Here is a 56,569-nt window from a genome sequence, read left to right as displayed (position 1 = left end):
AGAGCGGCTATGCCGCACCAAGCTTCCTGACCTGTTCCAGATCATTGCGCCAGTCTTTCGGCCGGCGCCAACCGAAGGAACGAAACCATGGAAGTCATTCTCCTCGAGCGCATTTCCCGCCTCGGCCAGATGGGCGAGACCGTCAAGGTCAAGGACGGGTTCGCCCGCAATTTCCTGCTGCCGCAGGGCAAGGCGCTGCGCGCCAACGAAGCCAACAAGAAGAAGTTCGAGGGCCAGCGCGCCCAGCTCGAAGCCCGCAACCTGGAGCGTAAGTCGGAAGCCACGCAGGTCGCCGAGAAGCTCGACGGCAAGAGCTTCATCGTCGTGCGCTCGGCCGGCGAGACCGGCCAGCTCTACGGCTCGGTGTCGACGCGCGACATCGCCGATCTGCTGATCGCCGAAGGCTTCACCGTCAACCGCAACCAGATCGAGCTCAACCAGCCGATCAAGACCATCGGCCTCTCCAATGTGGCGATCGCGCTGCATCCGGAAGTCGAGGTCACGGTGACCCTCAACGTCGCCCGTTCGGCCGACGAGGCGGAGCGCCAGTCCAAGGGCGAGATGCTGACCACAGCCGAAGCCATCTATGGCGACGACATCAACGACAACGCCCGGCCGGAGAATTTCTTCGACCCGAACGCCGAATTCGAAGGCGGCGAAGAGAACGCCTGATTTTCGGGCTCTGACCGGCACATCCTCCGAAGCGTCGCTTCGGTTCGCAGGCGTCCAGGATTTCTGGACCAACGCCCGGGTCTCCGACCCGGGCTTTTTTGTGCCAAAAGGAACTTTTCGACACCCTATATCTTGTGCACATTACAGCGTGGCGCGTCGATTGGACGCGGGCGACGCGCTGAGGCATTTCGATCTGGCATTCCAGTCCGATTACCGGGTGATCCGACTGAGGGGACATTTGGTCATGAATATCCTGTTGAAACACGTTCTCGAACGCCTGGTTCGGGTCGGCGACCTCAAGGTGACCGGCCCAAAGGGCACGACGCACAAATTCGGCGACGGCAGCGGCGAGCCGGTGCATATCCATATCAAGACCATGCATGCCGAGCGCGCCATCACCTTCGATCCGATGCTGGCGGTGCCCGAAGCCTATATGGACGGCGAGCTGGATGTTCCCGAGGGCGGCGTTCTCGGGCTGATGCGCATCGCTTTCCAGAATATGGGCTCGAGCGGCATCGACGTGTCGTGGTCAAAGGCGATCGAGGGGCTGCGCCACGCCTTCCGGCGGCTGCAGCAGATCAATACGGCAACACGCTCGCGCCGCAACGTGCAGCGCCATTACGATCTCTCCGGCGAGCTCTACAAGCTCTTCCTCGACGAGGACATGCAATATTCCTGCGCCTATTTCGAGCAGCCGGACATGACGCTGGACGAAGCGCAGGCCGCCAAGAAACGCCATATCGCCGCCAAGCTCCGGCTCAAGGCAGGCCAGACCGTGCTCGACATCGGCTCCGGCTGGGGCGGCCTCGGCCTCTATCTCGCCAAAGCTTTCGACGTCGACGTGCAGGGCGTCACGCTGTCCACCGAACAGCATGGTGTCGCCACCGACCGCGCCCACGCGCTGGGTCTCCAGGACCGGGTGCATTTCGAGCTCAAAGACTACCGCGCGCTGAACGAACGCTTCGACCGCATCGTCTCGGTCGGCATGTTCGAGCATGTCGGCGTCAACCACTACCGCACCTTCTTCGACAAGGCCTCAACGCTGCTCAAGCCGGACGGGGTGATGCTGCTGCACACGATCGGCCGTTCCGGCGTGCCGTGGGCGACCAGCGCCTTCGTCCGCAAATACATCTTCCCAGGCGGCTACATCCCGGCGATGTCGGAGGTGATGCCGGCGATCGAGAAGTCGGGCCTCGTCGTCACCGACATCGAAATCCTGCGGCTGCACTATGCCGACACGCTCAAGCACTGGGGCGAGCGCTTCGCCGCCAACCGCGACAAGGCCAAGGCGATCTATGACGAACGCTTCTGCCGCATGTGGGAGTTCTATCTCGCCGCCTCCGAAGCCGCCTTCCGCTGGCAGGACCTGGTGATCTTCCAGTTCCAGCTCGCCAAGGTGAACGACACGCTGCCGGTGACGCGCGACTACATGGCCAAATGCGAGAAAGCCCTGGAGCTGCGCGATATCGGGCACAAGGAGCCGGCGGCGCCGGCGCCCTCCAAGCCGACCCGCCGCAAGAAGGTGGAATAGACACGCATTGCCGCTTGCCATTGCGGCCTGACGCCATGAAAAAGGTCTCGTTCGCGAGACCTTTTTCATGACCTATCTCATCTACATCGCAGCCGCGCTTGCCGAAATCGCCGGCTGCTTTTCCTTCTGGGCGTGGTGGCGGCTGGAAAAGTCGGCGCTCTGGCTTCTCCCCGGCCTCGCCTCGCTGGCGCTGTTCGCCTTGCTGCTGTCGCTGGCCGACACGGACGCGGCGGGCCGCGCCTACGCCGCCTATGGCGGCATCTACATTGCCGCTTCGCTCGGCTGGCTGTGGCTGGTCGAAGGCGTGCGTCCCGACCGCTGGGATCTGGCCGGCGCTGCGCTCTGCATCGCCGGGGCCTCGGTCATCCTGCTCGCGCCGCGGGGAACCTGAGATGGAACTGCCCGCCCCGCTCCGCCAAGGCGTCGACGGCTTGCTCGAGAAGGTGCCGCTGCCGGCGCTGAAGCAGGCCGCCAAGACGCTGTCGGATCGCTACCGCGCCGAGTTGCGCGACGGCCGCCTGCATATGGGCGAGGAGATGGCGGTCAAGGCCTATCTGGCGACTCGGCTGCCCGCCACCTATGCCGCCGTGCGCGCCAGCCTCGAGGCGTTGAGCGAGGCCCGCCCCGACTTTCGGCCGGCGAGCCTGCTCGACATTGGCGCCGGACCTGGCACCATGCTTTGGGCCACGACTGACGCCTGGCCTGAACTGGAACGGGCGGTGCTGGTCGAGGCAAGCGCTGCCGTGCGCAAGGTCGGCCAGTCGCTCGCGGAAGGCGCAATTACCGCCCGCACCGAATGGGTCGCCGGCGACGCCACCATCGATCTTGACGGCATCATGCCCGCCGATCTCGTCAGCGCCGCCTATGTGCTGGACGAGATCGTGCCTTTATCGCTGCCGAAGCTCATCGACCGCCTCTGGCGGCTCACGGCCGACACGCTCATCCTCGTCGAGCCCGGCACGCCCGCCGGCTGGCGGCGCATCCTTGCGGCACGGCAACAGCTGATCGAGGCGGGAGCGCACCTGCTGGCGCCCTGCCCGCATGCGGTGCCCTGCCCGCTCACGCCGCCCGACTGGTGCCATTTCGCACGCCGCGTCGCGCGTTCGCGCCTGCATCGTCTCGTCAAGGAAGCCGAGGTGCCTTGGGAAGACGAGAAGTTCATTTACCTCGCCGCTTCCCGGCAGCCGGCGCCGGCGCGCGCCGCACGGCTGATCGCGCCGCCTAAAGGCGGCTCCGGCAAGGTGGTGCTGAAACTGTGCCGGCCTGACGGCAGCGCCGGCGAGCGCCTGTTCAGCAAGCGCGACGGCGATGCCTTCAAGGCGGCGCGGCGGGCTGACTGGGGCGACACGCTGGACTGAGCTGCGTAGGCCGACGGCACCGCGTCGTCGAACCACTGAACGCCTGGCAGGCGCGCCCCCATGCGATCTTGCTCGATCAAATTGTTCTTGCTTTGTTCGGCAACCGCCGATAGGAATCACGGCTTGCCGAGTCAAATGGAATCGGGCCGCCGGAATACTGTCCTGTGGATGGTTTGCTGATCCTGTGAACATTGGGCATCAAGCTGGTTGGACCGAGGAGTGTTGCAGAAAGGTCAGCACCGAATCTTCCCGTTCTGGTATCGAGGAAAGCGGGATCGAAATCGGGGATATCATGGCAGAGGCGGCACTGAAATTCGGCGCGGCGGAAACGCCGCTTTATCGCGAGGCACCGAACAACATCGAGGCCGAGCAGGCGCTGCTCGGCGCCATCCTGGTCAACAACGACGCGTTCTACCGCGTCTCGGATTTCCTGAAGCCGGCGCATTTCCATGAGCCGCTGCACCGCCGCATCTTCGAGGTTGCGGCCGAGCTCATCCGCATGGGCAAGATCGCGACGCCGATCACGTTGAAGACCTTCCTGCCGGCCGACGAGAAGGTCGGCGACATGACGGTGGCGCAATATGTCGTGCGGCTTGCTGTCGAGGCCGTCACCGTCGTCAACGCCACCGACTATGGCCGCGCCATCTACGACCTCGCGACGCGCCGCGCGCTGATCACCGTCGGCGAGGACATGGTCAACATCGCCTATGACGCGCCGGTCGACATGTCGCCCTCCGACCAGATCGAGGACGCCGAGCGACGGCTGTTCGAACTCGCCGAGACCGGCCGCTATGACGGCGGCTTCGAAAGCTTCAACGACGCGGTCAAGACCGCCGTCGACATGGCCAACGCCGCCTATATGCGCGACGGCCATCTGTCGGGCATCGCCACCGGCCTGCGCGACCTCGATCGCCGCATGGGCGGCCTGCAGCCCTCCGACCTGATCGTGCTCGCCGGACGTCCGGGCATGGGCAAGACCTCCCTGGCCACCAACATCGCCTTCAACATCGCCGAGGCTTACGTTCCGGCGCAGCAGGCCGATGGCAGCTTCAAGGCCGCCAATGGCGGCGTCGTCGGCTTCTTCTCGCTCGAAATGTCGTCGGAGCAGCTCGCCACCCGCATCATCTCCGAGCAGACCGAGATCTCGTCGTCAAAAATCCGCCGCGGCGAGATCACCGAGATGGATTTCGAGAAGCTCGTCGCCTGCTCGCAGACGATGCAGAAGATCCCGCTGTTCATCGACCAGACCGGCGGTATCTCGATCGCGCAGCTTTCCGCCCGCGCACGGCGCCTGAAGCGCCAGCGCGGCCTCGACCTCATCGTCATCGATTATATCCAGCTGATGCAGGGTTCCTCCGCCCGCGCCTCGCAGAACCGCGTGCAGGAAATCACCGAGATCACCACGGGCCTGAAGGCTTTGGCCAAAGAGCTCGGCGTGCCGATCATCGCGCTGTCGCAGCTGTCGCGTCAGGTGGAAAGCCGCGACGACAAGCGCCCGCAGCTGTCGGACCTGCGCGAATCCGGCTCCATCGAGCAGGACGCCGACGTGGTGCTGTTCGTCTATCGCGAGGAATATTACCTCAAGAACCGCGAACCGAAGATCGGCACCGAGGAATACGTCAAGTGGGAAAACGAGATGAACGAGGCGCGCGGCAAGGCCGAGTGCATCGTTGCCAAGCAGCGCCACGGACCGACCGGCACCGTCAGCCTCGCCTTCCACGGCGAGTTCACGCGGTTCTCGGATCTGGCCGAGGAGCATCATCTGCCGGAGAGGTTTGAGTAGGTTTTTGACTCACCGTCGCGCTCTGTCACACCCCCCTCTGTCCTGCCGGACATCTCCCCCGCAAGGGGGGAGATTGACCGTCGCCACGACTTTCGCCAATCGCCGACGTTGCAAGAAGAATGCCGGCGGCCAAGCTGCTGATCTCCCCCCCTGCGGGGGAGATGGCCGGCAGGCCAGAGGGGGGTGTGAAGGAACGCCGACCTTCGGCGGTTGGCGCCCCTAATGGCCAAGTCCCGCGTCCAGTTCATCTGCCAGAATTGCGGCTCGGTGCATCAGCGCTGGGCCGGAAAATGCGATGCCTGCGGCGAGTGGAACACGTTGGTCGAGGAAGGCACGTCCGGCGGCATCGGCTCGGGGCCGGCCAACACGCGCAACGCCCGCAAGGGCCGCGCGGTGGTGCTGACCAGCCTGTCGGGCGACATCGAGGACGCGCCGCGCATCGTTTCCGGCATCGGCGAGCTCGACCGCGCGACCGGCGGCGGCTTCGTGCGCGGCTCGGCGCTTCTGGTCGGCGGCGATCCCGGCATCGGCAAGTCGACGCTCTTGACGCAGGCGGCCGCGGCACTTGCCTCGAAGGGCCATCGCATCGTCTATGTCTCGGGCGAGGAAGCGGTCGCGCAGATCAGGCTGCGAGCGCAACGCCTCGGCGTCGCCTCGACGCCGGTCGAGCTTGCCGCCGAAACCAATGTCGAGGACATCCTCGCCACCATCGCCGACGGCAAGCGGCCGGACCTCGTCATCCTCGATTCGATCCAGACGCTGTGGACGGACCTTGCCGATTCGGCGCCGGGCACCGTCACCCAGGTGCGCGCCGCCGCCCAGGCGATGATCCGCTACGCGAAATCCACAGGCGCGGCGATCGTGCTCGTCGGCCATGTCACCAAGGAAGGCCAGATCGCCGGCCCTCGCGTCGTCGAGCACATGGTCGACGGCGTGCTCTATTTCGAGGGCGAGGGCAATCATCACTTCCGCATCCTGCGCACGGTGAAGAACCGTTTCGGGCCGACCGACGAGATCGGCGTGTTCGAAATGTCGGACAAGGGCCTGCGCGAGGTCTCCAATCCATCCGAGCTGTTTCTAGGCGAACGCCACTCGAAATCGCCGGGCGCCGCGGTTTTCGCCGGCATGGAGGGCACCAGGCCGGTGCTGGTCGAGATCCAGGCGCTGGTCGCGCCCTCGTCGCTCGGCACGCCGCGCCGCGCCGTTGTCGGCTGGGACGGCGCGCGGCTGTCAATGGTGCTCGCGGTGCTCGAGGCGCATTGCGGCGTCCGCTTCGGCCAGCACGACGTCTACCTCAACGTCGCCGGCGGCTACCGGATCTCGGAACCGGCGGCCGATCTCGCGGTCGCCGCCGCACTGGTTTCATCGCTCACCGGTCTTGCCCTTCCCGCCGATTGCGTCTATTTCGGCGAAATCAGCCTATCGGGCGCGGTGAGGCCGGTTGCGCATGCGCAGCAGCGCCTCAAGGAAGCCGAAAAGCTGGGCTTTGGAAGCGCGGTGCTGCCACTCGGCAGCGAGGAACTTGCCGGGGGGATCGGGGCCGGCGCGTTTCAGCCCACCGAGCTTGCCGACCTTGTGGCGCGCATAGCCGGCTCACGGCGCGGCCGTGCCGACGACGCGGAGTGATGCGGCTCGTCGGGCCGTAAGACAGGAAGTGGGGCGAGAACCATGCCGATTACGCTGCTTGACGGAATCCTCGTCGGCTTCACCCTGGTCTCAGCGATGCTCGCCATGGTGCGCGGCTTCTCCCGCGAAGTGCTCTCCGTGGTTTCCTGGGCGGCGGCGGCGGCCGCGGCGTTCTTCTTTTACAAGCCTGTCCTGCCCTATGTTCAGCCCTATGTCGACAACGACAAGATCGCGATGGCGGCTTCGGCGGGCGTCGTCTTCCTCATCGCGCTGATCGTCGTCTCCGTCATCACGATGAAGCTCGCCGACTGGATCATCGATTCGCGCATCGGCGCGCTCGACCGCACCCTCGGCTTCCTCTACGGCGCGGCGCGCGGCATCCTGGTGGTCGCGGTGGCGCTGCTGTTCTTCAACTGGCTGGCCGGCGCCAAGGCGCCCGCCTGGATCGCCAACGCCAAGTCGCGGCCGCTGCTCGAGACGATCGGCGCCAAGCTCGAAAGCGTGCTGCCGGAAAACACCGAGGAACTGGTCAACAAATACACGCATAAGGGCACGCCGCAGGCCGGCGCGCCGGCCACTGGCGACCAGCCCGCCGCAGAACCGCCGGCGGCCGGTGACGACAACGCGCCGGCGCCCGACGACAGCGAAGGGGATGCCCCGGCCGACAACGAGCCGGCCAGCCCCGCGCCAGCCCCTGCCCCGGCTCCGGCGCCGGCAAACTGATCGCGAGCCGGCCTGTGCCGGTTGTGAATGCGAGAAAGCGTGCGTTGCGTTCGGCGAGCGATCGCCTTATATGGCGGCTTTAGCGGAGCTTGAGCACCAGATGGCAGACTCAACGGCAGATAGAGGCAAAGTCCTTTCCGCCGAGGCCGACGACCATTTCCACGACGAATGCGGCGTGTTCGGCATCTTCGGCCGGCAGGACGCGGCAGCCATCGTCACACTCGGGCTGCACGCCCTGCAGCACCGCGGCCAGGAAGCCGCCGGCATCGTCTCCTATGACGGCACGCAGTTCCATGTCGAACGCCATGTCGGCCTGATCGGCGATACCTTCACCAAACAGCGCGTCATCGACAGCCTGCAAGGCAACCGCGCCATCGGCCACACGCGCTACGCCACCACGGGCGGCGCCGGCCTGCGCAACATCCAGCCCTTCTTCGCCGAGCTTGCCGATGGCGGCTTTGCCGTCGCCCATAACGGCAATCTGACCAACGCCATGACCGTGCAGCGCGCGCTGCAGAAGCAAGGCGCTATCTTCTCCTCGACCTCCGACACCGAGACGCTGCTGCATCTGGTCGCCACCAGCAAGGAGCGCGACCTCAACTCGCGCTTCATCGATGCGGTGCGGCAGGTCGAAGGCGCCTTCTCGCTGGTGGCGATGACCGCCAAGAAGATGATCGGCTGCCGCGATCCGCTCGGTATCCGGCCGCTGGTGCTGGGCGACCTCGACGGCGCCTGGATCCTCGCCTCCGAAACCTGCGCGCTCGACATCATCGGCGCCCGCTTCGTGCGCGACATCAAGCCGGGCGAAATGGTGGTCATCACCGCCAAGGGCATCGAGAGCCTGTTCCCGTTCGAGCCGCAGAAGACCCGCTTCTGCATCTTCGAATATGTCTATTTCGCGCGGCCGGACTCCTCGGTCGAAGGCCGCAATGTCTACGAAGTGCGCAAGCGCATCGGGGCGGAACTGGCGCAGGAAAACCCGGTCGAGGCCGACATCGTCGTGCCGGTGCCGGATTCCGGCACGCCGGCCGCGATCGGCTTTTCCCAGGCCGCGGGCATTCCCTTCGAGCTCGGCATCATCCGCAACCATTATGTCGGGCGCACTTTCATCCAGCCGGGCGATTCCATCCGCCACATGGGCGTGAAGCTGAAGCACAACGCCAACCGCCGCATGATCGAGGGCAAGCGGGTGGTGCTCGTCGACGATTCCATCGTGCGCGGCACCACCAGCCAGAAGATCGTGCAGATGGTGCGCGATGCCGGCGCCAGGGAAGTGCATATGCGCATCGCCTCGCCGCCGACCAGCGCGTCCTGCTTTTATGGCGTCGACACGCCGGAGAAGTCGAAGCTCTTGGCATCGCGCATGTCGGTCGAGGAGATGGCCGAGTTCATCCGCGTCGATTCGCTCGGCTTCCTCTCGATCGACGGGCTCTACCGCGCCGTCGGCGAGGCCGGCCGCGACAATGAGCAACCGCAATTCTGCGACGCCTGCTTCACCGGACAATACCCCACCCGCCTGCTCGACTTCGAAGGCCACGACAATGTGCGCACGCTGTCGCTGCTGGCGAATAGCGGGGCGTAGGCCGCATCACCTTACGGAATTGCCTGCATGACCCTCGACCTTTCCGGCCGCGTCGCGGTCGTAACCGGCGCCTCGCGCGGCATCGGCTATTTCATCGCCAGGGAACTGGCGGCAGCCGGCGCGCATGTGATCGCGGTGGCGCGCACGGTCGGCGGGCTGGAAGAGCTGGACGACCAGATCAAGGCCGATGGCCGCGGCCAGGCGACGCTGGTGCCGCTCGATCTTGCCGACATGGCCGGCATCGACCGTCTGGGCGGCGCCATCCACGAGCGCTGGGGCATGCTGGACATCCTGGTTGCCAATGCCGGCGTGCTTGGCGTGATCTCGCCGATCGGCCATGTCGAAGCCAAGACCTTCGAGAAGGTGATGACCATCAACGTCACCTCGACCTGGCGGCTGATCCGTTCGGTCGATCCGCTGCTCAGGCTCTCCGATGCCGGCCGCGCCATCATTCTCTCCTCCAACACGGCGCATTCGGCGCGCGCCTTCTGGGCGCCCTATGCGGCTTCCAAGGCGGCGGTCGAGACGATGATGCGTTCCTGGGCGCACGAGACCGAGACCCTGGCGCTGCGGGTGAACGCCGCCGATCCGGGCGCGACCCGGACCGCGATGCGCGCGCAGGCCATGCCCGGCGAAGACCCGGAGACGCTGCCGCATCCGTCCGAGATCGCCAGGCGCATCGTGCCGCTGGCAAGCCCGGAACTGAAGGAAACCGGGCTGATCTTCCAGGCCAAGCACAACCGCTTCGTCGCCTACCGTCAGCCGGAATAACCTTGAGTGTTAGGCGGATGAAATAGCGCCGCGGCTACGTTCTTCGAATGTAGGACATTCGAAGCCGGAGGGCCGACATGCGCGGACTTCTTCTCGTTGCCGCCACCGCCGGCATCACCAAGCAGACGGCGCTGACTGAATAGGGCGAGACGATCAACGGCTGCGGCGACACGCCGAACCGCCACGACATGTTGACCGGCTCCAAGCCAGACGGCGCCAGGATCGCCGACCAGACCTGCGGCAACTGGACGATGAGCGCCAGGGCGCCGCCATGATGGGCCATCACGATCGCACCGGGCTCGACGATTCGGCGGCGGCGAAGTCGTGGAATTCCTCGCGCGCCTCGCGCGGCGGCTGCAGCCAGGAGGCGCTCAAGGGCACCGGTGGCGACGGGCTGTTCTACGGCTTCGCGGTCGAGTGAGCCGGGTCGCGACCCTCTATTCACGGGTCTGTGACCGGGGCGGCGAAAGCGTGTGCCGCCGCCCCGCTTTCGCCGCCCCAAGGGAGTTGCTAGGATCGGTCCGACTCCGACATTTCAGCAAAGCGAGGAATTCCCATGGCTGCTACTCCCAGCGTAGCGTTGGTCTGGTATCTGGTGATTGCCGGCCCGCAAGGCGGCATGGTGGTGCTGCCCAGCACCTTCGACACCCGCGAACAGTGCACCAACGCCGTCACCGAATATCAGAAGCAGCCGACGCCTCAGGGCTGGGCCGTGCAATGCGTGCCGAGCGCCTCGCCTTTCACCGATGAAGGGGATGCGGAGACGCCGTCGGCTCAGTAGCGCGAGGCGTCGGCGCTGCTGATCTCCTCCCTTGGGCGAGATCAGCTGTGTCAACGCCCTGCGCTCACACTCAACACCGGCTTGTTGTTGATCGTCTGGAACACCACGCAATAGCGCTCGGTGAGCTTCATGAGCGAATCGATGCGCTCCTGCGGCTCGTCGGTGTCGAGATCGAATTTCAGTCTTATCTCGCGAAAACCGACCGGCGCGTCGCGGGCGACGCCGAGCGTGCCGCGGAAATCGAGGTCGCCCTCGGCCTCGACTGTGGCGTTGCCGAGCTTGAACTCCAGCGCTGTCGCCACAGCTTTCAGCGTCACGCCGGCGCACGCGACCAGCGCTTCCAGAAGCATGTCGCCCGAGCATAGCTCGAGGCCCGAGCCGCCGGTGGCCGGATGAAGCCCGGCGACAGCGAGCGCCCTGCCCGTCTCCACCTTGCAGGCGATCGACTGGTCGTCGAGCGTTCCGCGCGCCTTGAGCGTGATCAGCGCCTTGGCGGCGTCGTCGCGATAGGCTTCCTTCAGCGGAGCCTGCATGGCCTTGAGTGCGGTCGCGTCCATTGCCTGTCCTTTTCGTCGACTTGTTGCTGCATCGGCATTCGCCGTCCGATCGAGATTTGCCCCGATCGATCGGCAAGGCAATGCATTTATCCCGCCGCCGTTCCGGCCCGGGGTCTTCGCCATTGCAGGAAACGGCGGGCGGCCTTGCTTGCTTGGTCCGTGGCAATCCGCGAAAACACCCCCTCTGCTGGACTTGTTCCAGCCGGCATCCGGGTATCCCAAATGGGACATTGACGGACGACGCCCCGAAAAAGTCTGATCCGGGCGAGTGTCGTCCGCCATTTTCCGGTGCCCCCACATGCCACGTACCCTTTCGACGAAGCCGAAACAGGACGGATTTCGCGCGCCCGGCGAGTTCGAGCCCAAATCGGGGTGTTGGCTGATCTGGCCGGAGCGGCCGGACACCTGGCGCCTCGGCGCCAAGCCGGCGCAGAAGCTGTTTGCCAATGTAGCAGCGGCGATCGCGCAAAGCGAGCCGGTGACGGTGGCGGCATCCAGCCGGCAGTGGCAGAACGCCAGGACCCGGTTGCCGGAGCATGTGCGCGTGGTGGAGATGTCCACCAACGATTCCTGGCTGCGCGACAGCGGCCCGAATTTTGTCGTCAACGATCAAGGCTCCGTGCGCGGCGTCGATTGGACCTTCAACGCCTATGGCGGTTTCGACGGCGGGCTCTACGCGCCATGGGACCTGGACGACCTGGCGGCGCAAAAGGTGCTCGAAATCGAGAGAATGGATCGTTATCGCGCGCCGCTGATCGCCGAGGGCGGAGGCCTGCAATGCGACGGACAGGGCACGCTCATCACGACGGAGCAATGCCTGCTCAATCGAAATCGCAACGCCCATCTCGGCAAGGCCGAGGTGGAACGGCAACTGGGCGACTATCTCGGCGTCGACACCATCATCTGGCTGCCCCGCGGCTTTGCCTTCGACGAGACGGACGGCCATGTGGACGATGTCTGCTGCTTCGTGCGCCCCGGCGTGGTCGCGTTGAGCTGGACCGACAATCGCGACGATCCGCAATATGAGATCGTGCGGGAAGCCGAGGAAGTGCTGCGCTCGGCCCGCGACGCGCGTGGCCATGCCCTCGAGGTGCATCGTCTGCCTCATCCCATGCCGATCGAGATGACGCCGGAAGAAAGCGAGAGCCTGGATCGGCTCGATTCGACCTGGGCGCGACCGGCTGGCAACCGGATCGCGGCGAGCTACATCAACTACTATCCGGGCAACAGCGTCGTGGTCGTGCCAGAGTTCGGCTCCGGCCTCGATGTGAAGGCAAAGGCAAAGCTGGCCGAGCTGTTCCCCGACCACAGAATAGTCGGCATCGAGAACTCCCGCGAGATTTTGCTGGGTGGCGGCAATGTCGCCTGCATCACCTTGCCGGTCTATGCCCCACAACGACGTTGAGCGAAGGCGAACGCCGGCTAACCGGCCGCGAAACGGAACTGAGGGCTGAGCGATCCATCGGTGCCAGCCCAGGCGAAAAGGAGGAGATTCATGCGCATCCTGATCCTGTCAACGCTGCTTGCCGGGCTCGCCTGCGGCATCGCCAGCACGGCTTCGGCGGACGAGGAAAAAGTCGTCAACGTCTACAACTGGTCGGACTACATCGCGCCGGACACCGCCGAGAAGTTCGAGAAGGAGACGGGCATCAAGGTTCGCTACGATGTCTATGACGGCAACGAGGTGCTCGAGACAAAGCTGCTCACCGGCGGCTCCGGATATGACGTGGTCTATCCTTCGGCCTATCCGTTCCTGAAGAACCAGGTGAAGGCGGGAGCCTTCCTGGAGCTCGACAGGTCCAAGCTCGCAAACCACGCGAAGATCGATCCGCAGGCTCTTTCGCTGATCGCCGGCGCGGACCCGCAAAACAAGCATGCCGTGCCCTATATGGCCGTCACCGACGGCATCGGCTACAACGTCGCCGCGGTGAAGCAGCGGCTGCCGGACGCGCCGACAAATTCCTTCGCCATGGTCTTCGACGTCGACGTCGTCAAGAAGCTCTCCGATTGCGGCGTGGCGATGATCGACGCGCCGGCTGAAGTCATTCCGATGGCGCTGAATTATCTTCATATCGACCCCCGGTCGACCAGTCCCGACGACCTCGCCAAGGTCGAGGAACTGATGGCCAAGGTGCGGCCCTACATCCGCTATTTCCACTCCTCGAAATACATAAACGACCTGGCGAACGGCGACATCTGCGTCGTGCTTGGCTGGTCGGGCGACATACTTCAGGCAAGGACGCGTGCCGCCGAATCCACCAAGAAGCTGGAGATCGCCTATTCCATTCCGAAGGAAGGCACGCTCATCAACTTCGATACGATGGCGGTACCGAAGGATGCGCCGCACCCCGACAACGCCATGGCCTGGATCAACTTCAACCTGCGGCCCGATATCGCCGCTGCCAACTCCAGCTATGTCTCCTATGCCAACGCGATACCGGATTCCCTGCCGCTGATGGACAAGGCGATCGCCAGCGACCCCGGTGTCTTTCCTCCCGACGACGTGAAGGCCAAGCTGTTCGTGGTCGACAACAGCGACGCGAAGCTGCTGCGGTCTCAAAATCGTATGTGGACGCGTGTGGTGACGGGGCAGTAGGGCCGGCGCGCAACATCAGTTGCGCGCGGCCTCGCGAACGGCTGCCAGCAGTTCCACCTGAGAGTGCACACCGAGCTTGCGGTAGACCTGCTTGATGTGGTTGCGGGCCGTGCCCGGCGAAATGGAAAGGCTCCGCGCGATGGTCTTGGCGTTGCCGCCGTCGATCAGGTGCCGCGCGATCTCGCTCTCGCGCGCGCTGAGCAGGGACCGCGCGGCCTCGACTGCCCCGCCCTTGTCCCGGAGGCGGCACAAGTGAAACAATCTTTCCAGAACCAGCTTCGTTGCGCCGCCCGCGGCACAGGCGAGCGCCAGGTCCTGCTCGCCAAAGGGCGGCGCGCCGTTGCGCCGCAGAAAGGTGACATAACCAGCGGTCAGCCTGTCGAGATTGAACACGCCGGTTATCTCGTCGAAGCTGTCGGAGGGGCCATAGAATTCGCGGTAATAGGGCGAGCGCTGAAAATCGCCGCTGCGGAGAGCCGATAACGGCAACAGGAAATCCTGCCGGCTGCTGGCGAACCGCTGGAAGAAGGGGTCCAGCCGGTAGACGCGGGCGTCGTAGTCGCGGTTCCAGCGATCGGGGCCGGCGTCATCGATCGTCAGGGAGGTAATGTCACGGCGATAGAAGCCGACATAGACGCGATCGGAGCCGAGCAGCACGCCCGCCGCCGCGGTGAAGCGAGCCGACAATTCCTCGGGCGTTGCAGCGCCGGCCGCGGCGGCGACGCCGCCGCTCCAGCTTGCAAATCGGTCCAGGGAAAAATTCGCGAGCATTCGCGCCTAGCCTAGCGCATGCCGCCGCAAGTTCAACCTGGCGAATGGCGGCAAGGCGGACCGGTATGGCTGCCTCAGGCACAGTGACGGATTGCGAGAGCGAGTAGTTGCTTTGACTTCACAGACCCAGGCCATACCTATTGCGAAACCCCTTTGCGGAGGCATCATGAGGTCCAAGCTGAGACTCGTCCCCTTCATCCTGCTGGCGTTCGCCGCCTTCTCACAGCCGGGCTTCGCCGCCGAAGCACCCGAGCGCCCGGCGCCCGAGGGTGGTGTGCTTTCTCTCCTGCCGCCGCCCCAGGTGACCGAGCATTCGATCACGCTTGGCGGGCGCAAGCTGGATTACCAGGCCAAGGCCGGCACGCTGTCGCTCTTGTCCGGCAAGGGCGAGGTCACCGCCGAGATCTTTTATGTCGCCTACACGCAGCAGTCGCCTGCGCCGGCGAAGGACCGGCCGATCACCTTCGTCTTCAACGGCGGACCGGGCGCGGCATCGGCCTACCTGCATCTCGGCGCGATCGGACCGCGCATCGTCGAGACCGCCGCCGACGGCGAATTCCTGCGGCCGCCGCAAAAGCTCGTCGACAATCCCGACAGCTGGCTCGACATGAGCGATCTCGTCTTCGTCGATCCGGTCGGCACCGGCTACAGCCGCGAGGCGCCGGGGCATGAGCCGAAGGAATTCTGGAGCGTCGACGCCGACGCCAGCTCGGTCGGCGCCTTCATCCGCCTCTATCTGGCGCAGAACGGCCGCACCGGATCGCCGCTGTTCCTCGCCGGCGAGAGCTATGGCGGTTTTCGCGCCGCGCTGCTCGCCCGCACACTGCAGGAGGATGTCGGGTTGAGCCCCAGCGGCGTCGTGCTGATCTCGCCGGCGCTGGAATTCATGCTGGTGCGCCCCGACCAGTTCGACCAGTTGCATTGGGCGCTGGAATTGCCTTCGCTGGCGGCGACACGCCTGAAGGGCGACGGCGTCAGCGGTGATGCGTTGCGCGGCAGGCTGGCCGAGGTCGAGCACTACGCGCTCGGCGATTACCTGACGGCGCTGAACAGCGGGCTGGAGCAAGGCGGCAAGCTCGCCAGCGGTCGCGTTTCGGAGATCACCGGCCTGCCGCTCGAGCTCGTCCAACGCAATTTCGCCCGCATCCCCATCGGGCTTTTCGCCAAGGAATTCCAGCGCGCCACGGGCAAGGTGCTCAGCCCTTACGACGCCACCATCGGCACCGCCGACATCGCGCCGCAAAGCGCGCGTGACGCCGGCCCCGACCCGGTGCTCGACCGCAGCATTCCAGCGCTGACATCCGCCTTCATCGCCTATGCCCGCGACGAGCTCAACTACCGCACCGATGTCAGCTACCGGCTGCTCAACGGCGAGATCAGCCGCAGTTGGGATTACGGCACATCGGGCCAGGGTTATGCCGGCGTGATGAACGACCTGCAGCGGGCGCGCTCGCTCAACCCTGCCCTCGGCGTCGTCATCGTCAACGGCTACACCGACCTCGTCACACCCTATCTCGCCTCGCGCTACCTGGTGAACCAGGTTCCCTCGCTCGCCGACGCCAAGCCGATCCGCCTCGACGTCGTCGAGGGCGGCCACATGATGTATCTGCGGCCGGATGGGCGACGCGCGCTGAAGGACGCGGCATCGGAGCTCTATCAAGCGACGCAGTAGTCCCCGACCGACCTTCGGCGAAACGACCTGCGCCAACGCAAGTGCTGCGGTGGAGCAGCGCCGTGCAAGCTTTCGCCCGTATAGCTGGAGCAGCGGTCCCGACTGGGGCGGAACCGCTTTCCACGCAACCACGCTGAAAACCGCATGGCCAATATCGTCGTCCTCGAAAGCCGCGAAAGGGTGCTGGCCGGCATCCTGTTCACGGCCGCCGCCTATTTCCTGTTTTCGGCGCAGGATGCCTCGATCAAGCTCCTGGTCGTCGGCATGACGGTCTGGCAGATCATGTTCGTCCGCTCGATCACGGTGCTCGTCGCCTGCGGCGCGATCGGCGGCAGGCGGCTGTTCGCCGAAACGATCGACTCGCCGATCGTGAAGCCGATGCTGGTGCGAAGCGCCTTCACGCTGGCCGCCTGGCTTTGCTATTACAACGCCGCGCGCTCGCTGCAGCTCGCCGAGCTCACCACCATCTATTACGCAGCACCCATCATCGTCACCGTGCTGTCGGTGCTGATCCTGGGCGAGACGGTGCCACTGCTGCGCTGGCTGGCGGTGTTCATCGGTTTCGTCGGCGTCTTCATCGCCTGCGATCCAACCCGGCTCGGCCTCTCGCTGCCGGTGCTCCTGGTGCTGGCGGCGGCCGTCCTTTGGGGGATCGCCGTCGTGCTGCTGCGCAAGACCGCCATGCAGGAGCGCACCATGATCCAGCTCGTGCTCAACAATTTCTATTTCCTGCTCTTTTCGGCCGTGCCGGCGCTGATCTGGTGGCATATGCCGGACGGAACGCAGTTCCTTTTGCTCATCAGCGTCGGCGCGCTCGGCGGCGTTGCGCAATACATGCTGTTCGAGGGCATGAAGCGCGCGCCGGTGTCGATCGTGGCGCCGTTCGAGTACACGTCGCTGGTCTGGGCCTTCGCGCTGGGCTACGCCATCTGGGGCGACCTGCCGCGCACGGAAGTGTTCATGGGCGCGGCGCTGATCATCGGCGCCGGCCTGCTCATCGTCGGCAACGAGCGTTTCCGCAAACGGGAGCAGGCCTGATGACAGAAGGCTGTCAGGAGCAACTGGGTAAGCTGGCGCCATGACAGACACGCTCGACATGCCGGAAAAGCTTGCGCCTGCCGCCGACGTGGCCGCCGAGCGCACGCTCGGCATCATCCTGGTGTCGGCCTCGGCAATCGCCTTCGCGCTGACCGGCGTGCTGACCAAGTCAATCCATGCCGATCCGCTCACCATCACCTGCTGGCGCGGTTTTTTCGGCTCGATCCTGATCAGCTTCTACGTGCTGTGGCGCCGGCGCCGCTCGGGCAGGCGCGAAAGCCTGAAACTCGGCTGGCGCGGCTGGCTGCTGGCGGTCGAAGGGGCAGCGGCCAGCATCGCCTTCATCTCGGCCTTCAAATTCACCTATGTCGCCAATGTCGCGGTCATCTACGCGACCTCGCCCTTCATCGCGGCGCTGCTCGCCTTCCTGTTGGTGCGGGAAAAATTCCGGCTGCAGACGATGGTTGCGGCGGCGGTGTCGCTTTGCGGCGTCGCCATCATGGTGGGCGCCGGCCTCGGCAACGGGCACCTGTTCGGCGATGGGCTGGCGCTTTTGATGACCGCCGGCAGCGCGCTTTACATGATCATGGTGCGCGCTTTTCGCGATTCGCCGGTCGTCTGGGCGGGCGCTGTCTCGGCCTTCCTGCTTTTCGTGTTCGGCTGGTTCGTCACCGATCCGCTGGCCGTGTCCACCCGCGACATGGCGCTGCTCGCCACTTTCGGCTGCTCTTTCGCGCTGGCTTCGATCCTGTGGACGGAAGGGTCGCGGCTCATCCCGTCGGCGGAAGCCGGGCTGCTGGGCTCGGCCGAGGTGCCGTTCGCCATCTTTTTTGCCCTGCTGTTCCTCGGCGAAATCCCGCCGATGGCCAGCATCATCGGCGGCGCTATCGTGCTTTGCGCGGTCTTCGCGCATGCCGGCCGCGACTGGTTGAAGGCGAAATCGGCGCGCTCGTAAATTATTTTCGCAGTCATGGAACCATCATCCGAGTCAGGCATTGTTGGTTCGACGGGTCACCCCCCAAGTCCCCCCAAACCCCTCGACCCGTCCGACTAGAAGCCGACCCGCAAAAAGGTCGGCTTTTTCTTTGGGAATTGCTTCGGGAACTCCCGGGACATGGCGGCACGGTTTCCATTCAGGACAAGGCCAGGCCGTCGCCGAGAAGCTGCGCCAAATCCCGCGCCGGGCGAGGAGCCTCGCGGCCGAGCCGGATGGCGAAATCGGCCATCGGCAGCGGCGGGAGGTCGAGATCGGCGGATGCCTCGACGATGCCGGAATGGGCGAAACGCCGGGTGCGCGGCGTCAGCGCGATGCCGGCATTGACCGCGCTGCGCAGGCCGGCAAGGCTGGCGCTGCCGGCGGCGATGCGATAACGGCGGCCGGCCGCGTCGAGCGCATTGAGCGCGGCTTCGCGAAAGCCGCAATAGGGATCGAGCAGCGCCAGCGGCACCGCTTCGGGCCGCGCTGCTAGGCCTTTTTCCGAGCAGAGCCACAGCATCGGCTCGCTGATCACGGCCGTTTCATCCGGCGACGGGGCATGGCGCATCGTGATCGCGAGGTCCAACTGGCCCGCCTGCAGCGCCGATCCGAGTTCCAGCGAGCGGCCGACGCGCAGCTCGATCCTGACGCGCGGATGGCTGACGGCGAAGGACCGGAGCAGGTCCGGCAGCCCTTGATCGGCGAAATCCTGCGTCGTGCCGATGGCGATGCGGCCGCCGGCGCGCGCGCCTTTCAGCGCCAGCCAGGCCTCGGTATGTACGGCAAGGATGCGCCGCGCATGGCCGACGAGGTCCTCGCCGGCCGGGGTCAGCCCGCGTCCCCTGCCCTGCGGGGTGAGCAGCGGCTCGCCGACGATCTCTTCGAGCCGCTGCATCTGCGCGGTCACCGCCGACGGCGTGCGCCCGACAGTGGACGCGGCCCTGGCCAACGAGCCGCCGTCGACGAAAGCGAGGAAGGTTTTCAGAAGATCGGGATCGAGCGTTACCATACTTCGATAATATCGAAGTAATTATCAAAAACAATTCGATTTTATTGACGAATGGATGCGCCCATATCTCTCCCATCAAAGGCGCGACGCGCGAAACCGAAGGAGAGAAGAAATGCCGATCATCAACATCAGCGTCACCGGCAAGCCCGACCCCAAGCTGTCCGCGGCAATCGCCAAGGAGGCCACCGACATCACCGCCAGGGAGCTGGGCAAGGATCCGACGATCACCGCGGTCGCGGTCAACTACATCGACCCGCAGCACTGGTTCGCCGGCGGCAAGTCGCTGGCCGAGCACGGCGCCAACACGTTCTGGCTGGACATCAAGGTCGTCGACGGCACCAACACCAAGCTCGAGCTCGAAGCCTATCTGAAGGCGATCTTCGAGGCTTTCGGCCGGCTCCTTGGCGGTGTGCATGAGGAAAGCTATGCCTTCGTGCATGAGGTGCCGGCGGCGGCCTATGGCTATGGCGGCAAGAGCCAGGAGTTCCGTTTCATCAGCGGGAGGCTGAAGGCAGTATAGGGTGTTTCGCTCCGCCGCCTGTCTGCACGGTACGCTATCTCGCGGGAGGATGAAGCCTGGTATCCAGCGCGAAATCCTCCTGCAGGCGCGGCTTGTAGAGGCCGCTCGCGCGGCCGGGATCGAACACCAGGTTCCAGCTATGCTGGGACACGGCGCTCGGAATCAGAAATAAGGGGTGCTCCGCTAAGAGACCGTCGCCAAACTGTTGCTGCCCTGCGCTTGGAATGCCTGGCCGAAGCCAGTTTGCGCTTGGAATATCGCCGATTTCCACCACATGAATTTTCGAAGGATCGGCGATCTCGAATGCCGTCAGCACGTGGCGGACTTTATCGAGCGTGCGAAATCCCTTGTGGACCGCCACCTCGAGAATGGCGGTCGAAGGGTCAACGGACGCATATACGGCCCTGACGCCTTTGCTGTTCCACCTTCCCCCGAGTTTGAAGGCTCCCTCGCCGCTGTACCAGCTTGCCTGGAAGCGTTTGTGATCAAGTCTCCAGCCGAGGACATCGCCCGTTCCGAGAGAACCTGGCAAAGGCGTCACGCGTAGACACCGTAGTCGAGCCGTTCGAGAAATTCCTGCACAAGTATGGTACCCGCCGCCGTGGCCAAGAGATCGATCGGTCGCCTGTTGTCCAACCCCATGACGGGCTCAATCATCCATTTCTCGGCCGCTTCCTGGTTTCCGAAAACAGACGTCGCCTTGGTGAGAACCCTGGCGAAATTCCAGGTCCTTGAACCTTGCTCCCGATTGAGCGTCCGGGAGTGATCCGATTTGTGCCGCTGAAATGTCCGCTCGCTCATGCCGAATGCCGCCTCGAAGGCATCTGCTTCGATGACGGTCAGTTGCCTGACGAGGCTTTCCAGAGCCTGGCTTGGAATTCCATGCAGGATCATTTCATGCGCCTCGAGCGGGCTGGATACCGAGGATCCAAGAACCTTCGGCCCGCCGAACAGGTCGATCAGCCGTTCGAACTCCGGCTCCATGTGTGGTGCTTCGGCAAACCCCGTCGGGAAACTGGCCATCTTTACCTCTCCGTCACGTGTCATTTTATTTACGACATGTGTCAGAGCCTTTCAAGTGGAGATCGAGGCACTGCTTCAGCCCACATTGACCTTGCCCCCACTTCCGCTACCCTCTGCCACCGAAGCGGCCGCTCAAGAGCCGCCCCGAGGAGACTGGGAGAGAGCGGCATGATCCTGACCCTGGCGCTGCTGGCGGGCCTTGTCCTTGCCTGGCTGCTGATCGCGGTGATCGAACGGTTCCGGCTCGACCTGCGCTTCACCCAGGCGCTGCTCTATGTGCCGTTCAAGCTCGCCTATCGCGTCGCCGACAACCGCATCCGCATTGCCCGCAGCGCCAAGACGCCGGTGATCTATGTGGTCTCGCACCAGTCGCGCATCGAGCCGGCGCTGATGCTGTCGCTGCTTCCCGACGACACGCTGCATATCTTGGACGAGGCCTCGGCGCGCTCGCCCTGGCTGGAGCCTTGGCGCGAGCTTGCCCGCACCATCGCCTTCAACGCCGAGCATCTCTTCGTCAGCCGGCGGCTGGTGCGCGTGCTGAAGGGCAAAGGGCGGCTCGCCGTCTACCTGCCCGACGATGTCGAGCCGGACGTCAAATCCTTCCGGCTGTTTCGCGCCATCACCCGCATCGCCATGCAGGCCGACGCACGCATCGTGCCGATCTTCGTCGCCGGCACGCGCGACCTGCCGGTGTCGCTGACGCCGAAGGAGAAAGCGCCGCGCCACTGGTTCCCGCGGCTTTCGGTGAGCGTGCTGGAGCCGATGACCATCGCCGAGCTGGTGGCACGCAACCCGGACATGGCCTCCAACACCAACGCGCTGTTCGACCGTTTCGCCGAAGCGCGGCTCTACGGCACCAATCTCGACCGCGGGTTGTTCCTTGCCATGCGCGATGCCGCCGATCGCGTCGGCCCCTCGCATCCGATCATCGAGGACGTGATTTCCGGCTCGCTCAGCTATCGCAAGCTGTTCATCGGCGCGCGCGTCCTCGGCCGCCATTTCGAGGTGGTGACAGCGCCCGGCGAAGCGGTCGGCGTGCTCCTACCCAACGCCAATGGCGTGGTGCTCACCTTCGTCGGCCTGATCTCGGCGGGCCGCGTCGCGGCGATGATCAACTACACCGCCGGCCCGGCGAGCGTGACCGCGGCGGTCCGCACCGCGGTGATCCGCACCGTGGTCTCATCCCGCGCCTTCATCGAAAAGGCCGCCATCGACGACATCGTCGCCGCGGTCGAAGCGGGCGGCGCCAAGATGCTGTGGCTGGAGGATGTGCGCGCCGGCGTGACGGCCCTGGACAAGGTCGCGGCCGCGCTTTTGTGGCGCCTGCCTTTGCAGCGGCAGCAGGCGGGCAAACCAGCTGTGATCCTGTTCACCTCCGGCTCGGAAGGCACGCCGAAGGCAGTGGTGCTGTCGAACCGCAGCCTGCTTGCCAATGTCATGCAGGCCGAGGCACGCGTCTCCGTCTCGCCGGCCGACATCCTGCTCAACGTGCTGCCGGTGTTCCATTCCTTCGGGTTGACCGGCGGCACCATCCTGCCGCTGGTGCTGGGGATAAAGCTGTTCCTCTACCCCTCGCCGCTGCACTACAAGATCATCCCCGAGATCGCCCGCAAGGTGAAGCCGACCGTGATGTTCGGCACCGACACTTTCCTCGCCAACTATGCCCGAACCGCCAAGGACGGCGACTTCTCCAGCCTGCGCTTCGTCGTGGCCGGCGCCGAAGCGGTGAAGCCGGAAACGCGGCGCACCTATCACGACCGTTTCCAGGCTTCGATCGTCGAAGGCTTCGGGCTGACCGAGGCCGCGCCCGTGGTGGCGGTGAACACCGCCATCCACGGCCGCGACGGCACAGTCGGGCGGCCGCTGCCGGCGATCCGCATGAAGCTGGAGCCGGTCGAAGGCATCGCCGAGGGCGGCCGGCTGTGGCTCGACGGGCCGAACATGATGATGGGCTATATGACCGCCGACCGTCCCGGCGAATTGCAGCGGCTGGAAGGCTGGCACGACACCGGCGATATCGTCTCGGTCGACCGCGAGGGCTTCATCACCATACGCGGGCGGGCCAAGCGCTTCGCCAAGATCGCCGGCGAGATGGTGTCGCTGGGCGCGGTCGAGATGCTGGTGCAGTCGCTATGGCCGGAAGAGCGCCACGCGGCGGTGGCGGTGCCCGACAAGAGGCGCGGCGAGCGCATCGTGCTGGTCACCACCGCTGACGCAGCCAATGCCGAGGAGCTGCGCCAGTTCGGTAAGAAGGCCGGCGCGGCCGAGCTGATGGTGCCCAACGACATCATCAAGGTGGAAGAGATCCCGGTGCTGGGCTCGGGCAAGACGGATTACATCTCGGCGCGCAAGCTGGCGATCGACCGGCTGGGGCTCAGCGCGGCTGCCTGATCTCCCCCTCAAGGGGGAAGACTACCAGCTACCCGATATCCGACGGCGGCACCTTCTCGCCTTCGCGCATGGCCCGCTTCGAATAGGCGCGCACCGAGAGTGGCAGGAACAGCAGATAGCCGGCGACGGAAGCCGTCAGCGTGTACCAAGGATAGGCCATCAACAAGAGGATGTAGAGCACGACGCCGAGGATCACCGGCAGCACCCGATCGCCGGGTATCTTGACGCTCTTGCCCGAATAGACCGGCAGGCGGCTGACCAGCAGGAACGCCACCAATACGGTAAAGCCCGAGGCGACGAAGGCCGCCGGCCGGGTGGGCTCCAGCCCGAGCCGCAGGAAATAGAGATAGAGCGGCAGCATGACCAGCACAGCACCCGCCGGGGCCGGCACACCGACGAAATATTCGGTCTGCCAGGCCGGCTGGTCGGTGTCGTCGGCCAGCACGTTGAAGCGGGCAAGCCGCATGCCGCAGGCGATGGTGAAGAGAAGTGCCGCGATCCACCCGGGCGAGCCGGCGCGATCGAGCAGGAAGGCGTAGAGCACCAGCGCCGGCGCCACGCCGAAATTGACGATGTCGGCCAGCGAATCCATCTGCGCGCCGAATTTCGAGGTCGCCTTCAGCATGCGCGCCAGCCGCCCGTCGATACCGTCGAGGAAGGCGGCAAGCAGCACCATGACCACCGCGATCTCGAAGCGGTTCTCGAAGGCGAAGCGGATGCCGGAAAGGCCGGCGCAGATGGCGAGCACCGTGACCAGGTTGGGCAGCACCATGCGCATCGGGATCTCGCGGATGCGCGGACCGCCGCTGGCATGCGCCTCGAATTTCTTGAACGGCGCGCCCACGCTCAGGAAATCCTGACCAAGGGCGTGACCGCGGTGCCGCCGAATTCGGCAAGCACGGTCTCGCCGCCGACAGCCGTCTGGCCGACCGCGACGCGCGGCACGGCGCTCGACGGCAGGAAGACGTCGACGCGCGAGCCGAAGCGGATCAGGCCGAAACGCTCGCCGATCGCGATCGTACCGCCGGTCTCGGCCCAGCAGACGATGCGCCGCGCCACAAGGCCGGCGATCTGGACGGCGGCGATGGTGCCGTTCGGGCTGTCGATGACCAGGCCGTTGCGCTCGTTCTCGGCGCTTGCCTTGTCGAGCTCGGCATTGAGGAATTTTCCGGGCTTGTGCTCGATGCGCGTGATCCGGCCGCGCACCGGAGCGCGGTTGATGTGGCAGGAAAACACGTTCATGAACACCGAAATGCGGGTCATTTCGCCGGAGCCGAGGCCAAGCTCGCTCGGCGGCACGGCGGGCCCTACCGCCGAGATCACGCCATCGGCCGGGCTCACCACCAGCCGGTCGTCGACCGGCGTGACGCGCTCGGGATCGCGGTAGAAATAGACGCACCAAGCGGTGAGGATCAGCCCGATCCAGAACAGGATCGAGGAGAAATAGCCGAGAAACAGCGTCGCCGCGGCGAAGGCGGCGATGAAGGGATAGCCTTCGCGATGGATGGGAACGAACGTATTCTTGACCGAGTCGAGAAGCGTCATAGGGCTTGGGGCGGTCCCTGTTTCAGGTTGCGCCTCAATAGCGGAAAGCCCCCCTCCCCGCAACGCAACAATGGGGGGAGGACAAGCCTGGACGGCAGCGCCGGCGCGCAAGCCTGACTTTTGCTCCTGTTGTCGGAACTCGGCTCCGTCACGCGTCCTTGGCGAGAGGACACCCAAGGATCCCGCCAATGCCTTCGCCGAAATCGTCTGCAATGAGTGCCAAGGTCGTCACAACAGGCCTCGCCTTCGGCGAGTCGCCGCGCTGGCATGATGGCCGGCTCTGGCTCTGCAACTGGGGCACCGGCGAGATCGTCGCTGTCGACGAGGATAGCCAGAGCGAAGTCATGCTCACCGTGCCGGCCATCCTGCCCTATTCGATCGACTGGTTGCCGGATGGCCGGCTGCTTATCGTCTCGGGCCGGGAAGGCCTGCTGCTCAGGCGGGAAGCAGACGGGACGCTCGTCACCCATGCCGATCTCAGACACCTGTCGAAGAACCCCTGGAATGAAATCGTCGTCGACGGGCGCCGCAACATCTACGTCAATGGTGGCGGTCCGGCGCCGGCGCCGGGTGAGCATTTCGGGCCGGGCACGATCGTGCTGGTCGCAGCGGACGGCAGCGTGCGGCAGGTCGCCGAGGACATCGCCTTCGCCAACGGCATGGCGGTGACGCCGGACAACAAGACACTGATCGTCGCCGAATCCCACGCTAACCGATTGACCGCCTTCGACATCGCCACCGATGGCGGCCTTTTCAACCGCCGCGTCTGGGCGCGCCTCGGGAACGATTATCCCGACGGCATTTGCATCGATGCGGAAGGCTGTGTCTGGTACGCTGATGTGCCCAACCGGCACTGCGTGCGTGTGCGCGAGGGCGGCGTGAAGCTCGACGGGATCGCGACCGATCGCGGCTGCTTTGCCTGCATGCTGGGCGGGACCGACGGCAGGACGTTGTTCATCCTCGCCGCCGAATGGCGGGGCTTCGAGCATATGGTCAGCGACGCCCGCACCGGCCAGGTGCTTAGCGCCGCTGTCTCCGTGTCCGGAGCCGGATGGCCTTACAGCTCCGGTACGCGCTGGTAGTTGGCGATGTCGGCCTTTATGCCGAGGCGCGCGATGGTTTCCTGCGCGCTGAAGGCGATGCGCTCATGCGCGGCCTTGACGATCGGCACCACCTTGTCGACGGCATCCTGGCTTTCCCACTCAACCATGGTGACGATGTTGAACTCGCCGGGGCCGGAGAACTGTTCGAGCAGGAAATCCTGCACGAAGCCATCCTGCTGGCGCAGCAGTTCGTGCGTCATGAAGACCTTGCCGAGGATTTCCTCGCGTGCCTCCGCCGGCACGACGAATTTGTCGACCCGGAACACGCTGTCGGTGCGGTGATTTCTGGTGCTCATTTCGATCCATCTCCGTTTGGAAGGGTTGCTTGGCAGGAGGCTCGGAGACGGTTTGCAAGCTCAAGGTAAGTTGAGGTCAAGGGGAATTTGGCCCTTCCTTCTCCCTTGCGGGAGAAGGAAGAGGCTTCAGCCAACCTCCGAAGTCCTCCTGCGCACAATCACCCCAAGCTCGTCGCTCTCGCGGGCGATGCGCAGGCGCTCCTCGGCTTCGGTCGCTTCGCGCTGGCGGTCCCACATCGAGGCGTAGAGGCCGTGCTTGGCCAGCAGCGCCGCATGGGTGCCGCGCTCGGCGATCTGGCCGTCCTTGAGCACGATGATCTCGTCGGCCGAGACCACCGTCGACAGCCGGTGGGCAATGACGATGGTGGTGCGGCCCTTGCTGACCTGGTCCAACGCTGCCTGGATTTCCTGCTCGGTGTGACTGTCCAGCGCCGAGGTCGCCTCGTCCAGCATCAGGATCAGCGGCGCCTTGAGGATGGTGCGGGCGATCGCGACGCGCTGCTTCTCGCCGCCCGACAGTTTAAGCCCACGCTCGCCGACCATCGCGCGATAGCCTTCGGGCAGCTTGTCGATGAACGGCCCGATCTGGGCGAGCTCGGCCGCCTTGCGCACTTCCTCCTCGCTGGCGCCGACGCGACCGTAGCGGATGTTGTAGGCGATGGTGTCGTTGAAGAGCACAGTGTCCTGCGGCACCATGCCGAGCACGGCGCGCAGGCTCTCCTGCGTGACGTCGCGGATGTCCTGGCCGTCGATCAGCACCTGGCCGCCCTGCACGTCGTAGAAGCGGAACAAAAGCCTGGAAATGGTCGACTTGCCGGCCCCGGACGGGCCGACGATCGCCACCGTCTTGCCGGCCGGCACGTCGAAGGAGACGCCCTTCAGGATCTTGCGGTTGGGATCATAGGAGAAATGCACGTCGCGGAACTCGACCTTGCCGGGGCCGACCTTCAAAGGCTTCGCATCCGGCTTGTCGACGATTTCCTGCGGCACGTCGAGCAGGTCGAACATGTGCTCGATGTCGGTCAACCCTTGCCGGATCTCGCGGTAGATGAAGCCGATGAAGTTGAGCGGCACCGAAAGCTGGATCAGCATGGCGTTGATGAAGACGAAATCGCCGACCGTCTGCCTGCCGGCCTGCACCTCCAGCGCCGACATGCACATGACGATGACGGTGCCCAGACCGAAGATGACGCCCTGGCCGAAGTTCAGCCAGCCGAGCGAGGTCCAGGTTTTCGTCGCGGCGATCTCGTAGCGCGCCATCGAGCGGTCGAAACGCTCGGCCTCCATGCGTTCATTGGTGAAATATTTGACCGTCTCGAAGTTAAGAAGCGAGTCGATCGCCTTGGTGTTGGCGTCGGTGTCGCTGTCGTTCATGTCGCGGCGGATCGAGATGCGCCAGTCGCTGGCCTTGACGGTGAACCAGACATAGAAGCTGACGGTGAGCGCCACCACGGCCACATATTTCCAGCCGTAGGTGAAGGCGAAGATGCCGGCGGTCAGCGCGAATTCGAGGATCGTCGGCGCCGTGTTCAGCATGATGAAGCGCACGATCGTCTCGATGCCCTTGGTGCCGCGCTCGATGATGCGCGACAGGCCGCCGGTGCGGCGCTCGAGATGGAAGCGCAGCGACAGCTGGTGCATGTGGACGAAGGTGCGGAAGGCGAGCTGGCGCACCGCATACTGGCCGACCCGGGCAAAGAGCGCGTCGCGCAGCTGGTTGAAGCCGAGCTGGATCAGGCGCAGGACGTTGTACGCAATGACCAGCGCCACCGGCGCCAGCAAAAAGGACGGCAGCGGCGGCGGCGTCTTCGAGGCGTGGGCCAGCGCGTCGGTCGCCCATTTGAAGAAATAGGGGCCGGCGACCAGCGTCAGCTTGGCGACGACCAGAAGCAGCGTCGCCCAGGTGACGCGGGCTCTGAGATCGGCGCGCTCGGCCGGCCACATATAGGGCCACAGATTACGCAGCGTGGTGAGGGTGCCGGCTTCGGCGGATACGGTCTTTTCGGCCACTAGTCTTGCCTTTTGGGTAAACCGCTGGGGCAGCAGAAGTTGACGAGTCGGGTGAGCGAGGCCGAGACGCCCTCAAGCGCGGCGTGGTCGACGGCATAGCGCGAGCGCTGGCGGTCGGCCTCGAAGCGGACCAGCCCCGCCTCGACCAGCACCTTCAGATGTTGCGAAACGGTCGACTGGGCGAGGTCGAAATGGTCGACCACCTCACGGCACGAGCAGCAGCGGCTGGCCGAAAGGCGCTTCAGGATCTCGATGCGCGCCGGATGCGAGAGCGCTGCCAGGCGGAGCGCCATGGCGTGGCTGTCGCTGCAGCGGATTTCGGAGGATTCGGCCATCGTCCATCGGCGATAGACGATGAAGGGGAATGGGGCAAGCTGGACGGATGGGTAGATTTGAGGTGCTGGCGGGACAGCACCCCCCTCTGCCCTGCCGGGCATCCCCCCGCAAGGGGGAGATCAGCTAATCGCCTACTCCGTCTTCGTCTGGGTAGTCATCTGCTCGCCCATGGCCTTCATGTCGGCGGCCTCGCCTTCCTTCGAAGTCGAAGGCACCTTGAACACCTGGCCCGGCCAGATGCGATCGGGATCGCGGATCTGGTCCTTGTTGGCCAGATAGATCGTCGAGAAGCGAGTGCCATGGCCGTAGACGCGGCGCGAGATGCGCCAGAGCGTGTCGTTGCGGCGGATGATGACGGAGCCGTCGGCATGTTCGAGCTTCGGCGCGACCGTTTCGGGCACGTCGGTCGAGGGCGTCGCCTCGGCAACCTTGGCAGCAGCCCCGGCGGCCGGGGCGGGCTTGGCCGCTTCGGCCGTTGCTGTCTCGGTCGTGGTTTCGGCGGTCTTGGTCTCGGCCGGCTTGGCCTGCGCCGGCTTTGTCTCGCTTGGGGCGACGGCGGCGACCGACTCGCCGGGCTCGCGCTCGAAGGGGACGGCAGCGCGGGCGACGACCTTGACGCCATCATTGTCCAAGCCATCGACATGGATGGTGTAGCTGCCGACCGGAATGTCGCGCGTCGCTTCGATCAGGAAATGCCCGTCGGCCGAAGTCTTGGCGTCGCCGAGCAGGATGGCGTCGGCATAGGCGCGCACCTTGCGGCCGGGATCGGCCGTGCCGGCGACGAAGATCTTGCTGCCGTCGATCTCGACCGCTTCGACGGCGATCTTGGGCTCTGCCGCGGCGGCCACAGCCGGCGCGGTCGCCGGAGCCTGGTCGGTGGCGGCGGGCGCGGTCGGCGCCGTGCTGGACGCGGTCGGTGCCGGAGCCTGCTCCGTGGGCGCCGCCGCCTGATCGCTAGCGGCCGGCGCCGCCGGCTTGGTCTCGGCCTCAGGAACGGTGATCAACTGCGAGGCCTTGCCCGGCTCCTCGACCATGGCCAGCACCTGGCCGGTCGGGCTCTGCGGCACTGAGACAACGGCGGTCTGGGCCGAGGCGACGGTCGTGCCGCCAACCGTCTGGCGCAGGGTGATCGTATAGTCGCCCGGCTTCAGCGGATCGTCGAGCACGATGGCGAAGGCGCCGTCGGGACCGGAATCGGTCGAGCCGAGCACCGTGCCCTCATTCAAAATCTCGACCTTGGCTTTGGGCGCTGCGCTGCCGGCGACGACGATCGAGCCATTGCCCTCGACGCGCACGACATCGAAGGTCGGCAGCGTCGGACCGGCGGCGGCGGGCGCCTGGGCGGCCGACGCCATGGCGTTGTTGGCCGGCGCCATCTTATTGGCGGGCGCCATCGTGTTCGCCGGAGCCATTGTGTTTGAAGGAGCCTGGGGCACACGCGCCTCTGTGCTCGTGCTCGAGGATTCAGCCGGTTTCGCAGCGGTCTGCGGCAGCGTCGCGACCTGCGCCGGCTTCTGGTTGTTGATATAAGGGTCGAGCGCGCCCGAGCCGTAGGCGACCGCCGCGACGGCGACAACGCCGCCCGCCGCGAACAAAAACGCCTTAGAAGGATTGATAGCCATAATTCCGTATTGCCCCCTTAGCCACCTAACGCCCGGTCTAGCCTGTTTTCCCGAGTCCGACAAGAAAAAGCCCGTCCGCGGGCTTGACCCGGCCAACCGTCCCCATCACCAATCATCGCCATGAACACGATTCGATCCGTCTGCGTCTATTGCGGCTCGTCTCCGGGCCGCGACGAGGCCTATATCAAGGCCGGCCACACGCTTGGCCGCTCGCTTGCCAAATCCGGGTTGCGCCTCATCTATGGCGGCGGCACCAAGGGCATCATGGGCGCTGTCGCCGACGGCGCGCTCAAGGCCGGCGGCAAGGTCACCGGCATCATCCCGCGCTTCCTGATCAACAAGGAGGCGACCGAGACCGCGCTCGACAAGCTCGACGAACTCTTGATCACCGACAACATGCACGAGCGCAAGCACAGCATGTTCGAAAAATCCGACGCCTTTGTGGCGCTGCCGGGCGGCATCGGCACGGTGGAGGAGATCGTCGAGATCATGACCTGGGCGCAACTCGGCCATCACCGCAAGCCGATCGTCTTTGCCAACGTCAAGGGTTTCTGGGACCCTATGCTGGCGCTGATCGAGCACATGGCGGCCGAAGGCTTCATCCACACCGCGCAGCGGGTAAAACCGCTGGTTGTCGACGACCCGGATGCGATCGTCGCCGCCATCATGGTGGCCGGATCGTCGGTCGACGCGCCGACGGAAGGCGTGCGGTCGTTGATAGACAAGATGTAGGCAGTAGGGAATAGGCAATAGGCAATAGGCAATAGGCAATAGGAAAGCATGCCTACTGCCTACTGCCTACTGCTCTCCTCAAATCCCCAATCACCGCCCGCCGGTCATTCCGCCGCCAGGCGAGGTGGATCGAAACGCTGCGTTTGAACCACGGCAGGTCGCGGAAGACGACGCCCGGGGGTGTCGTGCTTCGCAGGCTTTGCTGGACCGTGGCGAGGCCGAGGCCGGCGCTGACCAGGCCGAGCGAGGTCAAGGGATCGGCCGTCTCATAGGCGATATCGGGCATGAAGCCGGATTCGGCGCAGGCCGCCAGGAACTGCGCGCGGTTGGTGTCGCCAGGCTGGCGCACGACAGTGATCCAGACGCGGCCGTCGAGCTGGCTAGGTTGGATGTCGGCGACATCGGCGAGCGGATCACCCTCCGGCATTGCCAGCACCAGCGGCTCGCGCCGCACCAGCATGCTTTCAAGATCGGGGTCGCCTTCCGGCGCTGGCGAATAGACGAAGCCGAGGTCGAGCGCGCGCTGGCGCAGATCCTCGAACTGCGCCGCTGTCCGCCGGCTGCGCAATTGCAGATGGAAATCCGGCCGCTCTCTGCGAAAATCCCGCAGCATCGCGGCGACCAGCCCGGAATGCACCGCGCCCTCGACATAGCCGATGGCGAGGCTGCCGGTCGCGCCGCTGGCGAGGTTGCGGCCGAGCTCTTCCAGCCGCGCCGCATTGGCAAGCAAGGCGCGGGCCTCGGCAAGGAAGGCCCTGCCCTCGGCGTTGAGATGGACGCGCTGCTTCGCCCGCTCGAACAGGGTGACGCCGAGTTGCTCCTCGAGCTGGATGATCTGCCGGCTCAAGGGCGATTGCGAAATGTGCAATTGTGCGGCGGCGCGGCCGACATTGCCAGCCTCGGCGACGGCGACGAAGTATCTGATCTGGCGCAGGTCGAGCATTTTTCGCCTTCAACGGTCAAGACCTTTTCAGTCTCAACTATAGCCTAATCAGTCTTGGACAGTCTGGCCAGCCAGCGCGATACCTGCCGGCATCAACTTGCCACAAAGGAGACCGCCATGCAGTTCTTTGCCCTGCTCACCCGCAACACCGAAAAGTTCAGCGACGCCGATTTCGCTCCGCTGCTGCCGCCCGAATCCGAGCAACGCAAGACGCTCTACGCGCAAGGCGCCGTGCGCCAGATCTGGAACCGCGGCGACATTCCCGGCACCGGCATCATGTTCGAGGCGATCGACGACGCCGAAGTGCGCGGCCACCTTGCCACGCTGCCACTGATCGAGGCTGGCATGATGGACATCGCCGCCGTTGTGCCGCTCAACCCCTATCCGGGCTTTGGACCGAAGCGGTGAGCCGAGCCCGTCAATGAGGTTGCCGCAGTTGCGGCAGCCTCAAGGCCAGGCGTCCTTCATCGCGTTCACCGACAGCCATGCCATCGCGGGGAGTGCGACGAGCAGCCCCAGCCGCAGCCCCGCGGATCGCGCCTGATCGGGTTCCTGACGCTGAAGTCGGCGCCAGATCTGGAATGCCGCGGCGAGAACGAGCAGCGCATAAAAGCCGGCGAGCACCCACAGGGCTGCCTGACCGGATATCGCAATGCCGTTATTATCGAGCACCTTGCCGATCAGCATGACCGGCCCGGCGACGAAGAAGGCAATGGCGATGCCGAACAGGAAGCCGATCAGGGCGCCCGGGAACGATGTCGCCGACAGTGCCACGAGCACCGCCATCAGGATGAGCAGAGTGATGAACGCGCGCTGGCTCACGGTCACATTCCCCGATCGAACGCGGCGGAATGTATCAGTCCGGCCTTAATCGCGGGTAACAGCCCAGGCCCATCTTCAAGGCGCGGTCCGGCCGCGGGCATGGCCGGAACGTCGCCTCCCCTTGCCGGCAACGGGACCGTCGCTATTGTCGGCGGCAATCCGAAACAGGACGAAAACTTCCATGAGACTTGGCTTTGTCGGCACGGGCGCGTTGAGCTCGGCCATCGTCACCGGGCTGAAATCGCTGCCGGGGGAGACGACGCCGGTGATGGTCTCGCCGCGCAACGAGGCGATCGCCGCGGAGCTTGCCCAGCGCTTCCCGGATGTACGCATCGCCGCCGACAACCAGGCCGTGCTCGACCAGTGCGACACCGTCATGCTGGCGGTGCGGCCGCAGATCGCGCGCGAAGTGCTGAAGGAACTGCGGTTCCGGCCGGACCATCATGTCGTCAGCCTGATCGCCACGATATCACGCGATGAGATCGCCGCGCTGGTGGCGCCGGCTGCGCATGTCGGCAAGGCGCTGCCGATGCCGATGATCGCCCGCCTGCAAGGCGCCACGCTTGTTTGCCCGCCGGACCCGGTCGTGGCGGCGTTCTTCGGCCGACTGGGCGGCGTGATCGAAGTCGAGGACCAAAGCGAATTCGATGCGCTGAGCGTCGTCACCGCGACCTATGCCAGCTATTTTAAATATCTCGACACGATCCACACCTGGGTGCGCGGCCAGAGTGTGCCGGGCGACAAGGCCCGCGACTACATTACCAGCATCTACAAGGCGCTGGCCAACGCGCCGGATACGGCGCCGGACGAAGATTTCATGCATCTTGCGCAGGACTATGCGACGCGCGGCGGCATCAACGAGCAGGTGCTGCGCGAACTGACCGAGCGGGGCACGTTCGAGGCCTTCGCGGAGAGCCTCGGTCGCGTGCACCGGCGCATCACCGGCGAGTGATCGGGGTCACTCCGCCGGCGCGTGTCGCAGCGATGGCTTCCTCGCGCTGAGACGGTCGAGATAGAGATAGACGACCGGCGTCGTGTAGAGCGTCAGCAACTGCGAGACAATGAGGCCGCCGACGATCGCCGCGCCGAGCGGCTGGCGCAGTTCCGCGCCCGTGCCGGTCTCGATCGCCAGCGGCAAGGCGCCGAGCAGCGCCGCGAAGGTCGTCATCATGATCGGCCGGAAGCGCTGCACGCTCGCCTTGTGGATGGCCTCGCGGGACGAGAGCCCTTCCAGCCGCTCTGCTTGCAAGGCCATGTCGATCATCATGATGGCGTTCTTCTTGACGATGCCGATCAACAGGATGATGCCGATCAGCGAGATCACGTCGAACTCCATGCCGGTGACGATGAGCGCCAAGAGCGCGCCGATGCCGGCCGAAGGCAGCGTCGACAGGATGGTGATCGGGTGGACGTAGCTTTCATAGAGCACGCCGAGCACGACATAGATCGTGGCAAGCGCGGCTGCGATCAAAAGCAATTCGTTGAGCAGGTTGGCGCGGAAGGCGAGCGCTGTGCCGGCCAAGGAGCCATGGATCGTGACCGGCATCTTCAGCTCGGCCATGGCGCGGTCGATCGCGGCCGAGGCGTCGCCGAGCGTCGCGCCGTCGGCGAGATTGAACGAAATGGTCGTGGCGACGAAATGGCCCTGGTGGTTGACCGATAAAGGCATGGTCGCCGGTCCATAGGTGCTGAAGGCGGCCAATGGCACCATTTTTTCGGCCGAGGTGCTGACCGCCGCGCCGCTCGAGGCGCTGCCATGGCCGGTGACGGCAATGGCGTTGGTCGCCTGGTTCCGCAGCGAGCCCGTCAGGCTGCCGGCCAGCGCGTTGGTCTGCTGCGTGCCGCTGGCCGCGGCGCCCGAGGTGCTGACATAGATGCCGTTCAGCGCGCTCGGATCCTGCAGATAGCGCGGCGCCACCTCCATGACGACATGATACTGGTTGCGGGCGTTGAAGATGGTCGACACCTGGCGCTGGCCGAAGGCATCGTAGAGCGTGGCGTCGATACTGGCCGGGGTCAGGCCGAGACGCGCAGCGCTCTCGCGATCGACCGTGATGTTGGTTTCGAGCCCGGCCTCGTCGCGGTCGGAGTTGACGTCGGTGAGCTCCGGCGACTGCTTGAGGAGATTGACCAGCTTCGGCGTCCATTCGTCGAGATCAGCGGTGGTGTCGGCCTGCAGCGTGTACTGGTAGGTCGCAAGGCTCTGGCGGCCGCCGACCCTGATCTCCTGGCGCGGATTGAGGAAGAGCTGCGCGCCGGGCAACTGCCCGAGTTGCGCGCGCAGCCGGGTCAGCACCATTTGCAGCGGCGCCCGCTCGCCCTTCGGCTTCAGCGCGACCTGGACGAAGCCGGAATTGGTCTGCCGGCCGCCGATATAGCCGACCACGTTCTCGACCGCCGGGTCGCTCTTGAGGATCGATTCCAGCCGCTCGAATTTCTGGCGCATCAGCTGGAAGGAGATAGCCTGGTCGGCGCGCAGGCCGCCCATCAGCTCGCCGGTGTCCTGCTGCGGGAAGAAGCCCTTCGGCACCACCGTATAGAGATAGACGTTGAAGACGATGGCCGCGAGAAGCACCACCAGCATGATTTCCGAATTGTCGAGCGACCAGGCCAGCGAGCGGCCATAGAAGGCGCGGACGCGTTCGAAGACGCCTTCGCCGAAGCGGGCAAGGATCGAGCGTCCGGTCGACGGGCTCGCGCCCGGACGCAGGAAATGCGCGCACATCATCGGCGTCACCGTCAGCGACAGGACGAGCGAAATCGCGATCGAGAGCGACAGCGTCAGGGCGAATTCCTGGAACAGGCGGCCGAGTATGCCGCCCATCAACAGGATCGGCAGGAAGACGGCGACCAGCGAGGCGCTCATCGACAGCACCGTGAAGCCGACTTCCCTGGCGCCGACCAGCGCCGCCCTGCCGCGCGGCATGCCGTCCTCGATGTGGCGCGTGATGTTTTCCAGCACCACGATGGCATCGTCGACGACAAAGCCGGTGGCGATTGTGAGCGCCATCAGCGACAGATTGTCGAGCGTGAAGCCGAGCAGGTACATGGCGCCGAAAGTGCCGAGGATCGAGACGACCAGCGCGACGCTCGGGATCAGCGCCGCGCGCCAGTCGCGCAGGAAGCAGAACACCACGAGGATAACCAACAGCACCGCCAGCACCAGCGTCAGCTCGGTGTCGTGCAGCGAACCGCGAATGGTGGTCGAGCCGTCGGTGGCGATGCCGAGCCGCGCGTCGGCCGGCACGGAGGCCTGCAGCGTCGGGATCAGGGCGCGGACGCGGTCGACGGTCTCGATGATGTTGGCGTTGGGCTCGCGGTAGAGCACCAGAAGCACCGCCGGCTCGCCATTGGCCAGACCGAGATTGCGCACGTCCTCGACGGAATCCTCGACATCGGCGATGTCGCGCAGCCTGACCGCCGCATTGTTGCGCCAGGCAATCACCAGATCGCGAAAATCGGCGGCATGGCTCGCCTGGTCGTTGGTGTAGAGCTGGTAGCGCAGCGCGCCGTCTTCCTCGAAACCTTTCGGGCTGCGCGCGTTGGCCGAGGCAAGGGCGGCGCGCACATCCTCCAGGCCGATGCCGTAGTGGAACAGCGCGCCGGGATTGAGCTCGACGCGCACCGCCGGCAGCGACGAGCCGCCGAGGTCGACATTGCCGATGCCCTCGACCTGCGACAGGCGCTGCTGCAGCACGGTCGCGGCGGCATCGTAGAGCTGGCCGGGCGTCAGCGTGCGCGAGGTCAGCGCCAGGATCATTACGGGCGAGTCGGCGGGATTGTATTTGCGGTAGGTCGGGTTGCTGCGCAGGTCGGACGGCAGGTCGGCGCGCGCGGCGTTGATGGCGGCCTGGACGTCGCGCGCCGCGCCGTTGATGTCGCGGTCGAGGTCGAATTGCAGCACGACATTGGTCGAGCCGGTGCCGGAGCGCGAGGTCATCTCGGAGACGCCGGCGATCTGGCCGAGATGGCGCTCCAGCGGCGCCGCGACATCGGTCGCCATCGTGTCGGGGCTCGCGCCCGCCATCGAGGCCTGCACCGAGATGGTGGGGAAATCGACCTTGGGCAAAGGTGCCACGGGCAAATTGAAATAGGCGATCAGCCCGGCGGCGGCGAGGCCGATCGCGAGCAGCGTCGTGGCGACCGGCCGCGCGATGAACGGGGCCGAGAGGTTCACGGCGCGGACCCGCCGGCGGAGGCTTCGACGACGCCGGCGCCGCGCCGCGTCAGCCGGTCGAAGGCAAGATAGATGACCGGCGTGGTGAACAGCGTCAGCACCTGGCTGACGATAAGGCCGCCGACGATGGTGATGCCGAGCGGCTGGTGCAATTCCGAGCCGGCCAGGCCGCCGACCAGAAGCGGCAGCGCGCCGAAGAGCGCGGCGAACGTCGTCATCAGGATCGGGCGTAGCCTGAGCAGGCACGCCTCGTAGATCGCCTCGCGCGGATCGAGCCCCTGCAGCCGCTCTGCCTGCAGCGCGAAGTCGATCATCATGATGGCGTTCTTCTTGACGATGCCGACGAGCAGCACGATGCCGATGATGCCGATGACATCGAGGTCATGGCCGGCGAGCATCAGCGCGACCAGCGCGCCGACGGTTGCCGAGGGCAGCGTGGACAGAATGGTCAGCGGATGGATGAAGCTTTCGTAGAGCACGCCGAGCACGACATAGACCGTCGAGACCGCCGCCAGCACCAGAAGCAATTCGTTGGACAGCGAGCTCTGCAGCGCAAGGGCCGCGCCCTGGAAGCCGGTCGTCAGGCCTGCGGGCGGCCGCATGTCCTTCTCGGCGGCGGTGATCGCCGCGGTGGCATCACCGAGCGAAACGCCGGGGGCAAGGTTGAACGAAATGGTCGCGGCCGGGAATTGCGCCAGGTGGTTCACCAGCAGCGGCGCCTGCCGGACATTGATGCTGGCGATCGCCGACAGCGGCACCTGGCCGGCGCCCGAGGACGGCAAATAGATCGAGCCCAGCGAGGCCGGCGTCTGGCCGACCGATGGATCGGCTTCGAGGATGACGCGGTATTCGTTCGACTGGGTGAAGATGGTGGAGATGATGCGCTGGCCGAAGGCGTCGTAAAGCGCATTGTCGACCGTTGCCGGCGTGATGCCGAAGCGCGCCGCCGTGGCGCGGTCGATGGTGACGTCGACGGCAAGCCCGCTCTGCTGGCTGTCGCTGGCGACATCGGCGAGTTCGGGAAGCGCCGTGAGCCTGTCGGTTAGCTTGGTCGTCCATGCCGCCAGCTCGACCGGATCGGAATCCTGCAGCACATACTGGTATTGCGAAGCGCTGATCGTGGAATCGACCGTCAGGTCCTGCACCGGCTGCATGTGCAGCGCTATCCCGGTGACTTGGGCCGTCTCCTGCGTCAGCCGGCGGATGATGGCGCCGGCGTCGTCAGTGCGCTCGTCGCGCGGTTTCAGATTGATCAGCATGTGGCCGCTGTTGGCGGTCATGTTCTGGCCGTCGACGCCGATGAAGGACGACAGGCTGGCGACATCGGGATCCTTCAGGATGGCGTCGGCCAGCGCCTGCTGGTGCGCCGCCATGTCGGCATAGGAAGCCGAGCCCGCCGCTTCGGTGATGGCCGAGATGGCGCCGGTATCCTGCACCGGGAAGAAGCCCTTCGGGATGGCGATGTAGAGATAGACGGTGAGCGCCAGCGTTGCGACCGCGACCAGCAGCGTCAGCGCCTGGCGGTCGAGCACCCAGCGCAGCGCAGCGCCATAGCCATTGGCGACCGCGTGGAAGGCGCCCTCGCTCCAGCGCGACAGCGCGCCCGGCCTGCGCTCGGCCGGCGGCTTCAACAGCCTGGCGCAGAGCATCGGCACCAAGGTCAGCGAGACGATGGCCGAAATGACGATGGCGATGGCTAGAGTGATGGCGAATTCGTGGAACAGGCGGCCGACGACGTCGCCCATGAACAGAAGCGGGATCAGCACCGCGATCAGCGAGACGGTGAGCGAGATGATGGTGAAGCCGATCTGGGCCGAGCCTTCGAGCGCGGCGGTCACCGGATCGTCGCCATGCTCGATGAAGCGCGAGATGTTCTCGATCATGACGATGGCGTCGTCGATGACGAATCCGGACGCGATGGTGAGCGCCATCAAGGACAGATTGTCGAGACTGAAGCCCCACAGATACATCACCGCGAAAGTGCCGACCAAGGAGAGCGGCACCGACAGGCTGGGGATGATCGTCGCCGGGATGTTGCGCAGGAACAGGAAGGTGACGAGGACGACCAGCAGCGCCGCCATCGCCAGCTCGAACTGGACGTCGTCGACCGAGGCGCGGATGGTGGTGGTGCGGTCGGTCAGCGGCTCGACGCTGAGCGCCGCCGGCAGGCCGGCGCGCAATTGCGGCAGCAGCGCCTTCACGCCGTCGACGACGCGGATGACATTGGCGCCCGGCTGGCGCTGGATGTTGAGGATGATTGCCGGCGTGCGGTTTTCCCAGGCGCCCAGCCTGGAATTCTCGGGGCCTTCGATGATGTCGGCCACCTCGCCCAGCCGCACCGGCGCGCCGTTGCGATAGGCGATCACCATGTCGGCATAGGTCTTGGGATCGGCGACCTGGTCGTTGGCGTTGATGGTGTAGGAGCGCGCCGGCCCGTCGAAGCTGCCCTTCGGCGTGTTGACGTTGAGCGTGCCGATGGTGGTGCGCAGATCGTCGATATTGAGGCCCATGGCGGCCAGCGCCTTGAGCTTCACCTGCACGCGCACGGCCGGCCGCTCGCCGCCGGAGATGCTGACCAGGCCGACGCCGGGAAGCTGCGATATCTTCTGCGCCAGCCGGGTCTCGGCATAGTTCTCGACTTGCGTCAGCGGCAGCGTCTTCGAGGTGATCGCCAGCGTCAGGATCGGCGCGTCGGCCGGGTTGACCTTGGCGTAGATCGGCGGCGCCGGCAGGTCGGCGGGCAGAAGATTGCCCGACGCGTTGATCGCCGCCTGCACCTCCTGCTCGGCGATGTCGAGGCTGAGGTCGAGGCTGAAGCGCAGCGTGATGACCGAGGCGCCGGCGGAAGAGCCCGACGACATCTGCTCCAGCCCAGGCATCTGGCCGAACTGGCGCTCCAGCGGTGCCGTGACCGAGGTCGTCATCACCTCGGGGCTGGCGCCGGGATAGAAGGTCTGAACCTGGATCGTCGGATAGTCGACCTCGGGCAAAGCCGAGAGCGGCAGGAACATGTATGCGATCATGCCGACGATCAGGATGGTCGCCATGATAAGCGTGGTGGCCACCGGCCGCAGGATGAACGGCCGCGACGGGTTCAACCAGCCGGAGACGAGGCCGCTCGGCGTGCTCATTGGCCCTGGCCGCTGTCGCCGCCATTGTCGCCGCTGCCGGCATTGGCGCCGCCGTCGCGGCGATGGTGGCGGTGATGCTTACGGCCGGAAGCATCGCCCGATGCGTCCGCGCCCTCGCCTGCCCGGCCGCCCTGGCCATTGGTGGCCGCGGCGGCGTTGCCGGAATTGGCGGGCGTGTTGCCGGAGCTGGCCGGCGGCGTGCCGGCAGCCGGGCTGCTCGCCCCAGTTGCTTGCGGCTGCGCGGGCGCGGCGCCGGCGGCCGGCGCTGTTCCCGAGGCTGGCACGGCATTGTCGGGCACGGTGACCTTGGCCCCGTCCTTCAGCCGGTCGACGCCGTCGACCACGACCTTGGCGCCTGGCGCCAGGCCGGAGAGCAGCTGCGTGACGGTGGCGTTGCCCGGGCCGAGCATAACGGTCTTCACCGAGACGGTGCTGTCGTCGTTGAGCTGGTAGACGAAAGTGCCTGGCGCGCCGTGCTGGATGGCCGCGTTGGGCAGCACGCTGACGCCGGTCAGGGTGCGCACAAGCAGATGCACGTTGACGAACTGGTTGGGATAGAGCACGCCATCGGTGTTGGGGAAGACGGCGCGCAGCTTCACCGTGCCGGTGGTCGGATCGATCTGGTTGTCGATCGTCTGCAGCGCGCCTTCGGCGATCTCTTTGGTGCCGTTGCGGTCGAACAAGGTGGCTTTGAGCCCGGCATTGCCATGCGTCTGTTCCAGCACTTGCGCCAGGCTGTCCTCTGGCAGCGAGAACAGAACCGAGATCGGCTGCATCTGAGCGATCACCGCGATGCCAGTGGCGTCGCCCGGCGTGACGTAATTGCCCTGGTCGATGAGGCGCAGTCCGATGCGGCCGTCGGCGGGCGCGGTGATATGGCTGTTGGCGATGTTGACCTGCACGGCCTCGATCTGCGCCTGGTCGGACATCACCGTGCCCTCGTCGGACTGCACCGTCGCGCGCTGCAGGTCGACCGCCTGCTGGGTTATGGCGCTGGAGGTGAGCTTCAGGTCGCGGTCGAGGTCGAGCTTGGCATCGGCAAGCAGCGCCTGGTCATGCTCCAGCTGGCCCTGCCATTGATGCAGCGAGGCGTTCAGCGTGCGGTCGTCGATCTGAGCGAGGAAATCGCCCCTCTTCACGTTCTGGCCCTCGGTGAAGCCGATCTGGGTGATCTGGCCGCTGACCTGCGCGCGAACCGTCACGGTCGAGAGCGGGGTGACGGTGCCCAGCGCCTCGAGCACGATCGGAATATCGGCCTGCGCCACGGGCGCAACGGCAACCGGCTGCGCAAGATCGCCGCCGCGGAAACGGCCGCCACGGTGGCCGCCTTGCTGCTGAACCTGAACAGGATGCAGCCAGAACGCGACCCCGGCCGCCGCAACGACCAAGAGCAGCGCGACGATCCAGCCGCGCCGCGAGCGGCGCGCGACCGGCGGCCGGACCTCGGCCAGCGGCTCGCTCGGGGGCGCGGGCACATTGCGGCGCTTGCGCCTGCTGACGACTTCGTCGTCCACTTCTCTCACCTGTCCTTCGAGCCGCATCCAGTAAGGTCCGCCGCGCAGAGCCGCTCGTCGAACCGTCGCCGATCGCGCCGTCAGACATGCCCAAGGCAGGTACAATGGCGCGATCCTATTCGAAGCATAGGCGCGCGGATTTTATCGTGCAATTCCGGCAGACATTAAATTCCTGTAAGAAATTGAATGGGTTAGAGCCATAAATCAGCTTCGTCTCCGCGAGAAAAAGCGGCAATTTTCAAGGACGAAATTGGAGGCTTCTCATCGCCTTTAGACAAATGGCCACAAGGTCTTAGGAGGTCAGCACAAACAGCTGACGGCGGCGCGCTGCTGCGGCGTAGCGGCTTCATGACCAACTGCGGATCCGCCGAGACGATTCTCGCGAAGGTGTGAATATCTGCCAGCCGCGAGCGTACGAAACGCGGGCGAGGAACCAAGATCGCGCATTAGCGTTGCCTCACATAGCAACATTTTGGAGATCGTCATGCTGCGAGGCGGATTGCTTTGGCTTATCGGGATACCTTTGCCCGTCATCCTTATTCTTTGGCTGCTCGGTTACTTGCACTAGCAGCGTAACCTGCCTGCGCGGCACAAGTCGCGCAGGCGCCAAAACCAGTTTATCTGCGATCCTTCATCCGCCGGCGAGGCAAGGCCTCGATCTCTTCGGCCGACAAATGCTTCACCTCGTTCCAGAAACGCGATTTCGCCGAGTTGAGCAGGCCGCCCGGGTCGAGCCGCTTCTTCCACGCCAGATGTTTGAAATCCGGCTTCATGCTGCCGCCTTCGACATAGGGAACATGCGGGTTTGAAGTGCCCAGTCCATGCGCTTCATAGATGGCTGTGATTTCCGTCAGGCGCGCGTCGTCGGTGTAGCGCAGGATCGGCAGGTCGAAGGCGACCAGCCGGTCGTCGAGCAGCGCGAATTCGTGATGCATCAGCACCTCGTCGCCGAAGATTTCCTGCAGCGGCTCTATCAGGCCGCTATCGAGCGGCGCAGGACAAGTCACCTGCAGGTTGGTGACAGTGCGGTCCTGCTTCAGCACCTGCAGCGTGGTGTGGTTGTAGGAAAATTCGGAGAGCGCCGGCAGGCCGGAGGCAGCAATGCCATCCGCGTCGAGGTCGATCTCGACCGTGCCGCCATGGTCGCGCAGCACATCGCGAACCGCCGCCGCATCCGGCTCGGCGACGATGACGATGGCGAGATTGCGCCGGCGCCTTGCGAGTTCCCCGAGCTTGGTTATCGAAGCCGCGATGCGGCCGTCTATCGTTGTCAGCAGCTTGAGGTTCAGCGAGCGCGCGTTGCCGAGCGCGATGCCGGCCTCGAAGGCCTGCCGATAGGTGTCGAACGAGGCGATGATGTTGCGCCAGCGCGGCGACGCGATGGTGCCGAGCGTCACCTCGGTGATGACGCCGTTCAGCCCCCAGGCATGATGGATAGCGAGGATTTCGGGGCCGGTGAAGACGTGGCGCCGCGGTAGCTTCTCCATCGACAGCACCGTGATCGCCTGGATGTTCTTGCCATCGCGCAGCATGCCGTGGCGGATCGAACCGATGCCGCCGGAGCCGCCGGCGATGAAGCCGCCAATGGTGGCAATGGCTTCGGTCGAGGGCACGATCGGCAGCTCGCGACCGTGGCGCCCGAGTGCGGCGTTGATATCGCCGATGCGGGCGCCGGCCTCGGCGCGCACCGTGTCGGAACCGATTTCCAGCAAGCGCGAGATGCCGGTCATGTCGACGATCAGCCCGCCATCCACCGGCACCGCCTGGCCGTAATTGCCGGTGCCTCCGCCCCGGACGACGACAGGTACCCGCCATTCGGCGGCCACCGCCAGGCAGCGCGCCAGTTCGTCCAGCGTAACCGGCGCGGCGACGAGATCGCCGAAACAGGACGACAATTCACGGCTGAGGATCGGGCTATACCAGAAGAAATCGCGCGAGCGCTTCTTCACGATCGAGGGCGTGTCGAACGTCTCGATGCCGCCTAGCGCTCGGGCAAAGGCCTTCCAGTCGATGTCGTTCTTACCTGAGATGGACATGAGCGCCCTCGCCTAACGTTGGTTCGCAGCGAAACGAACACGTGCCAATGGGCGTCCGCGAAAATCACAGTTGGTTGGATCGATACGGCTTTCGTCGAGCATCTCGCTTCTCCGCTGGGTCGCGCTGCGACCTGTCGAATTGCGGCTCGTTCCCTTGAAAGCCCTGTGCCATGGGGTGGCGCGACTGTCGTTCAGGCCGGACGGTCTGTCAACCGCCAGCCCACGCTTGACAAAGCTGCCTGCCTGTTGGACGTTTCTTCCCACCATGGCACCGGGTTCGAGCCGCTTTTCTCCGACCGGCAAGGCGTCGGAACGAAACGGATCGCGATGCCAGGCAATCCAGAAATCCTTCCAGACAATGAGCAAGGGCCGCGCCTCATGGCGTGCTCGCGCCTGTCGGCGGATTCGACTGCGGCACGCCCAGTCCCAAGCATCGCAAGGATCATGAGATGAGCGACGACACCACCGGGGGCATCCCCGCCATCAACATCGCGCCGCTGTTCGGCCCGCCGTCGCCTGCCCGCGACGAAGCAGACCGCCAGATCTTCACTGCTGCCTCCGGCATCGGCTTCATGACCGCGCGCGGCTTTCCGGGCGCGGAGCTTTTGACGCGCGAGCGGCGCGGCGAGTTGCTGAAGATCTTCGACTTGCCGGACGCGGAAAAGCAGAAGCTGCTGCGCTGGAATTTCGATCCGTCGAAATCGAACTATTATCGCGGCTGGTTCCCGCTGCAGCCGACCGCAGTGTCCTACAAGGAAGGCATCGACATGGGGCCGGACATCGCGCATGCCGACGCCGAATTCACGGCCGACGATCCGCTGCTCGAACGCACGCCGCTGCCGGCCGAGAACGATGTTCCAGGATGGAAGGCGGCGGCAGCGCATTACTACCGCTCGATGGAAAAGGTCGGCGCGGCGCTGATGGCCTCGATCGCGCGCAGCCTCGGGCTCGAGGACGACATTTTCGACGGCCATTTCCAGGGCGGCATCTCGACGCTCAGGCTGATCTGTTATCCGCTGCGCACCGAGGATGGCGCGGTCGACCTGTCGAAGCCTGAATATTCGGTCATGCACAAGGGCGAACGGCGGCTGGTCATCGGCCGCGAGCATGCCGATTCCGGCTTCGTCACGCTGCTGGCGCAGGACGGCGTCGAAGGCCTGCAGGCCAGGAACCATGCCGGCGAGTGGATCGACGTGCCGCCCGCAGACGGCACGCTGGCGGTGAATTTCGGGCAGTTGCTGGAGCGCTGGACAGGCGGTGTGGTGCAGGCGACGCGCCACCGGGTGATCGCGCCGAAGACGGCGCGCTACTCCATCCCCTTCTTCTACGAGCCGCGCGTCGACGCCGAGATCGCGCCGCTGCCGATCAAGGGCGCCAGCGATTTCGCGCCGTTCCTCTACGGCGACTATCTGTGGGAGTCGGCGACCAACTTCGTCGAAATGGCCGGCGTCAAGACTTTGCGGAAGCCAAGGCGGGCGGCGGCCGCCTGAGCGCACCAACCAACAGGGGACCAAACAATGAGCACCGAAACGCGCAAATTGCCATCCATCCTCGGCGGATGGGAGGCCGCGGTGAGACAAGGCAGGGTCGATCGTCGCGAGTTCCTGGCGGTGGCCAGCGCGCTCGGCGCCTCCACCGCAGCGGCCTATGCGATGGCGGGCCTTGCCGCACCGACCGAGGCACGAGCCGACGAGCCGAAGCGCGGCGGCGTGCTGAAAGTTGCGATGCTGGTGCCGGGGCTGAAGGATCCGCGCACGTTCGATTCCTCCGATCTCGGCAATATCGGCCGGCAGTTCCTCGAGCCGCTGGTGCGCTACACGGAAACCTTCACCTTCAAGCCGATGCTTGCCGAGCGCTGGGAGGTGAACGACGACGCCACCCGCTACACGCTCTATCTGCGCAAGGACGCGACCTGGAACAATGGCGATGCCTTCAGCGCCGACGACGTGATCTTCAACTTCAACCGCTGGTGCGATACCGCGGCCGCCGGCAATTCGATGGCGCGGCGCTTTGCCGGCCTCACCGAGGGCGACAGCGGCAAGCTGCGCGCCGACGCCATCGAGAAGGTCGACGACCACACGGTCGTGCTCAACCTCTCGGCGCCGGACGTGACGGTGATCCCCAATCTCGCCGATTATCCGGCGCTGCTCGTGCATCGCGATTTCGACGCCAGCGGCGGCGATCTCGCCAAGCATCCGATCGGCACCGGCGCCTTCGAATTGGTATCGCTCGATGTCGGCCAGCGCGCGGTGTTCAAGCGCCGCGCCAACGGCAAATGGTGGGGCGGCGAAGCGCTGCTCGACGGCATCGAGATGATCGATTACGGCGTCGATCCCAACGCGCTGGTCAGCGCCTTCGAGGCCGGCGAGGTGCATACCAATCTCGACAGCAATGGCGACTTCATCGCGGTGTTCGACGGCATGGGCCTGACCAAGAGCGAGATCCTGTCGGCCTCGACGGTGGTCGCCCGCGCCAATGCGACGACCGCGCCCTATACGGACGAGCGCGTGCGGCGCGCATTGCAGCTTGCCGTCGACAATTCGGTGGTGCTGAAACTCGGCTTGGCCGGCGCCGGCGAAGTGGGCGAGAACCACCATGTCTGCCGCATCCATCCCGAATATGCGGAGCTGCCGCCGATCAAGCGCGATCTCGACGAGGCCAAGCGCCTGATGACCGAGGCCGGCCAGATGGGCTACGAGCACGAGCTGTTCTCGATCGACGACGACTACCGCAAGAACACCGCCGACGCGATCGCTTCGCAGTTGCGCGAAGCCGGCTTCAAGGTGAAGCGCACGGTGCTGCCGGCCTCGACCTACTGGAACGGCTGGGCGAAATTCGCCTATTCGACCACCAACTGGGCGATGCGCCCGCTGGGCGTGCAGGTGCTGGCTCTCGCCTACCGCACGGGCGAGGCGTGGAACGAGAGCGGCTTCGCCTCGAAGGAATTCGACGCCAAGCTCGACGAGGCGCTGAAGACCGCCGATGTCGAGAAGCGCAAGGCGGTGATGAAGGACGTCGAGACGATCCTGCAGCGGTCCGGCGTGATCATCCAGCCCTATTGGATGAAGCTTTATTGCCACTCGGCCAAGCAGGTGATGAACCGCCACGCACATCCGACATACGAATTGGACTTCACCGACGTGTGGCTCGCCGCTTGAGGCAGGCCGCAAAGGCGTGACCATGCTGGCCGACGCCTTGCGCTTGCTTGAGCTGTTGGGCAGGGTGACAATGCCCGTCGACACATCGATGAAGGTGCAAATTGCGTTCGACTGATTATCTCGGCCGTCTCTTCGGCCTCGAAGGCAGGCATGCCTTCATCACCGGCGCCAGCCGCGGGCTGGGCCTCGCCTTCGCGGAGGCGCTGGCCGCCGCCGGCGCGCGCGTCACCATAGGCGGCCGCAAGGCCGACGAGCTCAAAGCTGCCGGCGACAGGCTACGCGGCAACGGCTACACGGTCGCGGAGTCATTGATCGACGTCACCGACACGCAGTCGGTCGATGCGGCGATTGCGGCGAGCGAAGCCGGCACCGGGCCGATCGACATCCTGGTCAACAATGCCGGCATCCAGCGCCGCGCGCCGCTCGAGACTTTTTCCGATGCCGACTGGGACGCGCTGATGGCGACCAATCTCGACGGCGTCTTCAAGGTGAGCCGCGCCGCGGTGAAAGGTATGATCCAACGCCGCAAGGGCGTGATCATCAACGTGTCGTCGGTGCAGAGCGCGCTCGCCCGGCCCTCGATCGCGCCTTACGCGGCCAGCAAGGGGGCGATCACCATGCTGACCAAGTCGATGGCCGGCGAATGGGGCGAGCACGGCGTGCGCGTCAACGCCATCGCGCCGGGCTATTTCAAGACCGAGCTGAATGCCGCACTGGTCGCCGACGAGAAATTCTCCACCTGGCTCACCGGCCGCACGCCGATGCGGCGCTGGGGCGATGTCGAGGAACTGGCGGGCGCCGCGGTGTTCCTGGCGTCGGACGCCGCGAGTTTTGTCACTGGACAGACGCTGCTGGTGGATGGCGGGATCACGAGCGTGCTTTGATCGCCGCTTCCGCCGCATGGCGATGCAGGAAATTCGGCAAGGCGACGGCCACGGCATCGAGGCGTCGATGTTCACCGCGTCCTCGATGGTCTCGGCAATCGCCGGAATCCCGAATTCGGCGGCGAGCTCGCCGGCTGTCTTTTTGTTGCGGCCATAGATCGCCGCCACGTCGACCCTGGCATCGCCGAGCAATGCGGGCAGATGGGCACGCCGCACGATCATTCCGGTGCCGAGGACGGCAAGCCTGAGCTTCTTCACCGCGCCATCCTGTAAAGGGCCGGCGGGATTCCCGCCGGCCCGTCTAAAGATCAGTTCTTGCCGCAGGTATCGGCCATGTCGGGCGTGCACTTTACGAAGCCGGTGTCGATATAGGGCGGCACCGTCTTGCCCTGCTTCAGGTCATGCAGGGCCTCGATCGACTTGTAGCCCATATTGTACGGGCTCTGGCCGACAAGGTAGTGGGCAAGCCCATCCTTGAGCAGCGGCAGTTGGGGCGCGAAGGCGTCGCCGAAGGAGATGACGAGGTCCTTGGAATCGACGCGGTCCTTCACCCGCCCGACCGCCTGCCGGTAGGCCGACGGCGCATATTGCGCCCAGCCGCCGACGGCGACGAAAGCGTCGAGCTTGGGATTGGCGACCAGCACGTCGTTCATCTGCTGGGCGGCGAGGCTGATGTTGTCATTGTTGTAGATCGGGCAGCCGTCGACCTCGGTCCAGCCGTTCTCGCCGGCAAGGCGCTTCACCGGCTTGTCCTTGGAAACGTTGGCCAGCGTGTCGCGAATGCCCTGGACGCGCAGGTCGAGATTGAGCGAGCCGGCCGTGCCGGTCTGGATGCAGACCGTGCCGCCCTTCGGCTTGTATTCGACGACCTTCTTGGCCAGCTCGACGCCGAAATTGTAATTGTCGGTGCCGATGAAGGTCGAGCGCAGGCCGGCGTCTTCCTGCAGCAGATCGCCGTCGAAGGTCACGATCGGGATGCCGGCCGCCTTTGCCTTTTCCAGCAGCCTGGCCACGGATTTCGGATTGGTGGCGGACACCGCGATGCCGTCGACGCCCTTGGTCAGCACGTCGTTGATGACCTGAAGCTGCTGAGCCTCGTTCACCTCCGACGGGCCGATATAGTAGCATTCGACGCCGAGGTCCTTGGCGGCCTTCTCGCAGCCGTCCTTGACCGGGGCGCTGAAGACGTCGTTCACCGTCTTGACGATCACCGCATAGGTCTCGGCCGAAGCCGGCGCCGCGTTGATGCCCGCGGCGAATGCCGCCGCGATCACGGTCGCGCCCATTCGGGCGGTCAGTCTGTCGATACTTCTCATGGTTTTCTCCTCTCTGATGTTATGTGCACGAAAGTGCGCGAACCTTGAACAGGCCACCTGTCCGGACAGGTTCTAGGCGCGGCTGGAGCGGAACCGTTCAAGCAGTACCGCGAACAGGATGAAGAGGCCGACGAAGGTGCCCTGCCAGAACGGGTTCACGCCGGCGAGCAACAGGGCGTTGCGGATCACTTCGATCAGCACCGAGCCGATGACGGCGCCGAAGGACGTGCCGAAGCCGCCGAGCAGGTTGGCGCCGCCGATGACGGTCGCGGCGATGACCTGCAGCTCCTGGCCCTGGCCGAGCGCGTTGGTGGCGGCGCCCATCCAGCCGACGAGGAAGATCGCCGTCATGCCGGTCATGGCGCCGAGCAGCGCGTAGGTCGAAACCTTGACGCGATCGACCGGGATGCCGGAAAGACGCGCGGCATTTTCATTGCCGCCGATGGCGCGCACGTAGCGGCCCCATCTGGTCATCGACAGCAGCCACTGCATGACGACGGCCGAAACGATCACCGCCCACAGCACGTTCGGCACGCCGAGGAAGGAGCCGCTGCCAAGCGCCAGCAGCGTGTCGCCGGCGCGGCCGAAATCGTAGACGACCTGGTTGTTGGTGACGACCAGCGTCTGCGAACGCACGAGGCTCATCATGCCGAGCGTGACGATGAAGGGCGGCAGCTTCAGGTACGAAACCAGCGCCCCATTGACGATGCCTACGAAGGCGCCGACGAGAAGCACGAACAACACGACGACGGCGAAAGGGTAGCCGCTGGCGCAGAACAGGCCGAGCAGCACGCCGGTCAGGCCCAGCGTGGAGCCGACGGAGATGTCGATGCCGCCGGTCATGATCACCGGCGTCATGCCGATCGCCATAAGCGCGGTGAAGCAGAAATTCTGCAGTATGTTGGCCATGTTGGCGCCGGTGAGGAAGCGCGGCGCGATCATGCCCACCACGGCGCCGATGATCAGCACCGCGATGACGATCCAGAATTCTTGGCTGCGCAGCATCTCGCCGAGCTTGCTGCGTTCCGACAGGTTGAAGACCGAATCCAGGTTGCTGGCGTCCGGAGACTTGTTCATTCCATCCTCCCCTGTTGCCCTTAGGCCGCGGCCTTGGCGCCGACGATCAAGGCGGTGATTTCCTCGGGCGAGCTGGTCGAAGCGAGCTTGTTGGCGACCAGATGGCCGCGCCGCAGCACCATGATGCGCTCGCACACGCCGAACACGTCGGGCATGCGGTGCGAGATCAGGATGACGGCGACGCCGCGCTCCTTGAGGCGCTTGATCAGCGCCAGCACCTCGGCGACCTGGCGCACCGAGATCGCGGCGGTCGGCTCGTCCATCAGCACCAGCTTGGCGTCGGCCAGGCGGGTGCGGGCGATCGCGACCGCCTGGCGCTGGCCGCCCGACATGCGCTTGACCACGTCGCGCGGCCGCGTCTCCGACTGCAGCTCGCGGAACAGCTCGGCGGCGCGCTCGCGCATCTTGCGATGGTCGAGGAATTTGAACGGGCCGACCGAGCGCATGATCTCGCGGCCGAGGAAGACGTTGGCGGCGGCGCTCAGATTGTCGCAAAGCGCCAGGTCCTGGTAGACGATCTCGATGCCGGCGCGGCGGGCGTCGGACGGCTGGTTGAATTGCACCTCCTTGCCGTCGAACACCATCTTGCCGGACGAGGCCGGAAAGTTGCCGGCGATCATCTTGACCAGCGTCGACTTGCCGGCGCCGTTGTCGCCCATCAGGCCGACGATCTCGCCGGGCTCGATCTTGAACGACACGTCCTCGACGGCGTGGATAGCGCCGAACTGGCGCGAGATGCTCTTCAGCTCCAATAGGCTCATGGCAGGGACTCCCGTTCTTGCTCCGCTTCGGATGCAGGCATCGATCGAGCCGCGGCACAGTCGTCGGCGGCCTTGAGGCCGCCATAGAGGACGGCGCGCCAGCCGAGCCCGGCCCAGCGTAGGTCCATCGGGCGGCCCGTCTCGGCGAAGGGCGCCCGGAGCGCCACCAGTTCCTCCAATTGCCGGCGCGGAAATTCCTCGATCGCGCAGACCCCTCCTCCGAGCACGACCGTGGCCGGGGAAAACAGCGCCACCGCCGTGCCGATGGCGAGCGCCTGATCGCGCACGAACCGGTCGATGTCCGCACCAAGCCCGGGGATGCGCCGGGACTGGACAAAAACCTCGATGACGGGAACGCCGTGCCTGGCGGCGATCACTTCCAGAGCGCGGCCGGAGACGTAGGTTTCCAGGCAGTCCGTGCGCAGTCCTTCCAGGGTCCTGCCCTCATTGCCGAAAGGCATATGGCCGATCTCCAGCGCCCAGCCGCCGCCGCGAAAGGCTTCGCCGCCCTGCAGGAAAGCGCCGCCGACACCGGTGCCGAAGAACAGGCCAAGCACGCTGTCGGCGCCTTTCGCAGCGCCCGCGATCACCTCACCCGCCAGCACAAGGACAGAGTCGCGTTCGATGATGACGGGGAAGCCAAGCAGCGCGCCAAGCTCGCTCGCCAGGTGGTGGCCGTTGAGCTCGGGGACATTGCCGGCGAACAGGACGCGGTCGCCGTCGGTATCGATGAAGCCGGGAACGGTCGAGACCATCAGGTCGGGGGTGAGGCCCGCCTCGGCGCAGAACTCCCTGACGAGCCTGGCGAAGCTGCCGACGGGATCGGCGTTGCGCATCAAGGCGGACGGGAAGAGGCGCTCGCCGGCCTGCGGGACACGGTCGACGACCATGCCGCATTTGACCGAGGTGCCGCCGACATCGACGACCAGGATCGAGCGGATCGAGGCGCGTGTCATCGGTCGCCTCCCCTGTCAGGAAGGAAGTCTGCCAAGGCGTTCCGGAACTCGGCGACATAGGCCGCGCGATCGACCGTCTTCGACGTGATCTCGGCCAGCCGGGCGCCCGGAATGAGACCGGCCAGCTCGCGCGCATAGGCCAGAGGGTGGACGTAATCCTGGTCGTTGCCGATGATCAGAACCGGCCGCCGGATGGCCTCGATCCGGGCGCGGCTCACGCCCGGCCAGTCGAGCGGAATGCGCGACAGAAGCGCGATCGTGGTATCGGGCCGCGGCCGCTTGAAGAAGCCGATGAGCGAGGCCGCATTGTCCGGCGAGGCCGCAAGGACCTCAAGGAACTCCGACGATACGCCAAAACGCTCCGCGCCTTCTTCGGCGCCGTATTTTTCGAGGTACCGCGCCGCGACGTGATAGCCGTGCTGGCGCTCGATGGAAGGCGCGTCCACCCAGGCCGGCCGCGCCAGCACCAGCTTCGCCACGCGCGGAGCAGGAAAGTCTGCCAGCCGCAGCGCAATCGCCGCGCCCAGCGAGATGCCGCCGACCGCAGCCTGCTCGATGCCGAGATGGTCGAGCAGCGCCAAGGCATCGTCGGCGAACTGCGCGATCGACAGGCGCGACGGATCGCCAAGCGCGGAGGCGCCGTGGCCCCGGCACATCAGCGTGACGCGTTGCAGACCGGTGTCTTCGGGAAACACCTCGACCGGCTGGTCGAGAGGCGCGCCGAGCCCGTGCTGCCAGAGCACCGGGTATCCTTTGCCCGCGACATCGAAGGCAAGCGCACAGCCGTCAGCAGTGGTGAAGGTGCCGGCGGTCATGACACGTCCTCAAGAAGCGTGCGCAGAGCCGCGCCCGACGCGGCCGCATCCTTATGCCCGAAGCCATGCGCGACGACCGCCTGGCCGTAGCCGCAGGAGCGCAGCAGCCGCAGGAACCGGTGGAGGTCGACGGCGCCGGCGCCGGTGGCGACAACCGTGCCGGCCCGGTCGATGTCCTTGGCATGCGCCAGGATGATGTGCTCGCCGAGCAAGTCCACCGCCTCTTCCATGACGCGGGCCTGATCGCTCAGTCTGTCGCCGACGAGATTGGCGGCGTCGAGGATGATGCCGAGGCGCGGGCTCCTGACCTCGTCGAGGATCCGCCGCGCGAGAATGGCGTCGGCGACGACATTGCCGGGCTCGGGCTCGATGCCGAGCCGCACATCGTGCTTCTCGGCAAGCTCGAGCGCCGCATCGAGCTCGGCGCGCAGATCAGCCCAGGCGGCCGGCGAGGCATTGTCGGGGTGGGCTGCCCACATGTCGCCGGCGTTGCGCGAGCCGGTGCACAGCGTCACGATCGGCGCGCCAAGCAGCGGCGCGGCGGCGACGACATTGGCGAAGCGGGCGCGGGCGGCACGGCGCACCGCCGCATCGGGATGAGCCATGTTGTATGTGCCGGAGAGGCCGGCAATCGCCAGGTCCTGCGCGCGGGCGGCTTCGGCGAAGGCCGAAAGCTCGGCGGCCGGAACGGTGTCCGGAAGGCTGGCCAATCCCAGGCATGACAGGTTGAACTGCATGCCCTCATAGCCGTCTTGCCCGATCGCCCAGAGCAGCTGGTCGACGGGGCCGAGCGGATAGGTCCGGGCAAAGATTGCGGGATACATCAGACCGGCCCCGAGGCGTCCGCCAGATCGACGGGCTTGCCGCTGCGGACCGACTGGCCGATCGCCACCATGGCGCGGATGGAAGCGACGCCGTCCTCGATCGAAGCGCCGTTCATCGGCACGCCGGTGAGCACGACGTCGGCGAAGCCTTCGAGCTGGCGGCGATAGAAATGCCCGTCGGCGCCCAGTACGCGCTCGGAGGAAGCGCTGCTCTCGCGGAAGATGTCGACCTCGCTCGACTTGTAATACCAGGGATTGAAGAGCTTGCCGATGGCGCTGCCGTTCTCGCCATAGAGCTGGAAGCCTTCGTGCCAATCCATCCGGACCGGCAGCGTCAGATCGAGATGGCCGAGCGCGCCATTTTCGAATTCCGTGTCCACGAACCAGCAATGGGCGCCGAAGCGTTCGAGCAGGCGGGCCTGCACAGACTTGATCGGCCCCGCCAGATAGCGCGCGAGATCGACGAGATGGCTGCCATGCGCCAGCATGAAATAGCGCTGGCGATCGGCCTTCTGGTCGCCGGCCGGCTTCAGCGCCTTGGCGCCGCTCCTTGGCACCGGCTGCACCGCATCGGTCATGGTGTAGCGATGGGTGGAATCGCAGTACCAGGCCTTCAGCGCCAGCAGCGAGCCCATCTCCTTGGTGGCGAATTCGTGCGCTGCCTGGATGCCTGGATCGAAACGCAGCATATGGCCGATCTGCAGCACCAGGCCGGTGCGCTCGACATGGCCTCTCAGCTCCTCCGCCTCCTCGACCGACATGGCGATCGGCTTTTCGCAAAGAACGTGCTTGCCGGCCGAGAGAGCCTTGATCGCCGCCGGAACGTGGAAGGCATCTGAAATGCCGATGACGATCGCCTCGACCTCCGGATCGGCGAGCATGCGGTCATAGTCGTTGTAGATGCTTGTCGCGTCGTAGAAGGAGCCGAACCGCCGCGCCAGATCGGCATCGGCATCACAGACGGCCTGCAGGACGACGTTCCTGCCCTTCTGCGCCGATTCCAGATGCGCGAATTGCGAGATCGGGCCGCAGCCGAGGATACCGATGCGCAGACACCGGGCGTCTTTCTTGACGGGCACAGGCTCGCTCCCTAATATTTGTTTTTGTCTTATACAAAAACAAATATCACAAACCGCCCCGCGTCAAGGCGCTTGATTAGGATTTCTGCGATTGCTGTTTTGCGGGATGCGACGATGGATCGACTTCGCATGGTCGCGGTTGGCGCTAATGCTTTGAGTTGGCTCCCCAAATGGACTGTCGCGGCGCCCCGCTGTTCGCCAGTGCGTGCAAGAAAAACCTTGGAAATGACAGCCAGTTCCTCAGCACAGGGACTGGATTTTCACCGTCTATTTCCGTGAAATCAGCGCAAACGCCGGAGATTGGCGGAAGCCTCCCCAACGTCGTCATCCACGGGCGGAGCAAGGAGCGAAGCGACGCGCGCAGACCCGAGGGTGACGAATCGGTGGGCGTTCCGGCCAATCTCCAAGGCATGCCACCTACCACGCAGACATAGCGGACTTCGGTGCCGGGGAACTACAGCGTGCTGGCCTCGAGGTCCGGGAGAGCGAAAAGCGTGTCGCGGATGGTCGCCGCCGCGCCGATCGCGGCGCCATCAGCGCCGAACTGCGCCACCCTGATCTCGGGCATCGCGAAGCCCGCCAGAAGCCGCCTCTTGATATCGGCCTGGATGCGCCGGCCGAGCTTGGGATAGAGGCCGGCCAACGGGCCGCCAAGCACGATGCGCCCGGGGTCGAGCAGATGGATGGCGTTGACGAGGCCGGCGGAAAGGCCGCTGACCCAGGCGTCGAGCACGGCGTCCACGTCCTTGCTGCCGACGCTTGCAAGCAGCATCTGGACGCCGTCGGCCATTGGCTGCCCCTCTTCGAACAGCCGCGTGAAAAGTTTGGCGCCAGCCAGCATCTCGAACGTATCGACGCGGCCGCCGGCGGAAACGATGGTGTGGCCGATTTCGCCGGAGTAGCCGTGCCCGCCCATCACGACACGGCCGTCATCGATGATGGCGCCGCCGATGCCCTCGGCCAGGAGAACGACCAGCATGCTGCCGGCCTTGGCCGTGGCGGAGGCGGCAAGCTCGGCATTGGCGAAGGCGAAAGCGTCGTTGCAGACCATGACCGACCAGTCGGCCGGCGACTTGGCCGTCAGTTCCGCCTGCAGGGGATAGTTGCGCCATTCCAGGAACGGCGCATGCACCACGCTGCCGTCGCGGCCGACGAGGCCCGGCACCGAAATGCCGATGCCCTCCACCTTGTCCTGCAGAGCGGGATTTTCGTTCAGCAGCCTCTCGATCAGGGAGAGCAGCCTTGCCGATATATGCCCGGCGTCGCGGTAGCGCGGACCGGTCGGCTCGACGATGCGGCTGACGACATTCATCTGCAGGTCGAGCAGCACTCCGGTCAAGGAACGCGTGCCGACATCGGCGCCGACAAAATACGCCCCCGAAGGATTGAGCGACACGCCCACGCCCGGCCGGCCCTTGCGCGTTTCGGGGGACATTTCGGCGCTCTCGACGACAAGGCCGGCATCGAGCAGGACGCGCATGGCGTTGCCGATCGTGGCCCTTGTCAGGCCGAGCTGGCGGGCCATGTCGGCGCGCGAGAGCTGCCGGCCGTTTTGCAGCAGTCTCAGGCAACGCCTGGCGTTGATATGGCGCAGTAGGCTTGTCGTATTCAAGGCGACGTCTTCAGTTTGGGACCCGAGCAAATAGCATCCGGCGCCAGCAATCCAAAGAGGTTTCCGTGCCGCCTCAAACCGGCAGGCTCGTCTCCCCCACCGACAGATGCTGCTCAATAGGCGGATCGATCTTGGTGTCCTTCGCGAGCCCGGCCAGCACCCTGTCCACCGACAGCCTGCCGGAACCGGAAAGCGCCAGGATGAACATGCCGCCGGCGATGGCGAGATCCTTCTCGAAATGCAGCAATTCGTTCTGGCTGGCGAAATTGGTGTGGAAGAGAGTTGCCGTCATCAGGCAGAACAGGCCGAGGCCGATCGCGCCGAGCCGCGCCAGGATGCCGAGCGCCACGGAGAGGCCGGCGCCGAGCTGCAGCGCGATGGCGGCCAAAAGCAGCGGCGTGCCGACGCCAAGCGCGGCCGTCGCCTTCTGAGCGCCTTCG

Annotated in this window: 51 protein-coding genes and 1 pseudogene (1 of these 52 running past the window's edge); 25 read left to right on the top strand and 27 right to left on the bottom strand. The window is 65.5% G+C overall.

What is annotated here, in order from left to right:
• Nucleotides 1-87: 87 nt before the first annotated feature.
• From rplI to FJ424_RS06470, 11 genes and pseudogenes are all read left to right on the top strand, one after another.
• Complete coding sequence (gene rplI, locus FJ424_RS06525; RefSeq protein ID WP_140651782.1) at nt 88-672, top strand: 50S ribosomal protein L9; 585 nt, start codon at nt 88-90, stop codon at nt 670-672.
• 244 nt (nt 673-916) lie between these two features.
• A complete protein-coding gene (locus FJ424_RS06520; protein WP_140651780.1) occupies nt 917-2,203 on the top strand; it encodes a cyclopropane-fatty-acyl-phospholipid synthase family protein in 1,287 nt (428 codons plus the stop codon).
• A gap of 67 nt (nt 2,204-2,270) precedes the next feature.
• Nucleotides 2,271-2,594 (top strand): YnfA family protein, encoded by a 324-nt coding sequence (locus tag FJ424_RS06515; RefSeq protein WP_140651778.1) that lies wholly within the window; start codon nt 2,271-2,273, stop codon nt 2,592-2,594.
• A 1-nt stretch (nt 2,595) separates the two neighbouring features.
• Complete coding sequence (locus FJ424_RS06510; protein ID WP_140651776.1) at nt 2,596-3,561, top strand: small ribosomal subunit Rsm22 family protein; 966 nt, start codon at nt 2,596-2,598, stop codon at nt 3,559-3,561.
• A gap of 292 nt (nt 3,562-3,853) precedes the next feature.
• A complete protein-coding gene (locus FJ424_RS06505) occupies nt 3,854-5,344 on the top strand; it encodes a replicative DNA helicase (protein WP_140644469.1) in 1,491 nt (496 codons plus the stop codon).
• Between the two features lie 222 nt (nt 5,345-5,566).
• Entirely contained in the window at nt 5,567-6,970 is a 1,404-nt protein-coding gene (gene radA, locus FJ424_RS06495) for a DNA repair protein RadA (protein ID WP_140651774.1), read from the top strand.
• 42 nt (nt 6,971-7,012) lie between these two features.
• Nucleotides 7,013-7,693 carry a CvpA family protein gene (locus tag FJ424_RS06490; protein ID WP_140644467.1) on the top strand — a complete coding sequence of 227 codons (681 nt, stop codon included), beginning with the start codon at nt 7,013-7,015 and terminating at the stop codon, nt 7,691-7,693.
• A gap of 100 nt (nt 7,694-7,793) precedes the next feature.
• Nucleotides 7,794-9,275: an amidophosphoribosyltransferase gene (gene purF / locus FJ424_RS06485; RefSeq protein ID WP_140644466.1), complete on the top strand. Its 1,482-nt coding sequence runs from the start codon at nt 7,794-7,796 to the stop codon at nt 9,273-9,275.
• A 27-nt stretch (nt 9,276-9,302) separates the two neighbouring features.
• Complete coding sequence (locus FJ424_RS06480) at nt 9,303-10,046, top strand: SDR family NAD(P)-dependent oxidoreductase (protein ID WP_140651772.1); 744 nt, start codon at nt 9,303-9,305, stop codon at nt 10,044-10,046.
• Nucleotides 10,047-10,156: 110 nt separating this feature from the next.
• Nucleotides 10,157-10,467: pseudogene (locus tag FJ424_RS06475) on the top strand (hypothetical protein); the annotation flags it as partial.
• A gap of 135 nt (nt 10,468-10,602) precedes the next feature.
• Complete coding sequence (locus FJ424_RS06470; protein ID WP_027165524.1) at nt 10,603-10,827, top strand: hypothetical protein; 225 nt, start codon at nt 10,603-10,605, stop codon at nt 10,825-10,827.
• Nucleotides 10,828-10,877: 50 nt separating this feature from the next.
• On the opposite strand, the gene FJ424_RS06465 is transcribed toward FJ424_RS06470, so the two are convergent.
• Complete coding sequence (locus tag FJ424_RS06465) at nt 10,878-11,384, bottom strand: OsmC family protein (protein ID WP_140651771.1); 507 nt, start codon at nt 11,382-11,384, stop codon at nt 10,878-10,880.
• A 298-nt stretch (nt 11,385-11,682) separates the two neighbouring features.
• On the opposite strand from FJ424_RS06465, the gene aguA reads away from it, so the two are divergent.
• Both aguA and FJ424_RS06455 read left to right on the top strand, forming a co-directional pair.
• Entirely contained in the window at nt 11,683-12,789 is a 1,107-nt protein-coding gene (gene aguA, locus FJ424_RS06460; RefSeq protein WP_140651769.1) for an agmatine deiminase, read from the top strand.
• A 90-nt stretch (nt 12,790-12,879) separates the two neighbouring features.
• Nucleotides 12,880-13,980: a polyamine ABC transporter substrate-binding protein gene (locus FJ424_RS06455; protein ID WP_140651767.1), complete on the top strand. Its 1,101-nt coding sequence runs from the start codon at nt 12,880-12,882 to the stop codon at nt 13,978-13,980.
• Between the two features lie 15 nt (nt 13,981-13,995).
• On the opposite strand, the gene FJ424_RS06450 is transcribed toward FJ424_RS06455, so the two are convergent.
• Nucleotides 13,996-14,751: a LuxR family transcriptional regulator gene (locus FJ424_RS06450; RefSeq protein WP_140651765.1), complete on the bottom strand. Its 756-nt coding sequence runs from the start codon at nt 14,749-14,751 to the stop codon at nt 13,996-13,998.
• Nucleotides 14,752-14,917: 166 nt separating this feature from the next.
• Here FJ424_RS06450 and FJ424_RS06445 point away from each other — a divergent pair, with 166 nt between their 5' ends.
• The 3 genes from FJ424_RS06445 to FJ424_RS06435 all read left to right on the top strand — a co-directional run bounded on the left by FJ424_RS06445 (nt 14,918) and on the right by FJ424_RS06435 (nt 18,416).
• Nucleotides 14,918-16,423, top strand: a complete 1,506-nt coding sequence (locus tag FJ424_RS06445) for a peptidase S10 (protein ID WP_140651764.1) — start codon at nt 14,918-14,920, stop codon at nt 16,421-16,423.
• Nucleotides 16,424-16,567: 144 nt separating this feature from the next.
• The gene (locus FJ424_RS06440) at nt 16,568-17,461 is read left to right on the top strand and encodes a DMT family transporter (protein ID WP_140651762.1); all 894 of its coding nucleotides are present in this window, start codon (nt 16,568-16,570) and stop codon (nt 17,459-17,461) included.
• 40 nt (nt 17,462-17,501) lie between these two features.
• Nucleotides 17,502-18,416: a DMT family transporter gene (locus FJ424_RS06435; protein WP_246677161.1), complete on the top strand. Its 915-nt coding sequence runs from the start codon at nt 17,502-17,504 to the stop codon at nt 18,414-18,416.
• A 178-nt stretch (nt 18,417-18,594) separates the two neighbouring features.
• On the opposite strand, the gene FJ424_RS06430 is transcribed toward FJ424_RS06435, so the two are convergent.
• Nucleotides 18,595-19,446, bottom strand: a complete 852-nt coding sequence (locus tag FJ424_RS06430) for a LysR substrate-binding domain-containing protein (RefSeq protein WP_140651760.1) — start codon at nt 19,444-19,446, stop codon at nt 18,595-18,597.
• Between the two features lie 112 nt (nt 19,447-19,558).
• Between FJ424_RS06430 and FJ424_RS06425 the strand changes: the two genes are divergently transcribed.
• Nucleotides 19,559-19,966: a 4-oxalocrotonate tautomerase family protein gene (locus FJ424_RS06425; RefSeq protein ID WP_140651758.1), complete on the top strand. Its 408-nt coding sequence runs from the start codon at nt 19,559-19,561 to the stop codon at nt 19,964-19,966.
• 34 nt (nt 19,967-20,000) lie between these two features.
• Here the strand turns inward: FJ424_RS06425 and FJ424_RS06420 are convergent, their stop codons facing one another.
• Together FJ424_RS06420 and FJ424_RS06415 are read right to left on the bottom strand one after the other, a co-directional pair.
• Nucleotides 20,001-20,507 carry an RES domain-containing protein gene (locus FJ424_RS06420; protein ID WP_140651756.1) on the bottom strand — a complete coding sequence of 169 codons (507 nt, stop codon included), beginning with the start codon at nt 20,505-20,507 and terminating at the stop codon, nt 20,001-20,003.
• Nucleotides 20,504-20,989, bottom strand: coding sequence for an antitoxin Xre/MbcA/ParS toxin-binding domain-containing protein (locus FJ424_RS06415; protein WP_140651754.1), 486 nt, complete (start codon nt 20,987-20,989; stop codon nt 20,504-20,506). Before FJ424_RS06415 ends, FJ424_RS06420 begins: the two co-directional genes overlap by 4 nt.
• 168 nt (nt 20,990-21,157) lie before the next feature.
• Here FJ424_RS06415 and FJ424_RS06410 point away from each other — a divergent pair, with 168 nt between their 5' ends.
• Nucleotides 21,158-23,380, top strand: coding sequence for an AMP-binding protein (locus FJ424_RS06410; protein ID WP_140651752.1), 2,223 nt, complete (start codon nt 21,158-21,160; stop codon nt 23,378-23,380).
• Nucleotides 23,381-23,408: 28 nt separating this feature from the next.
• Here the strand turns inward: FJ424_RS06410 and FJ424_RS06405 are convergent, their stop codons facing one another.
• Together FJ424_RS06405 and FJ424_RS06400 are read right to left on the bottom strand one after the other, a co-directional pair.
• Nucleotides 23,409-24,152, bottom strand: a complete 744-nt coding sequence (locus FJ424_RS06405) for a phosphatidylcholine/phosphatidylserine synthase (RefSeq protein WP_246672372.1) — start codon at nt 24,150-24,152, stop codon at nt 23,409-23,411.
• A gap of 74 nt (nt 24,153-24,226) precedes the next feature.
• Nucleotides 24,227-24,964 (bottom strand): phosphatidylserine decarboxylase, encoded by a 738-nt coding sequence (locus FJ424_RS06400; RefSeq protein WP_281405428.1) that lies wholly within the window; start codon nt 24,962-24,964, stop codon nt 24,227-24,229.
• 173 nt (nt 24,965-25,137) lie between these two features.
• Between FJ424_RS06400 and FJ424_RS06395 the strand changes: the two genes are divergently transcribed.
• Nucleotides 25,138-26,007, top strand: a complete 870-nt coding sequence (locus FJ424_RS06395) for an SMP-30/gluconolactonase/LRE family protein (protein WP_140651748.1) — start codon at nt 25,138-25,140, stop codon at nt 26,005-26,007.
• Here FJ424_RS06395 and FJ424_RS06390 read toward each other — a convergent pair.
• From FJ424_RS06390 to FJ424_RS06375, 4 genes are all read right to left on the bottom strand, one after another.
• Nucleotides 25,983-26,324 carry an antibiotic biosynthesis monooxygenase gene (locus FJ424_RS06390; protein WP_140651746.1) on the bottom strand — a complete coding sequence of 114 codons (342 nt, stop codon included), beginning with the start codon at nt 26,322-26,324 and terminating at the stop codon, nt 25,983-25,985. The two genes, FJ424_RS06395 and FJ424_RS06390, sit on opposite strands and share 25 nt — an antisense overlap.
• A 126-nt stretch (nt 26,325-26,450) precedes the next feature.
• Entirely contained in the window at nt 26,451-28,334 is a 1,884-nt protein-coding gene (locus tag FJ424_RS06385; RefSeq protein ID WP_140651744.1) for an ABC transporter ATP-binding protein/permease, read from the bottom strand.
• Complete coding sequence (locus tag FJ424_RS06380) at nt 28,334-28,669, bottom strand: metalloregulator ArsR/SmtB family transcription factor (protein ID WP_140651743.1); 336 nt, start codon at nt 28,667-28,669, stop codon at nt 28,334-28,336. The genes FJ424_RS06385 and FJ424_RS06380 overlap by 1 nt, the downstream gene beginning before the upstream one ends.
• 132 nt (nt 28,670-28,801) lie before the next feature.
• Nucleotides 28,802-30,292 carry a LysM peptidoglycan-binding domain-containing protein gene (locus FJ424_RS06375; protein ID WP_140651740.1) on the bottom strand — a complete coding sequence of 497 codons (1,491 nt, stop codon included), beginning with the start codon at nt 30,290-30,292 and terminating at the stop codon, nt 28,802-28,804.
• 120 nt (nt 30,293-30,412) lie between these two features.
• Here FJ424_RS06375 and FJ424_RS06370 point away from each other — a divergent pair, with 120 nt between their 5' ends.
• On the top strand, nt 30,413-31,024 hold the full coding sequence (locus FJ424_RS06370; RefSeq protein WP_140651738.1) for a TIGR00730 family Rossman fold protein: 612 nt from the start codon (nt 30,413-30,415) through the stop codon (nt 31,022-31,024).
• 52 nt (nt 31,025-31,076) lie between these two features.
• Here the strand turns inward: FJ424_RS06370 and FJ424_RS06365 are convergent, their stop codons facing one another.
• Entirely contained in the window at nt 31,077-31,967 is an 891-nt protein-coding gene (locus FJ424_RS06365) for a LysR family transcriptional regulator (protein ID WP_140651736.1), read from the bottom strand.
• 117 nt (nt 31,968-32,084) lie between these two features.
• Between FJ424_RS06365 and FJ424_RS06360 the strand changes: the two genes are divergently transcribed.
• Entirely contained in the window at nt 32,085-32,375 is a 291-nt protein-coding gene (locus FJ424_RS06360) for a muconolactone Delta-isomerase family protein (protein WP_140651735.1), read from the top strand.
• Between the two features lie 39 nt (nt 32,376-32,414).
• Here the strand turns inward: FJ424_RS06360 and FJ424_RS06355 are convergent, their stop codons facing one another.
• Complete coding sequence (locus FJ424_RS06355; RefSeq protein WP_140651733.1) at nt 32,415-32,789, bottom strand: hypothetical protein; 375 nt, start codon at nt 32,787-32,789, stop codon at nt 32,415-32,417.
• A 181-nt stretch (nt 32,790-32,970) separates the two neighbouring features.
• On the opposite strand from FJ424_RS06355, the gene FJ424_RS06350 reads away from it, so the two are divergent.
• Nucleotides 32,971-33,741 (top strand): pyrroline-5-carboxylate reductase, encoded by a 771-nt coding sequence (locus FJ424_RS06350; protein WP_140651732.1) that lies wholly within the window; start codon nt 32,971-32,973, stop codon nt 33,739-33,741.
• A 6-nt stretch (nt 33,742-33,747) separates the two neighbouring features.
• On the opposite strand, the gene FJ424_RS06345 is transcribed toward FJ424_RS06350, so the two are convergent.
• The 5 genes from FJ424_RS06345 to FJ424_RS06325 all read right to left on the bottom strand — a co-directional run bounded on the left by FJ424_RS06345 (nt 33,748) and on the right by FJ424_RS06325 (nt 44,013).
• Entirely contained in the window at nt 33,748-36,966 is a 3,219-nt protein-coding gene (locus FJ424_RS06345) for an efflux RND transporter permease subunit (protein WP_140651730.1), read from the bottom strand.
• Complete coding sequence (locus FJ424_RS06340; RefSeq protein WP_140651941.1) at nt 36,963-40,064, bottom strand: multidrug efflux RND transporter permease subunit; 3,102 nt, start codon at nt 40,062-40,064, stop codon at nt 36,963-36,965. The genes FJ424_RS06345 and FJ424_RS06340 overlap by 4 nt, the downstream gene beginning before the upstream one ends.
• Before the next feature lie 29 nt (nt 40,065-40,093).
• On the bottom strand, nt 40,094-41,611 hold the full coding sequence (locus FJ424_RS06335) for an efflux RND transporter periplasmic adaptor subunit (protein WP_246677160.1): 1,518 nt from the start codon (nt 41,609-41,611) through the stop codon (nt 40,094-40,096).
• A gap of 617 nt (nt 41,612-42,228) precedes the next feature.
• The gene (locus tag FJ424_RS06330) at nt 42,229-43,647 is read right to left on the bottom strand and encodes an FAD-binding oxidoreductase (protein WP_140651727.1); all 1,419 of its coding nucleotides are present in this window, start codon (nt 43,645-43,647) and stop codon (nt 42,229-42,231) included.
• A gap of 12 nt (nt 43,648-43,659) precedes the next feature.
• On the bottom strand, nt 43,660-44,013 hold the full coding sequence (locus FJ424_RS06325; RefSeq protein ID WP_140651725.1) for a hypothetical protein: 354 nt from the start codon (nt 44,011-44,013) through the stop codon (nt 43,660-43,662).
• An 83-nt stretch (nt 44,014-44,096) separates the two neighbouring features.
• Between FJ424_RS06325 and FJ424_RS06320 the strand changes: the two genes are divergently transcribed.
• The 3 genes from FJ424_RS06320 (at nt 44,097) to FJ424_RS06310 (ending at nt 47,689) form a co-directional block, all read left to right on the top strand.
• The gene (locus FJ424_RS06320; RefSeq protein WP_140651724.1) at nt 44,097-45,137 is read left to right on the top strand and encodes a 2OG-Fe(II) oxygenase family protein; all 1,041 of its coding nucleotides are present in this window, start codon (nt 44,097-44,099) and stop codon (nt 45,135-45,137) included.
• 27 nt (nt 45,138-45,164) lie between these two features.
• Complete coding sequence (locus FJ424_RS06315) at nt 45,165-46,805, top strand: ABC transporter substrate-binding protein (RefSeq protein WP_140651722.1); 1,641 nt, start codon at nt 45,165-45,167, stop codon at nt 46,803-46,805.
• A 101-nt stretch (nt 46,806-46,906) separates the two neighbouring features.
• Nucleotides 46,907-47,689 (top strand): glucose 1-dehydrogenase, encoded by a 783-nt coding sequence (locus FJ424_RS06310; RefSeq protein ID WP_140651720.1) that lies wholly within the window; start codon nt 46,907-46,909, stop codon nt 47,687-47,689.
• A 308-nt stretch (nt 47,690-47,997) separates the two neighbouring features.
• Here FJ424_RS06310 and FJ424_RS06305 read toward each other — a convergent pair whose 3' ends face one another.
• From FJ424_RS06305 to FJ424_RS06265, 9 genes are all read right to left on the bottom strand, one after another.
• Entirely contained in the window at nt 47,998-49,005 is a 1,008-nt protein-coding gene (locus tag FJ424_RS06305) for a sugar-binding protein (protein WP_140644436.1), read from the bottom strand.
• Between the two features lie 72 nt (nt 49,006-49,077).
• Nucleotides 49,078-50,082 (bottom strand): ABC transporter permease, encoded by a 1,005-nt coding sequence (locus FJ424_RS06300; RefSeq protein WP_140651718.1) that lies wholly within the window; start codon nt 50,080-50,082, stop codon nt 49,078-49,080.
• Between the two features lie 20 nt (nt 50,083-50,102).
• Nucleotides 50,103-50,843: an ATP-binding cassette domain-containing protein gene (locus FJ424_RS06295; RefSeq protein WP_140644434.1), complete on the bottom strand. Its 741-nt coding sequence runs from the start codon at nt 50,841-50,843 to the stop codon at nt 50,103-50,105.
• Nucleotides 50,840-51,799 carry an ROK family protein gene (locus FJ424_RS06290; protein WP_140651716.1) on the bottom strand — a complete coding sequence of 320 codons (960 nt, stop codon included), beginning with the start codon at nt 51,797-51,799 and terminating at the stop codon, nt 50,840-50,842. Before FJ424_RS06290 ends, FJ424_RS06295 begins: the two co-directional genes overlap by 4 nt.
• Entirely contained in the window at nt 51,796-52,614 is an 819-nt protein-coding gene (locus FJ424_RS06285) for an alpha/beta hydrolase (RefSeq protein WP_140651715.1), read from the bottom strand. The genes FJ424_RS06290 and FJ424_RS06285 overlap by 4 nt, the downstream gene beginning before the upstream one ends.
• Entirely contained in the window at nt 52,611-53,438 is an 828-nt protein-coding gene (locus FJ424_RS06280; protein ID WP_140651713.1) for a sugar phosphate isomerase/epimerase, read from the bottom strand. Before FJ424_RS06280 ends, FJ424_RS06285 begins: the two co-directional genes overlap by 4 nt.
• Nucleotides 53,438-54,517, bottom strand: a complete 1,080-nt coding sequence (locus tag FJ424_RS06275) for a Gfo/Idh/MocA family oxidoreductase (RefSeq protein ID WP_140651711.1) — start codon at nt 54,515-54,517, stop codon at nt 53,438-53,440. Before FJ424_RS06275 ends, FJ424_RS06280 begins: the two co-directional genes overlap by 1 nt.
• Nucleotides 54,518-54,971: 454 nt before the next feature.
• The gene (locus tag FJ424_RS06270) at nt 54,972-56,129 is read right to left on the bottom strand and encodes an ROK family transcriptional regulator (protein ID WP_140651709.1); all 1,158 of its coding nucleotides are present in this window, start codon (nt 56,127-56,129) and stop codon (nt 54,972-54,974) included.
• 73 nt (nt 56,130-56,202) lie between these two features.
• Nucleotides 56,203-56,569, bottom strand: partial view of a DoxX family protein gene (locus FJ424_RS06265; RefSeq protein ID WP_140651708.1) — the 3' portion only. It continues 116 nt past the right edge of the window; only the last 367 of its 483 coding nucleotides appear in the window; its start codon lies off the right edge, out of view; the stop codon is at nt 56,203-56,205.

The organism is Mesorhizobium sp. B3-1-8, assembly GCF_006439495.1.
Lineage (GTDB): Bacteria > Pseudomonadota > Alphaproteobacteria > Rhizobiales > Rhizobiaceae > Mesorhizobium.
The sequence above is the reverse complement of the archived record's forward strand: the minus strand, read 5'-3'. Positions and strand labels throughout refer to the sequence as shown.

What these genes read in the sequence shown, in the direction of transcription:
- FJ424_RS06350 (WP_140651732.1), top strand. Translation starts at nt 32,971, where the DNA reads ATGAGACTTGGCTTTGTCGGCACGGGCGCGTTGAGCTCGGCCATCGTC.
- radA (WP_140651774.1), top strand. Translation starts at nt 5,567, where the DNA reads ATGGCCAAGTCCCGCGTCCAGTTCATCTGCCAGAATTGCGGCTCGGTG.
- FJ424_RS06320 (WP_140651724.1), top strand. Translation starts at nt 44,097, where the DNA reads ATGAGCGACGACACCACCGGGGGCATCCCCGCCATCAACATCGCGCCG.
- FJ424_RS06455 (WP_140651767.1), top strand. Translation starts at nt 12,880, where the DNA reads ATGCGCATCCTGATCCTGTCAACGCTGCTTGCCGGGCTCGCCTGCGGC.
- FJ424_RS06370 (WP_140651738.1), top strand. Translation starts at nt 30,413, where the DNA reads ATGAACACGATTCGATCCGTCTGCGTCTATTGCGGCTCGTCTCCGGGC.
- FJ424_RS06365 (WP_140651736.1), bottom strand. Translation starts at nt 31,967, where the DNA reads ATGCTCGACCTGCGCCAGATCAGATACTTCGTCGCCGTCGCCGAGGCT.
- FJ424_RS06450 (WP_140651765.1), bottom strand. Translation starts at nt 14,751, where the DNA reads ATGCTCGCGAATTTTTCCCTGGACCGATTTGCAAGCTGGAGCGGCGGC.
- FJ424_RS06470 (WP_027165524.1), top strand. Translation starts at nt 10,603, where the DNA reads ATGGCTGCTACTCCCAGCGTAGCGTTGGTCTGGTATCTGGTGATTGCC.
- purF (WP_140644466.1), top strand. Translation starts at nt 7,794, where the DNA reads ATGGCAGACTCAACGGCAGATAGAGGCAAAGTCCTTTCCGCCGAGGCC.
- FJ424_RS06360 (WP_140651735.1), top strand. Translation starts at nt 32,085, where the DNA reads ATGCAGTTCTTTGCCCTGCTCACCCGCAACACCGAAAAGTTCAGCGAC.
- FJ424_RS06290 (WP_140651716.1), bottom strand. Translation starts at nt 51,799, where the DNA reads ATGACACGCGCCTCGATCCGCTCGATCCTGGTCGTCGATGTCGGCGGC.
- FJ424_RS06375 (WP_140651740.1), bottom strand. Translation starts at nt 30,292, where the DNA reads ATGGCTATCAATCCTTCTAAGGCGTTTTTGTTCGCGGCGGGCGGCGTT.
- FJ424_RS06430 (WP_140651760.1), bottom strand. Translation starts at nt 19,446, where the DNA reads ATGGTAACGCTCGATCCCGATCTTCTGAAAACCTTCCTCGCTTTCGTC.
- FJ424_RS06390 (WP_140651746.1), bottom strand. Translation starts at nt 26,324, where the DNA reads ATGAGCACCAGAAATCACCGCACCGACAGCGTGTTCCGGGTCGACAAA.
- FJ424_RS06305 (WP_140644436.1), bottom strand. Translation starts at nt 49,005, where the DNA reads ATGAGAAGTATCGACAGACTGACCGCCCGAATGGGCGCGACCGTGATC.
- FJ424_RS06510 (WP_140651776.1), top strand. Translation starts at nt 2,596, where the DNA reads ATGGAACTGCCCGCCCCGCTCCGCCAAGGCGTCGACGGCTTGCTCGAG.
- FJ424_RS06435 (WP_246677161.1), top strand. Translation starts at nt 17,502, where the DNA reads ATGACAGACACGCTCGACATGCCGGAAAAGCTTGCGCCTGCCGCCGAC.
- FJ424_RS06315 (WP_140651722.1), top strand. Translation starts at nt 45,165, where the DNA reads ATGAGCACCGAAACGCGCAAATTGCCATCCATCCTCGGCGGATGGGAG.
- FJ424_RS06300 (WP_140651718.1), bottom strand. Translation starts at nt 50,082, where the DNA reads ATGAACAAGTCTCCGGACGCCAGCAACCTGGATTCGGTCTTCAACCTG.
- FJ424_RS06405 (WP_246672372.1), bottom strand. Translation starts at nt 24,152, where the DNA reads ATGGTGCTGCCCAACCTGGTCACGGTGCTCGCCATCTGCGCCGGCCTT.
- FJ424_RS06285 (WP_140651715.1), bottom strand. Translation starts at nt 52,614, where the DNA reads ATGACCGCCGGCACCTTCACCACTGCTGACGGCTGTGCGCTTGCCTTC.
- FJ424_RS06295 (WP_140644434.1), bottom strand. Translation starts at nt 50,843, where the DNA reads ATGAGCCTATTGGAGCTGAAGAGCATCTCGCGCCAGTTCGGCGCTATC.
- FJ424_RS06280 (WP_140651713.1), bottom strand. Translation starts at nt 53,438, where the DNA reads ATGTATCCCGCAATCTTTGCCCGGACCTATCCGCTCGGCCCCGTCGAC.
- FJ424_RS06480 (WP_140651772.1), top strand. Translation starts at nt 9,303, where the DNA reads ATGACCCTCGACCTTTCCGGCCGCGTCGCGGTCGTAACCGGCGCCTCG.
- FJ424_RS06440 (WP_140651762.1), top strand. Translation starts at nt 16,568, where the DNA reads ATGGCCAATATCGTCGTCCTCGAAAGCCGCGAAAGGGTGCTGGCCGGC.
- FJ424_RS06520 (WP_140651780.1), top strand. Translation starts at nt 917, where the DNA reads ATGAATATCCTGTTGAAACACGTTCTCGAACGCCTGGTTCGGGTCGGC.
- FJ424_RS06415 (WP_140651754.1), bottom strand. Translation starts at nt 20,989, where the DNA reads ATGGCCAGTTTCCCGACGGGGTTTGCCGAAGCACCACACATGGAGCCG.
- FJ424_RS06330 (WP_140651727.1), bottom strand. Translation starts at nt 43,647, where the DNA reads ATGTCCATCTCAGGTAAGAACGACATCGACTGGAAGGCCTTTGCCCGA.
- rplI (WP_140651782.1), top strand. Translation starts at nt 88, where the DNA reads ATGGAAGTCATTCTCCTCGAGCGCATTTCCCGCCTCGGCCAGATGGGC.
- FJ424_RS06490 (WP_140644467.1), top strand. Translation starts at nt 7,013, where the DNA reads ATGCCGATTACGCTGCTTGACGGAATCCTCGTCGGCTTCACCCTGGTC.
- FJ424_RS06395 (WP_140651748.1), top strand. Translation starts at nt 25,138, where the DNA reads ATGAGTGCCAAGGTCGTCACAACAGGCCTCGCCTTCGGCGAGTCGCCG.
- FJ424_RS06465 (WP_140651771.1), bottom strand. Translation starts at nt 11,384, where the DNA reads ATGGACGCGACCGCACTCAAGGCCATGCAGGCTCCGCTGAAGGAAGCC.
- FJ424_RS06410 (WP_140651752.1), top strand. Translation starts at nt 21,158, where the DNA reads ATGATCCTGACCCTGGCGCTGCTGGCGGGCCTTGTCCTTGCCTGGCTG.
- aguA (WP_140651769.1), top strand. Translation starts at nt 11,683, where the DNA reads ATGCCACGTACCCTTTCGACGAAGCCGAAACAGGACGGATTTCGCGCG.
- FJ424_RS06445 (WP_140651764.1), top strand. Translation starts at nt 14,918, where the DNA reads ATGAGGTCCAAGCTGAGACTCGTCCCCTTCATCCTGCTGGCGTTCGCC.
- FJ424_RS06505 (WP_140644469.1), top strand. Translation starts at nt 3,854, where the DNA reads ATGGCAGAGGCGGCACTGAAATTCGGCGCGGCGGAAACGCCGCTTTAT.
- FJ424_RS06515 (WP_140651778.1), top strand. Translation starts at nt 2,271, where the DNA reads ATGACCTATCTCATCTACATCGCAGCCGCGCTTGCCGAAATCGCCGGC.
- FJ424_RS06425 (WP_140651758.1), top strand. Translation starts at nt 19,559, where the DNA reads ATGCCGATCATCAACATCAGCGTCACCGGCAAGCCCGACCCCAAGCTG.
- FJ424_RS06380 (WP_140651743.1), bottom strand. Translation starts at nt 28,669, where the DNA reads ATGGCCGAATCCTCCGAAATCCGCTGCAGCGACAGCCACGCCATGGCG.